Source organism: Mesorhizobium sp. M0633, assembly GCF_040320645.1.
Classification (GTDB): Bacteria; Pseudomonadota; Alphaproteobacteria; order Rhizobiales; family Rhizobiaceae; genus Mesorhizobium.
On sequence record NZ_JAMYQC010000004.1, the window covers coordinates 224,604 to 275,467 of the forward strand.

50 protein-coding genes (1 of these 50 only partly in view) are annotated in these 50,864 nt (G+C 63.0%); 26 read left to right on the forward strand and 24 right to left on the reverse strand.

What is annotated here, in order from left to right; translation table 11 throughout:
- The 5 genes from NKI47_RS06180 to NKI47_RS06200 form a co-directional block, all read right to left on the reverse strand.
- A protein-coding gene (locus NKI47_RS06180; protein ID WP_023675224.1) for a sugar phosphate isomerase/epimerase family protein crosses the window boundary here: on the reverse strand, positions 1-490 show its 5' portion. It extends 257 nt beyond the left edge of the window; only the first 490 of its 747 coding nucleotides appear in the window; it begins with the start codon at positions 488-490; its stop codon lies off the left edge, out of view.
- A 106-nt stretch (positions 491-596) separates the two neighbouring features.
- Positions 597-1,709: an ABC transporter ATP-binding protein gene (locus tag NKI47_RS06185; RefSeq protein ID WP_352448362.1), complete on the reverse strand. Its 1,113-nt coding sequence runs from the start codon at positions 1,707-1,709 to the stop codon at positions 597-599.
- A 5-nt stretch (positions 1,710-1,714) separates the two neighbouring features.
- A complete protein-coding gene (locus tag NKI47_RS06190) occupies positions 1,715-2,650 on the reverse strand; it encodes a carbohydrate ABC transporter permease (protein ID WP_352588397.1) in 936 nt (311 codons plus the stop codon).
- A complete protein-coding gene (locus tag NKI47_RS06195) occupies positions 2,643-3,536 on the reverse strand; it encodes a carbohydrate ABC transporter permease (RefSeq protein ID WP_352588400.1) in 894 nt (297 codons plus the stop codon). The genes NKI47_RS06190 and NKI47_RS06195 overlap by 8 nt, the downstream gene beginning before the upstream one ends.
- Before the next feature lie 107 nt (positions 3,537-3,643).
- Complete coding sequence (locus NKI47_RS06200; RefSeq protein ID WP_023675220.1) at positions 3,644-4,882, reverse strand: ABC transporter substrate-binding protein; 1,239 nt, start codon at positions 4,880-4,882, stop codon at positions 3,644-3,646.
- Between the two features lie 393 nt (positions 4,883-5,275).
- Between NKI47_RS06200 and NKI47_RS06205 the strand changes: the two genes are divergently transcribed.
- Positions 5,276-6,325 (forward strand): LacI family transcriptional regulator, encoded by a 1,050-nt coding sequence (locus tag NKI47_RS06205; protein WP_254816774.1) that lies wholly within the window; start codon positions 5,276-5,278, stop codon positions 6,323-6,325.
- A gap of 305 nt (positions 6,326-6,630) precedes the next feature.
- Positions 6,631-7,245: a hypothetical protein gene (locus NKI47_RS06210; RefSeq protein WP_352588403.1), complete on the forward strand. Its 615-nt coding sequence runs from the start codon at positions 6,631-6,633 to the stop codon at positions 7,243-7,245.
- A 240-nt stretch (positions 7,246-7,485) separates the two neighbouring features.
- On the opposite strand, the gene NKI47_RS06215 is transcribed toward NKI47_RS06210, so the two are convergent.
- The 11 genes from NKI47_RS06215 to NKI47_RS06265 form a co-directional block, all read right to left on the reverse strand.
- Positions 7,486-8,532: a hypothetical protein gene (locus tag NKI47_RS06215; RefSeq protein WP_352588406.1), complete on the reverse strand. Its 1,047-nt coding sequence runs from the start codon at positions 8,530-8,532 to the stop codon at positions 7,486-7,488.
- Between the two features lie 248 nt (positions 8,533-8,780).
- Positions 8,781-9,776 (reverse strand): hypothetical protein, encoded by a 996-nt coding sequence (locus NKI47_RS06220; RefSeq protein ID WP_352588409.1) that lies wholly within the window; start codon positions 9,774-9,776, stop codon positions 8,781-8,783.
- 109 nt (positions 9,777-9,885) lie between these two features.
- Positions 9,886-10,491, reverse strand: coding sequence for a hypothetical protein (locus NKI47_RS06225; protein ID WP_352588412.1), 606 nt, complete (start codon positions 10,489-10,491; stop codon positions 9,886-9,888).
- 7 nt (positions 10,492-10,498) lie between these two features.
- Positions 10,499-12,487: a hypothetical protein gene (locus NKI47_RS06230; RefSeq protein WP_352588415.1), complete on the reverse strand. Its 1,989-nt coding sequence runs from the start codon at positions 12,485-12,487 to the stop codon at positions 10,499-10,501.
- A 29-nt stretch (positions 12,488-12,516) separates the two neighbouring features.
- Entirely contained in the window at positions 12,517-13,563 is a 1,047-nt protein-coding gene (locus NKI47_RS06235; protein ID WP_352588418.1) for a hypothetical protein, read from the reverse strand.
- Between the two features lie 561 nt (positions 13,564-14,124).
- A complete protein-coding gene (gnd, locus tag NKI47_RS06240) occupies positions 14,125-15,549 on the reverse strand; it encodes an NADP-dependent phosphogluconate dehydrogenase (protein ID WP_352588421.1) in 1,425 nt (474 codons plus the stop codon).
- 140 nt (positions 15,550-15,689) lie between these two features.
- Complete coding sequence (locus tag NKI47_RS06245; RefSeq protein ID WP_352588425.1) at positions 15,690-17,315, reverse strand: copper resistance CopC/CopD family protein; 1,626 nt, start codon at positions 17,313-17,315, stop codon at positions 15,690-15,692.
- A gap of 56 nt (positions 17,316-17,371) precedes the next feature.
- Entirely contained in the window at positions 17,372-17,890 is a 519-nt protein-coding gene (locus NKI47_RS06250) for a YcnI family copper-binding membrane protein (RefSeq protein WP_352588428.1), read from the reverse strand.
- A gap of 25 nt (positions 17,891-17,915) precedes the next feature.
- Entirely contained in the window at positions 17,916-18,452 is a 537-nt protein-coding gene (locus tag NKI47_RS06255; protein ID WP_352588431.1) for a copper chaperone PCu(A)C, read from the reverse strand.
- 101 nt (positions 18,453-18,553) lie between these two features.
- Positions 18,554-18,910 carry a DUF2946 family protein gene (locus NKI47_RS06260; RefSeq protein ID WP_352588434.1) on the reverse strand — a complete coding sequence of 119 codons (357 nt, stop codon included), beginning with the start codon at positions 18,908-18,910 and terminating at the stop codon, positions 18,554-18,556.
- A 119-nt stretch (positions 18,911-19,029) separates the two neighbouring features.
- On the reverse strand, positions 19,030-19,932 hold the full coding sequence (locus NKI47_RS06265; RefSeq protein ID WP_352448373.1) for a GntR family transcriptional regulator: 903 nt from the start codon (positions 19,930-19,932) through the stop codon (positions 19,030-19,032).
- 256 nt (positions 19,933-20,188) lie between these two features.
- On the opposite strand from NKI47_RS06265, the gene NKI47_RS06270 reads away from it, so the two are divergent.
- The 5 genes from NKI47_RS06270 (at position 20,189) to NKI47_RS06290 (ending at position 26,725) form a co-directional block, all read left to right on the forward strand.
- Positions 20,189-21,694 carry a UxaA family hydrolase gene (locus tag NKI47_RS06270; RefSeq protein ID WP_023675209.1) on the forward strand — a complete coding sequence of 502 codons (1,506 nt, stop codon included), beginning with the start codon at positions 20,189-20,191 and terminating at the stop codon, positions 21,692-21,694.
- A gap of 329 nt (positions 21,695-22,023) precedes the next feature.
- Positions 22,024-23,019 (forward strand): ABC transporter substrate-binding protein, encoded by a 996-nt coding sequence (locus NKI47_RS06275; protein ID WP_023675208.1) that lies wholly within the window; start codon positions 22,024-22,026, stop codon positions 23,017-23,019.
- A 103-nt stretch (positions 23,020-23,122) separates the two neighbouring features.
- Positions 23,123-24,676 (forward strand): sugar ABC transporter ATP-binding protein, encoded by a 1,554-nt coding sequence (locus NKI47_RS06280; RefSeq protein WP_023675207.1) that lies wholly within the window; start codon positions 23,123-23,125, stop codon positions 24,674-24,676.
- Positions 24,673-25,638 carry an ABC transporter permease gene (locus NKI47_RS06285; RefSeq protein ID WP_352448376.1) on the forward strand — a complete coding sequence of 322 codons (966 nt, stop codon included), beginning with the start codon at positions 24,673-24,675 and terminating at the stop codon, positions 25,636-25,638. The genes NKI47_RS06280 and NKI47_RS06285 overlap by 4 nt, the downstream gene beginning before the upstream one ends.
- Positions 25,639-25,708: 70 nt before the next feature.
- Positions 25,709-26,725 (forward strand): zinc-binding alcohol dehydrogenase family protein, encoded by a 1,017-nt coding sequence (locus tag NKI47_RS06290; RefSeq protein ID WP_023675206.1) that lies wholly within the window; start codon positions 25,709-25,711, stop codon positions 26,723-26,725.
- Between the two features lie 18 nt (positions 26,726-26,743).
- Here the strand turns inward: NKI47_RS06290 and phnF are convergent, their stop codons facing one another.
- Positions 26,744-27,487, reverse strand: coding sequence for a phosphonate metabolism transcriptional regulator PhnF (gene phnF, locus NKI47_RS06295; RefSeq protein WP_352588436.1), 744 nt, complete (start codon positions 27,485-27,487; stop codon positions 26,744-26,746).
- Positions 27,488-27,622: 135 nt separating this feature from the next.
- Between phnF and phnG the strand changes: the two genes are divergently transcribed.
- The 12 genes from phnG to phnE (NKI47_RS06355) all read left to right on the forward strand — a co-directional run bounded on the left by phnG (position 27,623) and on the right by phnE (NKI47_RS06355) (position 37,806).
- The gene (gene phnG / locus NKI47_RS06300) at positions 27,623-28,084 is read left to right on the forward strand and encodes a phosphonate C-P lyase system protein PhnG (protein WP_023675204.1); all 462 of its coding nucleotides are present in this window, start codon (positions 27,623-27,625) and stop codon (positions 28,082-28,084) included.
- Positions 28,084-28,695 carry a phosphonate C-P lyase system protein PhnH gene (phnH, locus tag NKI47_RS06305; RefSeq protein WP_352588438.1) on the forward strand — a complete coding sequence of 204 codons (612 nt, stop codon included), beginning with the start codon at positions 28,084-28,086 and terminating at the stop codon, positions 28,693-28,695. Before phnG ends, phnH begins: the two co-directional genes overlap by 1 nt.
- 1 nt (position 28,696) lies before the next feature.
- Positions 28,697-29,809 (forward strand): carbon-phosphorus lyase complex subunit, encoded by a 1,113-nt coding sequence (locus NKI47_RS06310; protein WP_352588440.1) that lies wholly within the window; start codon positions 28,697-28,699, stop codon positions 29,807-29,809.
- Positions 29,806-30,726, forward strand: a complete 921-nt coding sequence (locus NKI47_RS06315) for an alpha-D-ribose 1-methylphosphonate 5-phosphate C-P-lyase PhnJ (protein ID WP_352588443.1) — start codon at positions 29,806-29,808, stop codon at positions 30,724-30,726. Before NKI47_RS06310 ends, NKI47_RS06315 begins: the two co-directional genes overlap by 4 nt.
- Positions 30,719-31,168, forward strand: a complete 450-nt coding sequence (locus NKI47_RS06320) for a hypothetical protein (RefSeq protein ID WP_352588446.1) — start codon at positions 30,719-30,721, stop codon at positions 31,166-31,168. The genes NKI47_RS06315 and NKI47_RS06320 overlap by 8 nt, the downstream gene beginning before the upstream one ends.
- Positions 31,165-31,941, forward strand: a complete 777-nt coding sequence (phnK, locus tag NKI47_RS06325) for a phosphonate C-P lyase system protein PhnK (protein WP_352588449.1) — start codon at positions 31,165-31,167, stop codon at positions 31,939-31,941. Before NKI47_RS06320 ends, phnK begins: the two co-directional genes overlap by 4 nt.
- 2 nt (positions 31,942-31,943) lie before the next feature.
- A complete protein-coding gene (gene phnL, locus NKI47_RS06330) occupies positions 31,944-32,651 on the forward strand; it encodes a phosphonate C-P lyase system protein PhnL (protein ID WP_352588452.1) in 708 nt (235 codons plus the stop codon).
- Positions 32,648-33,265, forward strand: coding sequence for a DapH/DapD/GlmU-related protein (locus tag NKI47_RS06335; RefSeq protein ID WP_352588455.1), 618 nt, complete (start codon positions 32,648-32,650; stop codon positions 33,263-33,265). Before phnL ends, NKI47_RS06335 begins: the two co-directional genes overlap by 4 nt.
- 235 nt (positions 33,266-33,500) lie before the next feature.
- Positions 33,501-34,349 (forward strand): phosphonate ABC transporter ATP-binding protein, encoded by an 849-nt coding sequence (gene phnC / locus NKI47_RS06340; protein WP_352588458.1) that lies wholly within the window; start codon positions 33,501-33,503, stop codon positions 34,347-34,349.
- Between the two features lie 90 nt (positions 34,350-34,439).
- On the forward strand, positions 34,440-35,348 hold the full coding sequence (gene phnD, locus NKI47_RS06345; RefSeq protein ID WP_352588461.1) for a phosphonate ABC transporter substrate-binding protein: 909 nt from the start codon (positions 34,440-34,442) through the stop codon (positions 35,346-35,348).
- A gap of 66 nt (positions 35,349-35,414) precedes the next feature.
- Complete coding sequence (gene phnE, locus NKI47_RS06350; RefSeq protein ID WP_352588464.1) at positions 35,415-36,371, forward strand: phosphonate ABC transporter, permease protein PhnE; 957 nt, start codon at positions 35,415-35,417, stop codon at positions 36,369-36,371.
- 67 nt (positions 36,372-36,438) lie between these two features.
- On the forward strand, positions 36,439-37,806 hold the full coding sequence (gene phnE, locus NKI47_RS06355; RefSeq protein ID WP_352588467.1) for a phosphonate ABC transporter, permease protein PhnE: 1,368 nt from the start codon (positions 36,439-36,441) through the stop codon (positions 37,804-37,806).
- Between the two features lie 24 nt (positions 37,807-37,830).
- Here phnE (NKI47_RS06355) and NKI47_RS06360 read toward each other — a convergent pair whose 3' ends face one another.
- The 3 genes from NKI47_RS06360 to NKI47_RS06370 all read right to left on the reverse strand — a co-directional run bounded on the left by NKI47_RS06360 (position 37,831) and on the right by NKI47_RS06370 (position 41,252).
- Positions 37,831-38,682, reverse strand: coding sequence for a sugar phosphate isomerase/epimerase family protein (locus NKI47_RS06360; protein WP_352588469.1), 852 nt, complete (start codon positions 38,680-38,682; stop codon positions 37,831-37,833).
- Between the two features lie 176 nt (positions 38,683-38,858).
- Positions 38,859-40,046, reverse strand: a complete 1,188-nt coding sequence (locus NKI47_RS06365; RefSeq protein ID WP_023675192.1) for a Gfo/Idh/MocA family protein — start codon at positions 40,044-40,046, stop codon at positions 38,859-38,861.
- Positions 40,047-40,196: 150 nt separating this feature from the next.
- Positions 40,197-41,252, reverse strand: a complete 1,056-nt coding sequence (locus tag NKI47_RS06370; protein ID WP_023675191.1) for a sugar phosphate isomerase/epimerase family protein — start codon at positions 41,250-41,252, stop codon at positions 40,197-40,199.
- 392 nt (positions 41,253-41,644) lie between these two features.
- Between NKI47_RS06370 and NKI47_RS06375 the strand changes: the two genes are divergently transcribed.
- The 5 genes from NKI47_RS06375 to NKI47_RS06395 are packed head-to-tail and all read left to right on the forward strand — an operon-like array spanning position 41,645 to position 45,882.
- Positions 41,645-42,532 (forward strand): sugar phosphate isomerase/epimerase family protein, encoded by an 888-nt coding sequence (locus NKI47_RS06375; RefSeq protein ID WP_023675190.1) that lies wholly within the window; start codon positions 41,645-41,647, stop codon positions 42,530-42,532.
- 54 nt (positions 42,533-42,586) lie between these two features.
- On the forward strand, positions 42,587-43,756 hold the full coding sequence (locus NKI47_RS06380) for a mandelate racemase/muconate lactonizing enzyme family protein (RefSeq protein ID WP_352474076.1): 1,170 nt from the start codon (positions 42,587-42,589) through the stop codon (positions 43,754-43,756).
- 1 nt (position 43,757) lies between these two features.
- Positions 43,758-44,474: a FadR/GntR family transcriptional regulator gene (locus tag NKI47_RS06385; protein WP_292661187.1), complete on the forward strand. Its 717-nt coding sequence runs from the start codon at positions 43,758-43,760 to the stop codon at positions 44,472-44,474.
- Between the two features lies 1 nt (position 44,475).
- On the forward strand, positions 44,476-45,456 hold the full coding sequence (locus NKI47_RS06390; protein ID WP_352588472.1) for a hydroxyacid dehydrogenase: 981 nt from the start codon (positions 44,476-44,478) through the stop codon (positions 45,454-45,456).
- A 42-nt stretch (positions 45,457-45,498) separates the two neighbouring features.
- Positions 45,499-45,882 carry a hypothetical protein gene (locus tag NKI47_RS06395; RefSeq protein WP_352588475.1) on the forward strand — a complete coding sequence of 128 codons (384 nt, stop codon included), beginning with the start codon at positions 45,499-45,501 and terminating at the stop codon, positions 45,880-45,882.
- A 14-nt stretch (positions 45,883-45,896) separates the two neighbouring features.
- Here the strand turns inward: NKI47_RS06395 and NKI47_RS06400 are convergent, their stop codons facing one another.
- Positions 45,897-47,192, reverse strand: a complete 1,296-nt coding sequence (locus NKI47_RS06400) for an amidase (RefSeq protein WP_352588478.1) — start codon at positions 47,190-47,192, stop codon at positions 45,897-45,899.
- Positions 47,193-47,312: 120 nt separating this feature from the next.
- Between NKI47_RS06400 and NKI47_RS06405 the strand changes: the two genes are divergently transcribed.
- Positions 47,313-47,660 carry a GFA family protein gene (locus tag NKI47_RS06405; RefSeq protein WP_023675184.1) on the forward strand — a complete coding sequence of 116 codons (348 nt, stop codon included), beginning with the start codon at positions 47,313-47,315 and terminating at the stop codon, positions 47,658-47,660.
- Here the strand turns inward: NKI47_RS06405 and NKI47_RS06410 are convergent.
- Complete coding sequence (locus NKI47_RS06410) at positions 47,657-48,880, reverse strand: MFS transporter (protein ID WP_352588481.1); 1,224 nt, start codon at positions 48,878-48,880, stop codon at positions 47,657-47,659. The genes NKI47_RS06405 and NKI47_RS06410 overlap by 4 nt on opposite strands.
- 94 nt (positions 48,881-48,974) lie before the next feature.
- Between NKI47_RS06410 and NKI47_RS06415 the strand changes: the two genes are divergently transcribed.
- Positions 48,975-49,955 (forward strand): AraC family transcriptional regulator, encoded by a 981-nt coding sequence (locus tag NKI47_RS06415; protein ID WP_023675183.1) that lies wholly within the window; start codon positions 48,975-48,977, stop codon positions 49,953-49,955.
- A 12-nt stretch (positions 49,956-49,967) separates the two neighbouring features.
- Here NKI47_RS06415 and NKI47_RS06420 read toward each other — a convergent pair whose 3' ends face one another.
- Both NKI47_RS06420 and NKI47_RS06425 read right to left on the reverse strand, forming a co-directional pair.
- Complete coding sequence (locus NKI47_RS06420; RefSeq protein ID WP_352448400.1) at positions 49,968-50,249, reverse strand: hypothetical protein; 282 nt, start codon at positions 50,247-50,249, stop codon at positions 49,968-49,970.
- 246 nt (positions 50,250-50,495) lie between these two features.
- Positions 50,496-50,864, reverse strand: a 369-nt coding sequence (locus NKI47_RS06425) for a TOBE domain-containing protein (protein WP_352588484.1), incomplete at its 5' end; no start/stop codon positions are given.

The following is a 50,864-nucleotide window of genomic DNA, read 5'->3' on the forward strand; positions in this document are numbered from 1 at the left end:
CGCCGCGCACCACCCAGGCGACGTCCATCTCCCAGCCGATGTCGGGCGCGGAGGACAGGATATGGTCCTGCGGCACCGAGCCGTCGGCAAGCGCCTTGAACTCGAAATCATGGTTGTGCCAGGCAAAGCCATAGCCGGCTTTCCTGGCCGTCTCGCCGACCTTGGCCAGGCGTTCGCCGAAGCCGCGCCAGCCGGCTGTGTCGGCCGGTCTGAACTCGGCGTTCAGGAACGGGCAGATGAGCAGCGTGATGCCGAGCGCGTCGGCCGTCCTGCGCACGCCGTCGAAATCCTTCTCGAGCGCGTCGATCGAGAAATGCCCGGTCGGCATGGCAAGGCCGTTCTTGTCGAGTTCGGCCCGGAACGCCTTGGGATCGTCATAGACGCCGCCGAACCCTTCGACTTGGCTGTAACCAAGCTCCCCCAGCATCTTGAGCACGCCCTCCCAGGGCTGGAAATTGCGGGCGCTGTAAAGTTGGAATGACCAGTTCATCGTCTCTGTCCGTTTTCTTGTGGATGGTTAGTTTTGGGGGGGATGAGTCTTGCGGGAGTGGAAGAGTCTTGGGGAGTGGGAGAGTCTTGGGAGGCTAAATCATGCTCTAGAGGCGGTTACCTGTGGCGGCGTCGAAAAGCGAGGCGCGCATCGGGTCAAAACCGATGCCGACCGCCTCGGCGTTGTTTGGCGTGCGCTCGGCTGTCACCCGCACCGTGAAATTCTGGCCGGCGAGCTTCAGCCAGACCAGCGTGTCGGAACCCATGGGCTCGACGACCTCGACATTTGCCGTGGCTGCGAACGGCCATCCCGTGCCGCTGTTGAACGCCACGTGCTCGGGGCGGATGCCGAACACGGCCGGCCCTGGCACCGGGTCCTTCTCGAAAGCATAGGTGGCAAGCGGTATCCGCACATCCTCGGCGACGAAGTGCCAGTCGCCTGCCGCTTGCTCCAGTCTGCCGTCGAGGAAGTTCATTGCCGGCGAGCCGAGGAAGCCGGCGACAAACCGGTTGACCGGCCGGTTATAGATGGTCTGCGGCGCATCGAGCTGCTGGATGACGCCGCCCTTCATCACCGCGATACGGTCGGCCAGCGTCATCGCCTCGATCTGGTCGTGGGTGACGTAGATCATGGTGTTCTCGAGCTTGCGATGCAGCAGCTTGATTTCGACGCGCAACTCCGCGCGCAGCTTGGCGTCGAGGTTGGAGAGCGGTTCGTCGAACAGAAAGACATCGACGTCACGCACAAGTGCGCGCCCGATCGCCACGCGCTGGCGCTGGCCGCCGGACAGCGCCGCCGGCTTGCGATGCAAAAGCGGTTCGATCTGCAGGATCTCGGCGGCCCGGGCGATGCGCTTGGCGATCTCGTCCTTGGCGAGGCCGGCAACGCGCAGCCCGAACGACAGGTTCTTCTCCACCGTCATCTGCGGATAGAGCGCGTAGGACTGGAACACCATGCCGATGCCGCGATCCTTGGGCTCTTCCCAAGTGACGTTCTTGCCCTTGATGAAGATGCGGCCTTCGGAAACGTCGAGCAGCCCGGCAATGCAGTTGAGCAAGGTCGACTTGCCGCAGCCGGACGGGCCGAGCAGCACGATGAATTCGCCTTCGGCGACATCGAGGTTGAGCGTCTGCAGCACCGATATCGCACCGAAATTCAGCGACAGGTTCTGGATCGAGACGCTGGTGCCGTTTGCCGCAATGCTGCCGTTTGCGTTCATCGCCATCATCCTTTCACCGCGCCGGCGGCGATGCCGCGCACAAACAATTTTCCGGACAGGAAATAGACGATCAGCGGCACCAGGCCGGTCAGGATGGTGGCTGCCATGTTGACGTTGTATTCCTTCACGCCTTGCACCGAGTTGACGATGTTGTTGAGCTGCACCGTCATCGGATAGGTGTCGGGGCGGGTGTAGACGACGCCGAACAGGAAGTCGTTCCAGATGCCGGTCACCTGCAGGATGATGGCGACGACGAAGATCGGCAGCGACATCGGCAGCATGATGCGGAAATAAATGCCCCAGAAGCCGGCGCCGTCGACACGCGCTGCCCGGAACAGCTCCTCCGGCATGGAGGTAAAGTAGTTGCGGAACAACAGTGTGAGGATCGGCATGCCGAAGATGGAATGGACGATCACCAGGCCGCTGAGGCTGCCGTAAAGGCCGACTTCGCGCAGGATGATGACGATCGGATAGATCATCACCTGATAGGGGATGAAGGCGCCGACGATCAGGATGATGAAGAAGGTGTCGGCACCTTTGAAGCGCCAGTTGGCAAGCGCATAGCCGTTCACCGAGGCGAGCGCGATCGACAGGATCACCGACGGGATCGTGATGCGCACCGAATTCCAGAAGCCACGCGACAGCCCGTCGCAGTTGAGCCCGGTGCAGGCGCTCGACCAGGCCTTGACCCAAGGCTCGAAGGTGATCTCCATCGGCGGCGAGAAGATGTTGCCGAGGCGTATCTCGGGCATGCCTTTGAGCGACGTCACCACCATGACGTAGAGCGGCAAAAGATAGTAGAGCGCCACCACGATCAGCGTGCCGTAGAGGAAGATGTTGCGGCGCGAGAACGTGTGGCGCGGCTTCGGTCCGCTCGGCCCGTAGGCTTCGAGCCCGCCGGCGCCGCCAATAGCGGGCAATGAAACGGTATGGTCAGACACGCTTCTTGCCTCCGAACTCGAGATAGGCCCACGGCACGATGACGATGATCACCGACAGCAGCATCATGGTCGAGGCGGCGAACCCCTGACCGAGGTTCTGGGCGAAGAACATGTAGTCATAGACATATTTGGCCGGGACTTCGGAGGCGATGCCGGGCCCGCCGCTGGTCTGGGCGACAACCAGGTCATAGATCTTGACGATACCGGCAGCGATGATGACGAGCGTGGTGATGAAGACCGGCCGCATCATCGGCATAATGATGAACAGATAGGTCTTCCAGGTCGGTATCCCGTCGACCCGCGCTGCCTTCCAGATATCCTCGTCGATGCCGCGCAGGCCGGCCAGCATCAGGCACATGATGAGCCCGGTGCCCTGCCAGAGAGCGGCGATCAATATGCCGTAGATGACGATGCTGGAATCATAGAGCGGATTGAAGCTGAAGCTCTCCCAGCCGAGGCTGCGCACCACTCCCTGGATCCCGAACTCGGGGTTGAGCAACCACTGCCAGACGAGGCCGGTGACGATGAAGGAGAGGGCGAAGGGATAGAGGAAAATGGTCCGGAACGTGTCCTCGAACCGGATCTTCTGGTCGAGCAGGGCGGCAAGCAGGAAGCCGATCACCAGCGAGAACAGCAGCGACAGCACGCCGTAGATCAACAGGTTCTCGATCGAGACCAGCCAGCGCGGCACCGACCACAGCCGGTAGTACTGGTCGAGCCCGACGAAATTCAGCCGTGGCAGGAGCTTCGAACTGGTGAAGGAATAAAGCACCGTCCACGCGCTGCCGCCGACAAAGATCACCAGCGCTGTGAGGATCATTGGGATCGAGGCGATTTTCGCATTGAGGTTGCGAAAGAGTTGGCTAGGGCGTTCGCTCTTGCTCATCTGCACAGCCGCGCTGGATCGGGTAAGGGCCGGAGGGTCAAGAGGCCTTGACCCGAGCTCCCGACCCTGCGTTTGCAGGGGCGGGAGTGAGGCGGTCGGTCGATCGCTCAATCGGCCGAACCGACAATGGCGGCGAAGCGCTTCTGCGCATCTTCCACGGTCATGTCCTGCTTGGCGAAGAACTCGGAGAAAAGATCCTCCTTCTGCTTCTGCGTATCCTGCGAAAGCAGCTGGTCGGTCCAAGGCATGACATTGCCCTTGGCGAGAATTTCGAGCCCCTTCTTCATGCAGTCGTTCGCCGCCTTGAGGTCGACGTCGCCGCGCACCGGCAGCGAACCTTTCTTGAGATTGAAGGCGACCTGCGTCTTGGGATCGAGCAGCGTGTGGGCCAGCACTTCCTGTGCCTTCGATTTTTCGGGATCCTTCAGCAGCGGGAAGTAGAAAGCGTCGCCGCCGGTGGCGATGACCTCGTTGAGACCGAGGCCCGGAAGGCAAGTATAGTCCTTACCGGCGGTCTGGCCGGCAACCTGGAACTCGCCCTGCGCCCAGTCACCCATGATCTGGCCGCCGGCCTTGCCGGTGATGACCAGGTTGGTGGCCTGGTTCCAGTCCTGCACATTGGTGTTCTTGGCCATCTTGCGGGCGTCGTCCGCGGCCTTGAAGACCTTGGCGACCTCGGGCCCGGCGGCGAATTCCGCGTCCTTGTCCTTGTAGACCTTGAGGAAGGCGTCGGTGCCGCCGACCGCCGCGAGCAGCACGTCGAAAGCGCCGGAGGCCTGCCAGGGCTGGCCGCCGACTGCTAGCGGCTGGATGCCTGCCTTTTCAAGCGCGGGCGCCGCAGCGACATATTCATTCCAGTTCTTCGGCACCGGCACGCCGGCTTTTTCGAAGGCCGCGTTCGACAGCCACAGCCACTGCCAGGAGTGGATATTGACCGGCACGCAATAGATCTTGCCGTCGAGGGTACAGCCGTCGAGCAGGCTCTTCGGCTGCACGATTTCCGTCCACTTTTCCTTGGTGGCGAGATCGGTGAGGTCGCGCATCAGCCCGGCCTGCACCAATTCTTCCGCCTGCCGGCCGTGATTGAACTGGGTCGCGCCCATCGGGTCGCCGCCGGTGATGCGGCTGATCATGATCGGCCGCGCCGTGCCGCCGGAGCCGGCGATGGCGCCGTCAACCCAGTGATTGCCGGTTGCGTCGAAAGCCTTGGCGAGTTCGGCGACCGCTGCCGCCTCGCCGCCGGAGGTCCACCAATGGGTGACTTCCAGATCCGTCGCGGCCGCCGGGCCGGCAAATTGCAGCGCGGTCGTCACTGCCAGCGCAGCAGTCATGAGTTGGTATCGCATTTCGTTCCTCCCAGAATCTGAAACGTTACAGATTTTCGATACGGCAATTGCTTGAGGCGCGCAACCCCTCAGGCGAAGGTGGCATCAAGTTTTTTCGAAGCGCGAATAAAATCGCACGGCGCGTCGGCCTACCGCATCGCAACAAGAGGGGTTGCACTGCAAAATGGAATGCTGCGACGCCAAAAAAACGGAAAAGCCCGTTCCAATCACGGTTTTGCACCGACTGCAGCACCGCTCGTTCTGCATCTGTCACCAGTGATATGGCGATGGTCGTGACAATCTGTAACGTTTCAGTATATAGCGGTTTCATTCGGTGAGGGCCCGCGGCGAACGCGCGGCCGGCCGATTGCCGGCCTGTCCGGCAACTGTTATGCGCCTGACGGGGCGGGATGAATGAACAGGCATCAAAAAGAGAAGGCCGACGAAGCGTCGGGCCAGGGCCGGCCGACACTGAAGACGCTCGCCTTCATGACCGGGCTGGGCGTCACCACCGTGTCGCGCGCGCTGAAGGATGCGCCCGAGATCGGCGCCGAGACCAGGCGGCGCGTCCAGCTTGTCGCCAAGCAGATCGGTTATCGGCCCAACCGTGCCGGCGTCCGCCTGCGCACCGGCAAGACCAATGTCATCAGCCTGGTGCTCAACACCGAGCACGAGATCATGAGCTTTGTCTCGGATATCATCTACGGCGTTTCCGAAGTCATTGCCGACACGCCCTACCATTTGATCGTGACACCCTACTCGCGCTCGCAGGATCCGCTCGACCCGATCCGCTACCTCGTGGAAACCGGTTCAGCCGACGGCGTCATCATTTCGCGCACGCAGCCGAACGATCCGAGGGCCCGTTATATGCTGGAGCGCGGCATCCCCTTTGCCACGCATGGCCGCACCGATATGGGGCTGATCCATCCCTACCATGATTTCGACAATTACGCTTTCGCAGCCGAGGCAGTGCGCCATCTGGCCGGCCTCGGCCGCCGCCGCCTGGCTCTGTTGGCGCCGCCGGTCGAGCTGACCTATCACGGCCACACGCTCGCAGGCTTTGCCGATGCGCTGAGCGAGGTCGGCGCCAGCGAGATTCCGTTCAACACCGTTTCGATCGATCATTCGATCGAGCAGATCAGAATGCGGACCGCGCAGCTGATGCGCCGCGAAAGCCGCCCGGACGGTTTCATCAGCAGCGCCGCCGCCGCGACGCTCGCCATCGTCGCCGGCATCGAAGACGCCGGCCTCAAGCTTGGCCGCGATGTCGATGTGGTGTCCAAACAATCGTCGGAGCTTCTGCACCTGTTTCGCAGCGAATTGCTGGTCGTCAACGAGAACTTCCGACTGGCCGGCGCCGAACTCGCCCGCTCGGTGCTGGGCTGGATCGGCGGCGCCGCACCCGGCACCCTGCAGAGCCTGAGCGAACCGGGCGAAGTCCAGGCCTATCGCCGTCCCGACTAGAGCGGGATATGTTCAGATTGATCTAGCATCCGGCTCCGTCTATTTATCATAGCCGCATTTCTGCGGTGCCAAGTGATTCCACTTGAATGCAAAATGCGCGCTGCTGACTGGCAACCTTGGTGAAGGTTTGTCGATGCGGGCCGCGGCGCGAGGGTGCGTGCGGGGCCGACCTCGGCCCGCGTTTGAAAACCTTCACCAAATGGGACTTTGCAAGGTGACGAACATGCGGCAGCTTGCAGGCAGTTGTAACCCACACCATCTCCGTCATTAGCACCCCCTGGTCGGACAGAACTGATAACTAGTGATTGAGCGACAGCGACATGGGCAACGACACAACGGCTAATAACACGCTCCGAAAGAAAGAACTGGGCGAGCTAGCCTTGCGGAATGCCGAGAAAATGGCATTCCCGCCGACCGAATGGGAGGCGAACACCCTTGCGGAGGTTCTCGCCCTGCCGCGTGTCACTGTCACGCGGCCGCCCGAAGAGCAGTTGTTGGCCGCTGGCATGCTTCCATACGATTGCCATGTAAACTGCTTCGCACAGGCGGCAAATGATCCGGATCGGATGAGCCGTCATGTTTGTGGATGGCTGATCTACGGTTCGGATCTCATCTTCCATTCGGTTGTAGAGGTGCGCGGGCATTGGCATTGTCTAACGCCGCAATTGGTGCAGGCACCTTCACAGTTCCAGTTCATCCCCGACTCCTTCATCGAATGGCTCGAAACAAGTGATGGAGCGAGGCACGCATTTCGGGGTGGAGTAAGGCTTCCCCAGGGGCTTCGAAAATATCCAGAGCATCATCTTCGGATGAGAGATGAGATCCACGATCTAATAGCATCGGGCATGTCGGCATTCGATGCCCGGGAAATGGTTGATGTCACCTTGGGCGCCGAGCTTAGGAAGATGGAACCCATTTGATTCACTCGCGGACAGCGATCGGCCCCATACCAACCGTTGGCCATTGCTTGCGCAATTACCGTTTGCGGGGCACTGTTGACGGGAAAGGGCCGTTGACCGTCTGCTTGCGGGGTGAATTGCGATAAGCAGTCATCTCGCTTACGAGCCAAGAGAGTCATATCAGTGAGCCGCCGATCAACTAAGCTCAATGACCGTAACCCTGCGGCAAGGTTCAGGTCTCGCCTCCTGCCTCCCTATGATCTACTTCGTTTTGCCAGGCCAACGCATCTCGAAACCAACTGCGCCAACGGGCCATGCCAGGCCAAATCCGTTGTCGAACGCTAGGTGCAGGTCATCCGTGCGCGTTACTTCCGCACCGACGAGGATCATCTGGCGATCCTTCCACCCTTGATGCTGCCGGTAGTCGAGCAACTGGCCAATGGCTGCGCGGATCGCGAAGCGCACCGTGGCCGCATCAGCGGGCTTGATCTCAACCATCACAAGCGGCTCGCCTTCGACCGCGTAACGCAGATCATCGCGAAAGCACGGGGAGAATTCTACCTCCGGATGGCGGTTGCGAAGAAACGCAACGAACCGCTTGTGCAACTTGTCATGCTGGGGGTGGACTTCGACCTCGTATTCCCGGACGTAGCGCCGATAGACCGCGGAAGCAGCCGCTCCCGCCCGCCCGGCGCGGCCAACCTGCCGGCCATCGCGCGAAGCCTGCATCGCATGCACGGGCTGCCCGTTGATGACCGCCACTACCTCTCTAACGAACTTCCTGGCTTCCCGATTGGTTGTTTCCTCCGCGTACCACCAACTGGTCTGGCCGCTCCACCCTTCGCCGCGGCTCAACCGCATAGTCCGCTGCTTCGGTGGCAGCAGGAATGCATTCTCAACTCGTGTCCTGACACGGAACGACCTGATTTCGTCTTCGCGATGCTGGACAGAAGGTTCGTCGCCACTGAAGCGCTGGCGAAGTCGATAGAGCCGCGCGTCGAGATACCACCCGACAACCACGCGCGGATCGTTGCCCTCTTCCGGGGCCGTCCACACGATATCCACGCCGTCGACAAAATCGTCCGACCTTGCGGCCCCAAGGTTCTCGATGCGCACTTGCCGGTCCAACTTTCCCTTGATTGTCTCGAAGTGGCCGTAGATGTAGCCGTCGTCGCCAGGCACGAAGTTGCACTCTTCGCCGCAGTAGCCTTCGGTCTGCGGAAACCCACCGCCGCCAAGCGGAGGGTCGTCAACGCTGCGCCCGGCGTAATGCTTCATCCATGAGACATTGCAGAACAAGACAGGCACTCTTGCACTCCTCCAGCTGACGGGCGTCTCAATGCCGCTCTTCGTCGACTCGCAGTTTATTTGGGGCCGAAAGCAGGCAGGCAGCTTCTGGCGTTTGTGAGGTAAGATCGGATGTTCCGAACAGAAGGCGTAAGGACTTAAGATGATCCTGAGCGAACGGTCGAGAGACTACTTCCCGCAGCCAACATTCGTGAGCGCCCTCGTCAACGTTCGCGGTCGATAGTCTGTCTCTCTGGCTGAGCAGCATGTCAGGCAGCTTTGAAGAACGACTTTCTGGGATTCATGAAGAACCTAATCGGCGGCTCGAAGTCCGCTCGCATCTTGGAATGGTCAGGATCGAACGCGATGACATCATTGGAGAAGGCCATGGCGTCGGACCCGGTCAAGGCGTCAGTCGCTCCCTTAATGCCCTTTCGACGGGCATCGAAAACGACGAGATACCCTGTAGGTGCGGTGGCTCCCGAATGGCGAACCTCGCGATCCATATAGTCAGCTAACTGGTTTGCTCCCGATTGCGCGCGGGAAGCGCTATACTCGGTATAGGTGGGATCGGCCCCTTGGTTTTGGGACTTTGCTGTCGCCTTTCCGAGCCATTTGATTTCGATTAACGCCGTCGCGCCCGAAGCGAACCAGCTCACTCTGATATCGACAGGCTTTGTCTCGTCGGTGTTCTGTTCGGGCTTCACGGTGACGTCACGGAGAAGAAGCTCTAGGGCTTGCGTGAGCGAGTCGCGCATCATCGCCTCGGGCTTGTTCACCAGGACCAAGCGCGGTCCGTCCACGCCGCCTTCCCAGACGTCCTTGAGGAGCCGACAATTCGTCTCGAGTACGTACTTCGAGTAGTAGTCGAAGGCCTCCTCCAGGCTGCTCAGCGTTGGCGTCGCGAAATTGCTCTTCAGCATGGGCGAGATCGACGGCACAAAATCCTCGAAATCCTTCGCTAGGATGCGCTCGGCGCTGCCGTCGAACCGATAGATCAACGCCTCTTGCGCCAGCGCTTTTAGGTCGGCGTCCTGGGTTAGCGTGAGCAGCCTGAAACTACCATCAGCTGAGATTTCGACGAACGCATGTGATGCTGGAGGGTTCGCGACGAGGAAACGACCTACATCGGCATAGTCGGAACAGGCAGTCGGCGAACCGAGCGTTGCGATTGCCGGCGAGAGCGGCGTGGCTTGGATGCCCACTGCGACCGTCAGCGTGCCCGGGAGTTTTTCTGGAGGGCAGCGCTGGAAGATGAGCTTCACGCTGTTGAGAAGCGCCCGAATTCCACTGGCACCGTTGGAACCAAACGCTTTCTCCGCGTGATGGATGTATCCGTTGGCTACTATGGCCTGGATGTTCTCGATGTTGAAGTTAGACAGCGGCGTCCTCCTTCCGGAGGATGCGCGCCGAGAGCCAAATCACGGCTGGCGAGAGAACGTCCTGCGCCTCTGCGCCGAGAACAGAGGCGACGATCTCATATTCCTCGTACAAGAGCGTAGCGTCTGCGGGCTCCAATAACCGCCCGCGTTGCCCCAGGAAAAACGAAGAGGCGACGCCCGGCGACCGACTGACAGCGTGGCGGATGGACCCTATGGGCAGCGCAAGGGCGCATTCCACGGCTGCGCGGAGCCAAGGCCTGCGCTCGCTCCATGGGCCGAGGCTCAGAATGGTATCCAGTTCAGCCGTAAGCTCCGACGGTCGAGGCGTCATCAGCCCGCGGTCATCGACTTCGATCAAACTAGCTCCGCATAGCGTCTCGCGTGCGTGGTCAAATTCCGCGCTCCAAGGAAAGCCTTCGGAAGTGATGGAATAGGGGTAGCCCCAATCCGCGATGGGCTTGCCCTTGAACAGGGCGAAGATGCATCCGAGGTAGGAGTAGAGATGCATCTCATTCACCGACATCGGCAGCACCGACGCGGGCGCATCGTTTAATATTACAAGCCCATCGACGTAGGCTTCTGGGATAACGTCGTTCACGGGCACCTCAGTTCAGCGCCGCGTCGATGGTGTCGTACGCCTCTCGGAACAGCTTCTCCTCGCGTTGCTGGACCTCACTTAAATCTGTCCAATCGGTCATCCGCACGACTTGCATGCCCTGCTTCTTTTGCAGGTGGGCAAGACGCAAAATCAGTTCCGAGCTCCGGAGGTTGGCGGTCATGAGCACCGCGTTCCCCTCCGCCACGAACTTCGAGAACATCGCTCCGGCCTGGGCCTCATAGGCGATATCCAATGAGCCTTCTGGGGTATCGATTAGCAGGGTCGCAGGCCCGGTGGCCATGAATTCGGACAGAGCCATTCGGAGCGCGATGTCGATAAAGAAGCGCTGGCTCTCAGAAACCTTGTCAGGCAAGGCGCGCAACTGATCGTCCATCCGCAGTCGCAGCCCAAATCCCGAGTCATTGGCACCTTGGCGGTGCTCAAGTTCGACGTCGATAGGAAGGCCGATGAAGGCTTCGGCAAGTTCCCTAAATCGAGGGACGAAATCTTGCGAGCCGACCTCATACTGCGCCTTGAGCTGCTTTTCGTAGACCCTAAGCTTCTCGCGGAATTCGTCCCGCTTACGGTAGTGCTCTTCGCTTTGGGTCAGAAACTGCAGCCGCTCGACTTCGAGCTTCTTCACCTGTTCGTTGATCGCCGAGAAGTCGGACCCGACGCCGGCGCGAGCAAGGCCTTGGGCTTCTTTCTCCTCGAACGCTCTGAGCGCCGAGTCGGACGCATCTTCGGCGGCTTGCGCGGCGATCAACTCGGCGCTGACGCGTTCCCGCGTCGCTAGGATCTCGGCGAGCTTGTCCCGGATTGTCGCAATTGCACGATCGAGGCGCTGCAACTCTGCGACAGCGCCGTCATCTTTGATGGATCGATCGATGGGGCTCTCACAGAGCGGGCATTCCCCAGCGGTCAACGCAGCCTGGATCACGGCGCCAACGTGGGCCGTACCACAAATGGCGCAGCGATCTTCCGACAGCGAGGCGCGGATGACCGGGTGATGGTCAACAGATGATGATTTTTGAAGGCGGCTGGAAAAAACGCGGCGGTACTCAAGCTGCGACTCGGTCAAGGCCGCGCTCAGGTCGGTCCACTTCAAGTCAGCGTCCCGCAACTCCGCCTGCTTGCGCCGGACGCGCTCCTCGGCCTCGTTGCGCTTTGCGATCAGCCCGTCGTGCTGTGCCTGGAGCTGAGCTTGTGGGATGTGGTCGTCTGACCCGGCATCTTTGACCACATCGGTCAGCATTTTGATGCGGTCGGCGACGTGCCGGGCCGAGAACCGGACGTTTCGACCGCGGGAGCTCTCCCGGTCCATGTCGCGCTGAAGCTTGTCTGCTGCCTTCGCCGCCACCGGATCGGCGCCGAAGGCGAGATATAGCGCGTTGGTCAACGCTCCATCGTCCCACATCAACAGATGCCGCCCCTCGTCAAAGGTCGCGATGAAATGGACGAGAAAGACGAACTGGGCAAAATCCTCAAGGCGGGTTTGCTTGAGGATTTCGCGCTCAAATCGGGCGTTCAGGTCGCCGTCCGGATTGTCCGCGAGCGTCATCGCTGTGGCTTCGCCCGTCGCAATATCGCGCAACGTCAGGCGCGTGACTCCTGCTCCGCCAAGCAGATCCCGGGTCACAGACACAACGGTGGACGGCCATGCCAGCTCTACCGTCGCGGCGGCGATCCGTCGTGCACCTTCGCTGAGGCGACCGTTGAAATAGTCGTCGCTCCGTTCCCGGCGCGACGCATTGCGAGAATATTCCTGCGCCGATTGAAACTTGCGGTTTGGATCGGGAATGGCGCCTGTGATGGTGAAGTTCACCGTGTTGAGGAAGGTGGACTTCCCGAGGCCGTTCGCGCCGATCAGGCAGAAGACGTTCCGTTCAACCGTGACATCAGGGTTGGGCTCGTTGGAGTAGAGGTCGAAGTTTTCCAGCGCGATACGGGTGATGCGCGGAAAGGACACCTTCTTGGCGGGGACAGCGTCGGGCAACCAGGTGGCCTCCAGTGGTTCAGGGAGCTCTAGACGCGCTCAAACACGAGGCAATGCTCGGATAGTTCAAAAGCACCCCCATGCTGGGAGCTGTTCCGCATGGATCTGATGGCACCGCGTTCGGCCAGGTGGAAGCCCAGACCGACCAAACTCTCAATGAGAATCGACGCCACGTCGATATGCACGCCAGCGTATTGACTGTCCCCGATAGCTACAACCACGTGGCGACCTCGTTTAAGTATGCGAGCGAGTTGTTTGAACACCCGGCATAGATCGTCGAAATAAAAGCCGACCATCTCAGGGATGTTGGGATTCCAAAGATCGCCCCTGGCGGAACGCAGCGCTTCCAGCGTCACGTCGAGCATGGCCGATGAGGCGTAGCGCGACGTCGTCTGCCACTTCATCTGCACATGCGATCTCAGGGTCCGGTGGCGTAGGGCGCGGTTGTCCGGCGCGGAGTTCAGATAGCCCAGCATCCACAGTTCGAGATTGTACACGTCGGTGTAATCGAACGAGTTAGGATAGGGCGGCGAGAAGATAGCGACGTCCGCTTCGTCCACGTCGGCGAGGGTTACCCGCGCGTCGCCACGAAGCACCTTGTGCTTGCCCCGGAGCAGACCGGCAAACATCGTCAGGTCGGCGGAGGCGATATCGACGGCGGCATCGAGGCTTGAGATGAGATCGGAGCGCGATTTTTCCTTCGACTGCCAAGCGCGGCGATATCGTCGTCCTTTGCCGTTGATCACGACATTGCTGTTCGGCACCAGAACCGAACCCAAGAGGACCCTGAGCAGGCGGGCTTGGTCAGGCTCCATTGACCCGCAGGCCCTTAGGATTGCCCGCGCGGTGGAGTAGACGTCCGTCGGGAAGACGTACCGATCCTTGAATCCGGGCGCCACTAAAGTCGGAGGCATGCCGGCGACGGGAAGCGCGTCTGCTGCATTGATCTCTAGCCCAGTGATCAGGCGTTCATAGGCCGCACAAAACGCCGCCGGTGCAACGGGGCTCAGTTTGGCTTCGATAAGATCAGCTAGGAATGGATTGACCTCAACAGAGGTCGAGGAGATGCCGAGCATTCGGCACGTCATCGCCGTGGTACCGCTCCCTCCGAAGGGATCGAGGCAGTTCTTGACCTTGTAGGGCAGCGAACCAAGCGTGTCGGCAACGAACTTTGGCGAGAAGGCTTCTTTGAAATGGAACCATCGCTGAAAGGGTAGCTTAGCCGTTCCCTGGTTCGACGACGTCGGCGCAGCCTCCGAATAGAGACCGAGCCACCCAGCGACGTCTTGCGACCTAGTCGGGCTGTCCGTTAGTCGCTCAGAGGTCCGGACGGTTTCCGCGAGAGTCGATTCCCAAAATTCGGTTATGACTCGACGGTCCGCCGGCTCTCGGAATACGTGTTCTGACAAATGTGATCCCCACCATGAGGAACACGAGCGCCAACAGTCTGCGCTTTGCTCCCGAGCGCATTTGCTCAAACTTTGAGCCCTGAAGCAACCAGCTAGCTGAAAATCGGCGGCCAGTGCCCGCGTTGGAGTGTGTATTCTCTGCTGGCGCAACCGCGAAATCCAACGTGATAGGCGGCGATGTCTGCTTTCAGGAAGCGGCAAAACAGATCTCAACGGCCGACATAGGCGCTAACCCGCCGCCCCGCTTCCCCACGGGCCATGGAAAGCGCCCTGCCCATCGATGCGCTCGAAGCCGTGCGCGCCGAAGAAATCGCGCTGCGCCTGGATCAGGTTCGAGGTGCCGCGGCCCTGCCGGTAACTGTCGAAATAGGCAAGTGCGGATGACAGAGCCGGCACCGGCGAGCCGGCTTCGGCCGCCCTTGCCACGACACGGCGAAGCGACGGATGTGCCTCCTGCATCAATGAGACGAAAGCCGGCGCCATCAACAGGTTGGTGGCTGCGCCGCCGCCGCCGAAGGCCTCTGCCATCGTATCCAGCAATTGCGAGCGGATGATGCAGCCGGCCCGCCAGATCTTGGCGATGACCGGCATCGGCAGGTTCCAGTTGAATTCCTTCGACGCGCCGCTCATCACCGCGAAGCCTTGCGCGTAGGCGGCGATCTTGCCGGCAAACAGAGCCAGTTCGAGATCGGCGAGCAGGGCGTCCCTGTCTCCGGAAATCTTGCTCACGCCGCCGGCATAGACCTTTTCGGCGGCAAGCCGCTCGTCCTTGATCGACGACAGTACGCGTGCCGCCACAGCCGCCTCGATCGCGGTGGCCGGGATGCCTAGCTGCTGCGCCTCGATCACCGACCATTTGCCGGTGCCTTTCTGGCCGGCGCGGTCGAGGATGATGTCGACCACCGGTTTGCCGGTCTTGGGATCGTCGGCGGCCAGCACCCTGGCGGTGATCTCGATCAGGTACGAATTGAGCCGACCCGTGTTCCACTGGGAAAACACCTCGGCGATCTCTTTCGGCCCCATGCCGAGCCCGTCGCGCAATATGCCGTAGATCTCGGCGATCATCTGCATGTCGGCATATTCGATGCCGTTGTGGATGGTCTTGACGAAATGGCCGGCGCCGTCGGTGCCAAGCCACGCCGCGCAAGGCTCGCCCTTGAACTTGGCCGAGATCGCGGTCAGCACCTTTTCGACGCGCTTCCAGGACTCTTCGGTGCCGCCGACCATGATAGAGGGACCGTGGCGTGCGCCCTCCTCGCCGCCGGACACGCCCATGCCGATGAAGGTCAGGCCCGAATCGGTAAGCTCGGAGAAGCGCCGCATCGTATCGCGGAAATTGGCATTGCCGGCGTCGATGACGATGTCGTTGACCGACAGCACGCCGCGCAATGCCGCGATCTGCTCGTCGACTGGCTTGCCGGCCAGCACCATGATGATGATCGGCCGCGGCGGCCGGATCGCGGCGGCCAGTTCTTCGAGGCTGTAGCAGGGCACCACCCTATCCCGAAGCGCGCCGGCATTTTCGACAAAGGCATCGGTGCGCGCCGCGGTGCGATTGAAGACGGCAATGCGGTGCCCCTTCTCGGCGATATTGAGCGCCAGGTTGGAGCCCATCGTGCCAAGGCCGATCAGGCCTATTTCGGCTTTTTCCATCGTTTCTTCCCTGCTTTCGGATCTTGTTGGTTTGAGCCCGCGATTGGGTTGGACGCCCATTCTTGATGGCGATGATTGACGGGGGTTCGCGGCCGCGTCAACCGCCTCGCCGAATTGTCTTGCGCGGACCAGCGCTCTCGTCACGGCCTGATGTCGATCGGCGCCTCTATCTTCACCATCTCGAAATCCGAGACCAGGATATCGAGCCGCGCCGTCCACCGGCCGGCGACCGGAATGACGAGATCGTCGACGCGCCAGGTGCCGTCGCCGGGATTCGTCGCCGGGCGTTTGATGGGCTCGATGCCGGAATCGGGCTTTGACAGGACCAGCGTTACCTGCTTGGCGTCGAGCGGGCCGAAATCGCCGGTCATGATGAAGATCGAAGCGGCAACAGGTCCGGTGTGCCCGGGCGCAATGCTGAGATCGGCCATCGCTTGCAGCGTGTGGATATGCACCGATGCCGGCTGTGCCGCGGCGATCGCCAGCGCGCGCGGCGGCGGCGTGAAGCGCCAGCCGGCGGCAACGCCGAAGATCGCCAGCACGATCAGCAGCTCGATAAAGATCGAGCGGGCCAGCCGCCGCTGGACTTCCGTTTCGCCCGCCTCAGCCGGGGCCGTAAGCTTGAAGCGATTGACGGCGGCGAGCGTGAACAGAAAGACGAGCAGCACCAGCTTGAGCAGCAGCAGCCGGCCGTAGGCGGTATGGACCAGCGCCGACGGCGTTTGCACCTGGATGACGGCGAGCACGATGCCGGCTGCCGCAAGCACGGCCACGACGAACAGGATCGCTCGTGAAAACCGGCGCAGCAACGGCCCGGCTTTGTCCGGCTGCCGTTTCAAGGCAAGACCGAGCGGCGCCAGCGCCCCGGACCAAATCGCGATACCAGTGGCGTGCAGAAACACCATCGGCCGGGTCAGCCATTGCGGCTCGGCGGCACTGGCATGCCCGCTGGCGGCAAGTGCTGCGCCAACGCCAACCAGTCCGGCCAAGGCTAGCGGCTTTGCGTCGGCGGGCGGCACGACCAGCGATAATAGGCTCAGGCCGAGCGCCATCAGCGCGATCAGCACCGTCCAGCCGAAGCTGGTGCCAAGCCCGGTCTGCCAGATGACCGGCTGCGCCAGCCGGGCAAGCGGCGCGCCGAGTGCATCCAGCCCCTGGAAACCGAGCGACAAGAGTGCGGCGGCCAGCCCGCACAGGATCGCGGCGACGACAAGGTTCTGGCCGGATCGACCGCCTTGCGCCAGCCAGGCCTGCGCAAAGGCACCGCCGACGCCGAAAAACAGGCCGATGTATAGAAAAACCTTGCCGATCCAGATCGCCGTTCGAGGCTCCCGGTCGACAGCTTCGGAGGCGGCCGGCGCAGCACTCGGCGCACCGACCGAGAACAGCACCGAGCCGCCGACCGGATGCCCGTCGGCGGAGATTACCCGCCAGCTCAGCACATGCGTGCCCGACGTCAGCGCCTGCGGATTGTCGATCTCGACGGTCTGGCCGCTGAGCCGGAAAGAGCTCAGCGGGATCGACGTCCCGTCGGGCCGCACCAGCGTCAGCACCAGCGGCGAAACCGGCTCGCTGAAGGTCAGCGACATCTGCGACGGGCTCTGCGCCAGCACCGCACCGTCAGCCGGCTCGGCCTTGATCAGCGCCGCATGGGCGAAGGCTGCGTTTGGCGCGGCAATGGTGGCAAGCAGCACAATCGCAGCCAGCAGGCCGATGGCAAGCCGACCGGTTGTGCAGGCCGTTCGCAGGATGGATGCCGCGCTCATGTCACCGCCACAAAGACAGCGGCGCGCTCTTTCGGATAGAGCGCGCCGCGTAAGGATCACTTCTTCGGCAGCAGCTTGAGGCCGGGCGCCGGAAATTCCAGCGCGTCCTCAGCCTGCCCGGCCGCCGGAATCTCGATCCAGCGATCGGCAACCCCGTCACATTCCTGCACCACCGGGAAATGCAGCGTCTGGCCTGCCGGCAGATCCGCCGCCAGCGTCGCGCGAAAGACGAATTCGTCGTAGAACTCGTCCGGCAGGCTGCCGGCGCTCCAGTCGATCTCCTTGACGCCGCTGGTCACTGCCTGGCCGTAGAGCTGGTAGGACTTTTCGTATTTGCCGTTCTTGACCTGCAGTGTCCAACCCGGCTTCGGCATCGGTTTGACCGAGAGCACCCCTTCCGGGATCTGCACGCGCAGCGCGGTCGTCGCCTTGCCCTCGCAGCCATGCGGCACCCGAAGAACCGCCTTGTAGGTCGAGCCCACCGCCGCCTCCGGCGTTTCGAGCGTGATGTGGGCAAAGGCCGCGCTGGTCCCGAGGACAAGAAGCACGCAGCCGGGCAAAAGAGATTTCTTCATGACGGTACCTCTCGAAGCGGCCAAGTCAGTCTTCGTCCTGGGGCGCCGCGCTGCCGATGCCTTGCACGGCGAATTCAATCTGCACGGGCCCGGCTTTCTCGAAGGTCAGCGTGGCGGAGAACATTTCGCCCTCCATGGGCTGCCGCTTCAAATCCATGAACATCAAATGATAGCCGTTGGGCGCCAATGCGACCTTGCCGCCAGCCGGGATTTCGAGGCCGCCGGTGACCGGCCGCATCGTCATCACGCCATTGCTGACGCCCATCTCGTGCAGTTCGGCCTTGGCCGAAATGTCGGAGGTGATCGACAGCAGGCGATCCGGCGCACTGCCGGTGTTGGTGATGGTGAAGTAGCCGCCGGCCACCTTGGCGCCGGCTGGTGTGGCGCGCGACCAGGGGTGCCCGATCTCGAGATCGCCAAGCTTGAACTCGTGTGCCAACACCGTCTGGGCGCTGGCGAACAGGAGGGCAAGAACGCAAAGGGCGACGCCGAGACGCTGCTCGAAACTACCCAGTGAGAAGCGCCTGCGGCTGGATGCGGCAGCGCGAAAAGAGTGAGACATGATTGCTCCGTGGACTTTAAGGGGGATCGCGCCGATGGCCGGTCGCGAACGATGTCGATAAACGCGCCGGCAAAGCGTTGCGCGGCGCGAACCAGAACGGATCAGGCCGTCGCCGGTGGTGCGCGCGGATTGGACGGAGTGCGGGCGCGGGCGAAATCGCGATGCCGGAAGGCCGGCAGGAAAAAGGCGATGGTTTCGATGGAAAGGCTGCGAGCCAGGCTCCCGGCTGCATCCAGCGGCGCATAGACCGCCGAAACGAGATTGCAGCCAAGCATGCAGCAAGCCGGCATGTGCTGCTGATGCGGATCGCCGGCGGGGAGTTGCGCCGCACCGTCATGGGTGCAGATCGTGTTGCCGAAAGCATCGAATTGCGAGGCTTTCGGCTCGACGCCGGACGCAAACGCGCCGAACATCGACTGGAGCATGAAAAGCCACGCCGCGGCGAACGCGACCGGCATGCTCCATCGTCTCCGGCGTATGGTCAAGAACCAGCCTCTTCACGCAGCAACGTCAGCTCTCTAGCACGGAGCCGGCGGCCGGAAAATCGCCAAAACGTTGCTGCGGCAACGCAACACAATCACGCGCGTTGCGGCTGCCTGCCCTCGGGAATGGACGTCAGCAGCGTGTGGCGGGCCGATTTCAGGTGCTTGCGGCAGGCGGCGTCGACCTTGGCGAGATCGCGCGATTTGAGCGCGGCGATATAGGCGAGATGCTCCTGGACCGCGACTTCGTTGCGCTCGCGCTCCTGCGCCTTGTTCCACTGGTAGTGGTAGTGGAAGATCATGGCGATGACGTCGTAGAAATCGACGATGAAGCGGTTGTGCGACGCCCGATGGATCAGCCGGTGAAAGCGCTCGTCAAGCTCGGAGAATTCGTTGAAGCGCACGGCGATCTCGCGCTCCAGCCGGTGATGCTCGTCTTCCAGGCGGTCGAGGTCGGCCCACACCGGGCTGTCCTCGGGCAGAGCGGCAAAGGCTGCGGCCGAGCGCAGTTCGAACATCTCGCGGATTTCGGTCAGCTCCAGCGCGAAGGCGCGGGTAAAGCCTTTCAGCACCCAGTGGCTGTTGCGGCGCTTCTCGATCAGCCCGAAGCGCGAGAAGCGGATCAGGAATTCGCGCACGCTGGTGGTGCCGACGCCGATCTCGCGCGCCAGTTCGAGCTCGTTGATCTGCATGCCTGCTTCGGCACCGCTGGCAAGCAGCCGCCGCATGAAGGAGCGCTCGATGATCTCGGCCAGCGTGTCGGTTTCTTCCTCGGGGAAGAAATCGTCCGGTCGCGGTTCGCGCAGGACCGTCTTGCTGCGCTTGTTCCAGTCGATCAGCCCGGTTTCTTCCATGCGCGCAAGGATAGTGCGGACCGTCGTGCGGCTGACGCCGAGCAGCGTACCCAGCTCCGGCTCCGAAGGCAGGCTCCTGGTTTCGTCGAGCAGCCTCAGACCGCGATTATAGGCGTCCTTGTAAACGTTGTTGCTCTTCGACATCCCCTGCCCCGTGGCGCATCGGCGTTTGCGGCCAGTGTGAAGCGTTTCTCGCGCATGAAACCGGTACCTTTTCGGAAAACATCATGCGCAACGCTAGTTTTGGTTGTAGAGCCTGCTTCTCGCATCCAAAAGACACGTCGCGCTCTGGCGAAAAAACAATTGACGCAAAAATGTTTTTTCACGATAAAAGACATTATATGTTAAGAGCCGCGTGTCAATCCGCTCGCGCACCCAGGAACACACCCAGGAAGCTCCCGTGAACGCCGCAAACAGCATTCTTCTGTCTCCCGCCGACAATGTCGCGGTCGCCAATGGCCGCATCGAGATCGGCACCGTGCTGCCGGGCGGCGCCGTCGCCGCCGCAGTGATCGAGCCGGGCCACAAAGTGGCGATCAAGCCGATTGCGGCCGGCGAAGCCGTGGTCAAATACGCCCAGGCGATCGGCCGCGCCACGCAAGACATCGCGCCCGGCGAGCATGTCCATTCGCACAATCTGGTCTTCGAAAGCGGGCGTTTGCCGGTGGTGCCGCCGAGCGAGGCAGTGCATGCGACCGAGGCCGACCGCGCCCGCACCTTCATGGGCTACCGCCGCGCCGACGGCCGCGCCGGCACGCGCAACTTCATCGGCATTCTCGCCAGCGTCAATTGCTCGGCCACCGTCTGCCACGCCATCGCTGACGCGGCGAACCGCACGCTTCTGCCGCAATATCCCGGCATCGACGGCTTCGTCCCGATCGTCCACGGCCAGGGCTGCGGCATGAGCGCCACCGGCGACGGCATGATGGTGCTACACCGCACGCTGGCCGGCTACGCCCGTCATCCGAATTTTGGTGGTGTGCTGATGGTCGGGCTCGGCTGCGAGGTCAACCAGCTCACCCTCTACGGCCAGAAGGGCGTTGCCGCGGGAAAACGCCATTTCAACATCCAGGAAGCCGGCGGCTCGCGCAAATCGGTCGAGAAGGCGCTGGTCGTGCTGGCCGAGATCGCCGAGGAGGTCGGCAAGCTTCAGCGTGAGCCGATCCCGGTCAGCGAGATCGTCGTCGGCCTGCAATGCGGCGGCTCCGACGGCATGTCCGGCATCACCGCCAATCCGGCGCTGGGTGCCGCGGTCGACATTTTGGCCGGCGTCGGCGGTGTCGGCATCCTCTCCGAGACGACGGAGATCTACGGCGCCGAGCACCTGCTTGCCTATCGCGCCGCCACCCCCGAGATCGCCGCCAAGCTCGACGGCTACGTGAAATGGTGGGAAGACCATGTCGCCAAGCATGGCGCTTCCATCGACAACAACCCATCGCCGGGCAATAAGCGTGGCGGCCTGACCACCATCCTGGAAAAGTCGCTCGGCGCGGTCGCCAAGGGCGGCCAGACGCCGCTCAACGGCGTCTTCGGCTATGCCGAAAAGGTCATCGGGCACGGGCTGGTGTTCATGGACACGCCCGGCTACGACCCGGTCTCGGCCACCGGCCAGGTGGCGGGCGGCGCCAACGTCATCGTCTTCACCACAGGCCGCGGCTCCTGCTTCGGCTGCCGGCCGACGCCGTCGATTAAGGTCGCCAGCAACTCGACCATGTATCACACGATGGAAGAGGACATGGACGTGAATTGCGGCGTCATCGCCTCGGGCGAAAAGACCATCGCCGGCATGGGCCGCGAGATCTTCGAACTGATCGTCGAGACGGCTTCGGGCCGCAAGACCAAGAGCGAAGAGTTCGGCTACGGCGACAACGAGTTCGTGCCTTGGCATCTCGGAGCGACGCTCTAAGCCGGACATGCGCAATAGTCGCGAACACCGGACGTGATCGCCAGGCGTCACAGTTCCAACGCTCCCGAAAAAGAATGAACATTCCATATTGACTGGATGATGGAATTAATATTCCATGCGACGTATTGGAGGAGATTGGCAGCGGAGTTCCGAGGGAGCAAGCTTTCCCGCCCAGCCATTCGAGCGGCCATCAAACATCGCTTGCGCCGACCGAGGTGATGCACTATCAAAATGCGGTAAATGTTTTTTATTGATAAAGTTCCGTTTGGGCCGCGCCATCCGAATGGAGCTTCCGTAACATTCACCGGGCGACTTAGGGAGGACTCCTAATGAAATTCGTGACCAGCATTCTCAATCGCCGCGCCTTCGTGGCACTCGCAGCCGCCTCGATGCTTGCCGGCGTGATGCATTCGGCGCCGGCATCCGCGGCCGACGCGACCATTCCGATCATCGTCAAGGACACCACGTCCTTCTACTGGCAGATCGTTCTGGCCGGCGCCCGCAAGGCCGGCAAGGATCTCGGCGTCAACGTGCCGGAGCTCGGCGCCCAGGCCGAGACCGACGTCAACGGCCAGATCTCGATCCTCGAAAATGCCGTCGCCGGCAACCCGGCGGCCGTCGTCATTGCGCCGACCGAAGCCAAGGCGCTCGGCAAGCCGATCGACGAGGCCGCCACCAAGGTCAAGATCATCGGCATCGACTCCGGCGCCGACTCCAAGGCCTTCACCTCGTTCCTGACCACCGACAACATCCAGGGCGGCCGCGTCGCCGCTGACGGCCTTGCCGCAGCCATCGGCGAAGCCAATGGCGGCAAGGTCGAGGGCGACGTCGCCCTGATCACCGCGCTTCCGGGTGCCGGCTCGCTCGAACAGCGCGCCCAGGGTTTCAAGGAACAGCTCGCCGCCAAATATCCCGGCCTCAAGCTGGTCGCCGACAAATACGCCGACGGCCAGGCCACCACCGGCCTCAACATCGCCACCGACCTGATCACCGCCAACCCCAACCTCAAGGGCATCTTCGCCTCCAACCTGATCATGGCGCAGGGCGTCGGTCAGGCGATCGCCGAGAACAGTCTTGCCGGCAAGGTCGGGCTGGTCGGTTTCGACAGCGACGAGAAGCTGATCAAGTTCCTCAATGACGGCGTCATTTCGGCTCTCGTCGTTCAGGATCCGTACCGGATGGGCTATGACGGCATCAAGACGGCGCTCGCCGCCTCGAAGGGCGAGAAGGTCGAGGCCAATGTCGATACCGGCGCCAATTTGGTTACCAAGGCCAACATGAAGGATCCGAAGATCGACGCGCTGCTCAACCCGAAGCTCGACTGAGCATAGCCGCAAGTGAACTGTTTCCGGGGCCTTTCGCCCCGGAAACATCCCACTCGTGCCAATCGCGAGGCCAATCTTTGGGGGCCAATCTGGGAGGATTGTCATGATGTCGACGGCGCAGGAACTCCATCCGGCCCCAACGCTGGAACCGGGCAGGACCATCCTCGAACTCCGCGGGCTGGAAAAGCGCTATCCCGGCACCCATGCGCTGAAGCCGGTCGATCTCGCCTTCAAGGCCGGCGAGATCCACGCCATCGTTGGCGAGAACGGCGCCGGCAAATCCACCCTGATCAAGCTTCTTACCGGCGTCATGCCGCGCACCTCCGGCGACGTCATCTGGGAGGGCAAGCCTGCCGCATTGGCAACGCCGCATGAGGCGATGGCGCTCGGCATCAATGCCGTGCATCAGGAAGTCGTCCTGTGCCGCCATCTCACCGTCGCCGCCAACATGTTCCTCGGCGAAGAGGATTCCCGCTTCGGCATCCTGCAGCAGCGGGCGATGATCAGGCAGGCGCAGAAGATCATCGACGATCTCGGCTTCGACCTGCCGGCGCATGTCATGCTGGGTGACCTGACCATCGGCCAGCAGCAGTTGATCGCCGCCGCCCGCGCCACCGTGCGCGGCACCAAATTCCTGATCTTCGACGAGCCGACCGCCTATCTTACCCGCAAGGAGGCCGACCAGCTGTTCACGCTGATCCGCCGGCTGAAGGGCGAAGGCGTCACCATCATCTACATCAGCCATCGCATGGAAGAAGTGTTCGAGCTCGCCGACCGCGTCTCGGTGCTGCGCGACGGCACGCTGGTCGGCACCAGGAACATTGCCGAGACCAATGACGCCGAGCTGGTCAAGATGATGATCAACCGCTCGATCGAGCAGGTCTACCACAAGGAGCATTTCACCCCCGGCGCGACCATCGTCGAAACCAGGAACCTGTCCGGCAAGGGTTTCGAAAATGTCTCGATGTCCGTCCGTGCCGGCGAGATCGTCGGCCTCTATGGCCTGATCGGCGCCGGGCGCAGCGAGTTCGTCACCACGCTCTATGGCCGGCACCGCAAATCGGCCGGCCAGATCCTGTGGGAGGGCAAGGAGGTCAAGGTCAATTCCGAACATGACGCGATCAGGCTCGGCATGGCGCTGGCCCCGGAAAGCCGCCGCGACCAGGGCCTCTGCCTCAACCTGCCGGTCGGACTCAACCTCAATCTGCCGATCTACAAGCGCATCTCGAGCAATCTGCTGATCTCCCGCGCGCAGGAAAAGGCGCAAGCCGATCGCCAGATCGCCGACCTGCGCATCAAGACGCCGACGCGCGGCGCGCTGGCCTCCAGCCTGTCCGGCGGCAACCAGCAGAAGATCGTCATCGGCAAATGGCTCGCCCACGGCGCCAAGCTATTCATCTTCGATGAGCCGACTGTCGGCGTCGATGTCGGCACCAAGGCCGAGATCTACCGCCTGTTCGGCGCGCTGTTGTCCAAGGGAGCCGGCATCATCCTGATCTCGTCCTACCTGCCCGAGGTCTATGAGCTCGCCGACACGCTGCACGTGTTCCGGCGCGGCAAGCTGGTGGCCACGCATGGGTTTCGTACCGCTGATCACGAGGAGATCCTCACCCAGGCGCTGGCCGAGAAACAAGAAAGACCGGGAGGGAAGATATGAGCACCGAGGCGATCGCTGCCGAAAGGCCGAAACGCAACTACAACGCCCTGTTCGGGCTGACACTGCTGGCGCTGCTGGTTCTTTTATGGATCATCCTGTCGGTGGCGACGCCGAGCTTCGCCTCCGCCAACAACATCTCCAACCTGTTACGGCAAGGGTCGATGATCGCCATCCTGGCGGTCGGCCAGACCTTCGTCATCATCACCGGCGGCATCGACCTTTCCGTCGGCGCCGTGGTCGGCTTCGCCACCGTCATCGTCGCGATGCTGATCAACGCCGGCACACCGGTTTTCCTCGCCATCCTGATCACCTTGCTGGTCGGCGTCGCCATCGGCATGTTCCATGGGTTCGGCATCGTCAAGATGGGCCTGCCGCCCTTCATCATCACCCTGGCAACGCTGACCTCGCTGCGCGGCATCGGTCTGTTGATGACCAATGGCAACTCGATCTCGATCAACAACGACGCCTTCCAGACGTTCTCGCGCAGTTCCTTCGCCGGCGTCCCCAATCTGTTCTGGATGGTGATCCTGGTCGGCATCCCAGCCTACATCTTCCTGCACCACAGCCGCTGGGGCCGCTATCTGTTCTCGGTCGGCTCCAACGCCGAGGCGTCGCGCCTGTCAGGCGTCAACGTCCAGCGCACCATCTACATGGCCTACACGCTGTCGGGCCTGTGTGCGGCCTTCGTCGGCGTGCTGCTTGCCTCGCGCATCGGCATCGGCAATCCGACGCAGGCCGAGGGCTGGGAATTGCAGGCGATCGCCTCCTCGGTGATCGGCGGCACCTCGCTGTTCGGCGCTGTCGGCTCCGTGCACGGACCGCTGCTCGGCGCCTTCATCCTTGCCACCATCAACAACGGCGCCAATCTGCTCAACGTCAACGCCTTCTGGCAGCGCATCATCACCGGCGTGCTGATCATCGTCATCGTCTATTTCGACGGGCTGCGCCGCCGCGGCAAATAGACTGCCTCCCAATAACCGCCGGCCTCGCGACAGCAGGGCCGGCGGTGCCATGAACCGACTGGATTGAAGCATGAAAGCCGTCGTCTGCCGCTCGCCCGGCGAACTTGTCCTCGAAGACCGTCCGGCGCCTGGCGCGCCCCCCGCCGGCTGGGCGCTGGTCGCCGTCAGCCATGTCGGCATCTGCGGCACCGACTATCACATCTTCGAAGGCAAGCACCCGTTCCTCGCCTATCCCCGCATCATGGGCCACGAGGTTTCCGGCACCGTGATCGAGGTTAGTGAGGACGTCGATCTCGCCGTCGGCGAAGCGGTGATCGTCAATCCCTATCTCGCCTGCGGCAAATGCATCGCCTGCCGGCAAGGCAAGCCGAATTGCTGCGTCAGGATCGAGGTGCTCGGCGTCCACCGCGACGGCGCCATGTGCGAGCAGATCCTGGTGCCGGCGCAAAATCTTTATCCGGCAAACGGCCTGTCGCTGGCCGATGCCGCCGCCGTCGAATTCCTGGCGATCGGCGCCCATGCCGTGCGGCGCTCGCTCGCTGATCCAGGTGCGCGCACACTGGTCATTGGTGCCGGCCCGATCGGGCTCGGCACGGCGCTGTTCGCCCGCATCGCCGGGCTCGACGTGACGCTGCTCGACATGAGTGCGGAGAGGCTGGGTTTCGCCGAAAGCGAACTCGGCTTCGCGACCCTCGACGGCTCGCGGGGCGCTGCTGCCGACCTGGTGCGGGAAGCAACCGGCGGCGACGGCTTCGACGTGGTTTTCGATGCCACCGGCAACACCCGGTCGGTGCAGTCGGCCTTCGCCCATGTCGCGCACGGCGGGGCGCTGGTCCTGGTTAGCGTCGTCAAGGACGACATCGCCTTTTCCGATCCCGAATTCCACAAGCGCGAGATGATGCTGATCGGCAGCCGCAACGCCCTGCGTGCCGATTTCGACCATGTCGCCGCCTCGATCCGCAACGGCGCGCTGCCGCTGACAAAGCTGGTCACCCACCGCACCACGCTTGGCGAGACGCCGCACGACCTCGCCCGCTGGGCGCATGAGAAGTCCGGCCTGATCAAGGCCGTCATTCAAGTCGGATGATGCCAGGGCTGCCGCATCTCAGAGCGCCGACAGTTTGAGCTCGATCCGCTCGGCCGGGAAGCGCGAGTCCGAAAACTGTATCGGCTGACCGTCGGGCGTGACGTTGACGGCGACCGTCACCAGCACGATGGCGCCGGGCTGCAGGTCGAGGTCAGCAAGGTCGGCGGCATCGGCATGGCGCGCCGACAGCACGGTCGATTGCCTGAGATAGTCGTCGATGCCGAAACGTGCCAGCGATGCGGTGATCGAACCGGTTTCCGCCATGGCGGCATCGATGCCGGCAAAGCGCCTGGCATCGAACCATCCGGCCGCGCGGGACACCGGCATTCCATCGGCTTCGCCGCGCGTTTCCAGGCGTATCACATCGGCCCCCGTCGCAAGGCCTAAGCCCTCTGCGACACGGCGGTTGGCCGGCTCGATCGATGACGCGAGCAAGGTGATATGCCGCTCGGACGCCTGTCCTTGCAATCCCTCGGAAAAGCGGGTGCGGGCGCCGATCGGATAAGACAGCCGCTTGCGCGACAGCACGAAGGTGCCGCGCCCCTGCTCCGCCCTGAGCACACCCTCCTGCACCAGCGCTGCGATAGCGCTACGCACCGTGTGGCGGTTGACGCCATAGCGTCCGGCCAACGCGATCTCCGGCGGCAGCGCGGCATTCTCGGGAAAATCGCCGGCGGCGATCGAATGCAGGATCTGGTCGGCGATCTGCCGCCACAGCGCGACACCGCTGCGCCGCTCGATGCTGTTGGCTTGTCCGATCATCTCCCGCCCCAATTCCTCGCGCCGGTCTTTTGGCCCGTGTCACGTGCCCGTCATGGACACGCGCTAGATAATGGATATAATTTGTATAGTTGTCTATATCAATAGACAAATGAACGCAGACGAGGAGCACCGGCCATGCGAGGACGGGAAGCGCGAGAGCAGGCCGAGCGCAAGGCCGTGATGGCGACGCTGGCGCAATCGGCCGGCGACGACATCGTCCGCCTCTGGGACGAAGCCGGCCTGCCTTGCGAAGCGGAACTTCTGCGTGGCCCCGAAACCGGCCTGGTTACGGTACGCGGCCGCATCGGCGGCGGTGGTGCCCCTTTCAATGTCGGCGAGGCGACGGTCACCCGTGCCACGGTGCGGCTTGCGTCCGGCCATGTCGGCCACTGCTACGCGCTCGGCCGCGACAAGCAGAAGGCAAGGCTGGCGGCAATCGCCGATGCGCTGTGGCAGGACCCGGCCCACCGCAATGAGGTCGAGATCAGGATCGTTGCGCCATTGCAGGCGGCACTGGCCAAGGCGCGTGAACAGCGCCGCGCCGAGACGGCGGCGACCAAGGTCGATTTCTTCACCATGGTGCGCGGAGAAGACTGATGGATATCGCCACTCAATCCATTGAAGGCGGCTTCGCCGATCCGGTATTCAATGCCCAGACCGTATTCCGTGCCGTGATGGACGCGATGGCGCGGCCAGGCAGCGTGCAGCCGCTGCCGGCCCTCGCCCATCCCCCGGTGCCGCTATCGGCCACCGCCGGCGCCGTTGCGCTGACGCTGTGCGACAACGACACGCCGCTCTGGCTCGACCCGGCTTTGCAGGGGTCGGCGGCGGTGAAATCCTGGCTTGGCTTCCATACCGGCGCGCCGCTGGCCAACACCCCGGCCGACGCGCATTTCGCGCTGATCGCCACGCCGGCCGAGATGATGGCGTTCGACGGGTTTTCGCAAGGCACCCAGGATTATCCCGATCGCTCCACGACGCTGATCCTCGAGGTCGGCGATCTCGTCTCCGGCGCTGCGCTGCTGCTCGAAGGCCCGGGCATCGAGAAGACGGCGACGATCGCGCCGGCGCAAATGCCGCGCCATTTCGTCGAGCAATGGAAGCAGAACAACCAGCGTTTTCCGCGTGGCGTCGATATCATCCTCGCCACGTTCGACGCAATTGCCTGCCTGCCGCGCACGACGCGCATCAAGATGATGGAGGCGTAGCATGTATGTTGCGGTAAAGGGTGGCGAGACGGCCATTCGCAATGCTCACAAACTGCTCGCCGACCGCCGGCGCGGCGACCGTTCGGTGCCCGCACTTCGTCTAGACCAGATCGTCGAGCAGCTGGCGCTCGGCGTCGACCGGGTGATGAGCGAAGGTTCGCTCTACGACAGGGAACTGGCGGCATTGGCGATCGTCCAGGCGCGCGGCGACATGATCGAGGCGATCTTCCTGGTTCGCGCCTATCGCACCACGCTGCCGCGTTTCGGCTACACCAGGGCGATCGACACCGGCACGATGCTGGTCGAGCGGCGTGTGTCGGCGACCTACAAGGACCTGCCCGGCGGCCAGTTGCTCGGCCCGACCTTCGACTACACCCACCGGCTGCTCGATCCCGAGCTTGCCGCCGGCGGCGAAGTCGCCGAGCCGGAGCAGCGTACAGGCGAGCCGGAAGCCATGCCGCGCGTCTCGGCGATCCTCGCCCGTGAGGGCCTGATCGAGCCCGACGGCGACATGCCTGGGGATCATGTCCCCGGCGACATCACCCGCGAGCCGCTGGAATTTCCGATGGCGCGCGACATCCGCCTGCAGGCGCTGTCACGCGGCGACGAGGGCTTTTTGCTGGCGCTCGGCTATTCCACCCAGCGCGGCTATGCCCGCAACCATCCCTTCGTCGGCGAGGTTCGCATCGGCGAGGTCGAGCTGGAGCTCGACGTGCCGGAACTCCCCTTCGCCGTGCCGCTCGGCTCCGTGCGCGTCACCGAGTGCCAGATGGTCAACCAGTTCAAGGGCTCGGCCAAGGCGCCGCCGCAATTCACCCGTGGCTACGGCCTCGTCTTCGGCCAGAGCGAGCGCAAGGCGATGGCCATGGCGCTGTGCGACCGCGCTCTTCGTGCAACCGAACTCGGCGAGGATGTCGTCGCCGCCGCCCAGGACGAGGAGTTCGTCATCTCGCATTCCGACAACGTCCAGGCGACCGGCTTCGTCGAGCATCTGAAGCTGCCGCACTATGTCGATTTCCAGGCCGAACTCGACCTGGTGCGCCGCATGCGCGCCGAGCACGACGCCCGCGAAAACGCCGGCAAGCCCGAAGAAAAAAGGCAGGCAGCGGAATGACCGCACAACCCACCGACATCGCCACCTACAACTTCGCCTATCTCGACGAGCAGACCAAGCGGATGATCCGCCGCGCCATCCTCAAGGGCATTGCCATTCCCGGCTATCAGGTGCCGTTCGCCTCGCGCGAAATGCCGATGCCCTATGGCTGGGGCACCGGCGGTGTCCAGGTCACCGCGTCGATCATCGGACCGGACGACGTGCTGAAGGTCATCGACCAGGGCGCCGACGACACCACCAATGCCGTCTCGATCCGCGCCTTCTTCAAGAAGGTCGCCAATGTCGCCGTCACCACCGAGACGGCCAAGGCGACCATCATCCAGACCCGCCACCGCATCCCCGAACATCCGCTCAGCGCCGGTCAGGTGCTTGTCTATCAGGTGCCGATCCCCGAGCCGCTGCGCTTCCTCGAGCCGCGCGAGACCGAAACGCGCAAGATGCATGCGCTGGAGGAATACGGCCTCATGCATGTGAAGCTCTACGAGGACATCGCCAGGCACGGCCGCATCGCCACCACCTACGCCTATCCGGTCAAGGTCGAAGGCCGCTATGTCATGGACCCGTCGCCGACGCCGAAATTCGACAATCCCAAGATGCATCGTTCGCCGGCTTTGCAGCTGTTTGGCGCCGGCCGCGAAAAGCGCATCTATGCGCTGCCGCCTTTTACCGAAGTCGTCAGTCTCGACTTCGAGGACCACCCCTTCGAGGTGCAGACCTTCGACCAGCCCTGCGCGCTGTGCGCGGCCGAGAACGTCTATCTTGACGAGGTCATCCTCGACGACCACGGCGGCCACATGTTCGTCTGCTCCGATACCGATTATTGCGAGAAGCGGCGCACAGACGGCCATCGCGGCCGCCTTGCGCCTCATACCGCCGGCGAGGACGTTCAGGCCATCCGGGACCATTCCAATGGGTAGCTCTTTCGTTGAAGTTGATGAAAAGGGCTTCTGGATGAACGACAGCCTGTTGTGTCTTTGGCTACGTTTGCTCGCATTGCATGTCCAATCCGATCTCGATCAGTCAGCTCCAGAAATGGTCGCCCGGAACGGTTGGCTTTTGCAATCCGAGAGCCATGCTCCAGGTGTTGTTGTGGCAGATTTGGACTCCGTGGCACGCGATCAGAAAGCGAAGCAAAAAGTGGTCAGCGCGATAAGACGACTCCTGTCTAAGCTGGAGAGTCATGTAGGTCCGCTCGAACCCACCACGATTAATCTTCTCGGGGTTAGCAGTATTATTTGGTCACACCCAGTCGAGACCAGTCGGCTGATCGAAATCGGCAACGCATTTCTCGACCTGCTCGCCGGCAAAATCACGACAGGAGCAGATAGCACAGAATTCATGCCGGGATCCCGCCCATGACCGACGAACCGCTGCTACGCGTCTCGGAACTGTCCAAATTCTACGTCTCACGCGTCGGCTGCGAGAACGTCACCTTCGATTTGTGGCCCGGCGAAGTCCTGGCTGTCGTCGGCGAATCCGGTTCCGGCAAGACGACGCTGCTCAATTGCCTCTCGACCAGATTGCTGCCGAGTTCCGGCACCGCTAGCTACCGCATGCGCGACGGCCAGTTCCGCGAGCTCTACCGGATGAGCGAGGCCGAGCGCCGCTTTTTGATGCGCACCGACTGGGGGTTCGTTCACCAGAACCCGGCCGACGGCCTGCGCATGACCGTGTCGGCCGGCGCCAATGTCGGCGAGCGGCTGATGGCGGTCGGCGACCGCCATTACGGCAAGATCCGCGCTACCGCCGTCGACTGGCTGTCGCGGGTCGAGATCGACGAGGATCGCATCGACGACGAACCACGCGCCTTTTCCGGCGGCATGCGCCAGCGCCTGCAGATCGCCCGCAATCTCGTCACCGGGCCGCGGCTGGTGTTCATGGACGAGCCGACCGGCGGCCTCGATGTTTCGGTGCAGGCGCGCCTGCTCGACCTGTTGCGCGGCCTCGTCACCGATCTCGGCCTGGCTGCCATCGTCGTCACCCACGACCTCGCGGTGGCGCGGCTGTTGTCGCAGCGCATGATGGTGATGAAGGACGGCCGCGTCGTCGAAAGCGGCCTCACCGACCGCGTGCTCGACGATCCGCGCGCGCCCTACACCCAGCTCCTTGTTTCTTCGATATTGCAGGTGTGATCATGCCGACCCCGCTCGTTGTCTCCGATGTCGCCAAGAGCTTCACCATGCATCTGCGCGACGGCATCAAATTGCCGGTTGTCGCCGGCGTCTCGTTCTCGATCAGGGCCGGCGAATGCGCCGTCCTCGGCGGCCCGTCCGGCGCCGGCAAGAGCTCGATCCTGAAGATGCTCTACGGCAATTATGCCGCCGACGAAGGCCAGATCATCGTCCAGCACGAGGCCGGGCTGATCGATCTCGCAACGGCCAACCCGCGCACCGTGCTTGCCGTGCGCCGGCTTACCATCGGCTATGTCAGCCAGTTCCTGCGCACCGTGCCGCGCGTCTCCGCCCTCGATGTCGTCGCCGAACCGCTGGTCGAACGCGGCGAGGAGCGCGAAGCCGCGCGCGGCAAGGCCGGCGCCTCGCTGGCGCAGCTGAATCTGCCGGAAAAACTCTGGGCGTTGCCGCCGGCCACCTTTTCCGGCGGCGAGCAGCAGCGCGTCAACATTGCGCGCGGCTTCATCACCGAACACCCTATCCTGCTGCTCGACGAGCCGACCGCTTCGCTCGACGCCAGGAACCGCGATGTCGTGATTGCGCTGATCGCGGCCAAGAAGGCGGCAGGCGTCGCCTTGCTCGGCATCTTCCACGACCACGACGTGCGCGAGGCGGTCGCCGACCGCGTCATCGACGTGACCGCTTTTGCCGCCGGGAAAATCGCCGCATGACAAGGAAACTGTCGGAAGCGCCGCTCGTCCACGAGACCGCGGAAGTCGAGAACTCGACGCTCGGCCGCTGGACCGAGATCGCCGACCGCTGCCGGGTTTCGGAAAGCATGTTGGGCGACTATTCCTACATGATGCAGGACTGCGGCGTCTGGTGCGCGACGATCGGCAAATTTGCCAACATCGCCGCCAATGTGCGCATCAACGCCACCAACCACCCGACCTGGCGGCCGACGCTGCACCATTTCACCTATCGCGCGTCGGATTATTGGGACGACGCCGAACACGAGAGCGAATTCTTCGCCCAGCGCCGCGCCAAGCGCGTCACCGTCGGCCACGACACCTGGCTCGGCCACGGCTCGACCATCCTGCCCGGCGTCACCGTCGGCGATGGCGCGGCGGTCGGTGCCGGTGCGGTGGTGTCGAAGGACGTCGCGCCCTACACCATCGTCGCCGGCGTACCGGCCAAGCCGATCCGCGAACGCTTCGACCGCCGCACCGCGGAGCGCTACCAGGCGCTCGCCTGGTGGGACTGGGACCACGCAAGGCTGCGCGCCGCGCTCGACGATTTTCGGGAATTGTCGGCGGAGGCGTTTCTGGAGAAATATGGCGGCTGAGGGTCGTGAAATGGTGAATGGTGAATGTGAATGGGGGCAGCGGACAGGTTTCGAGGCTCAGGGAAGCCGTTCTTATCACCATTCACCATTCGAGCTTCTCGCGCCGAGTTGATCCCGCCCCGCTCCAGGCTGTGGGCAGTAACAAAACTGACATCGTTCCGACACCGCAGGTTCATGCGGCTGCGCTAGCCAGGGTAAACAGACCTTCAATTGCGATTGGACTGGAGCCTGCACCATGTCAGCTACGCTCGAAATCCGCGGCGTCACCCGCCGGTTCGGCAAGAACACCGCCGTCAGCAATGTTCACATCGCGATTCCGCAAGGCCAGATGGTCGGCATCATTGGCCGCTCCGGCGCCGGCAAATCGACGTTGCTGCGCATGATTAACCGCCTCATCGATCCCAGCCAGGGATCCATCCTGTTCAACGGCGTCGAGGTCTCCGGGTTGCGCGGCTCGCCGCTCCGGCGATGGCAGCGCGACTGCGCCATGATCTTCCAGCAGTTCAATCTCGTGCCGCGCCTCGATGTGCTGACCAATGTGCTGCTCGGCCGGCTCAACCACCGCTCGACGCTGTCCAACCTATTTGGCATGTTCTCCCGCGGTGAATGCGCCGAGGCGGTTGCAGCCCTCGAGCGCCTCGACATCGCCCGCACCGCCCTGCAGCCGGCCGGCACCCTTTCCGGCGGCCAGCAGCAGCGCGTTGCGATTGCGCGCGCCATGATGCAGCAGCCGAAGGTGTTGCTGGCGGATGAGCCGATTGCCTCGCTCGATCCGCTCAACGCCAAGGTGGTGATGGATTCGCTGCAGGACATCAATTTGCGCGAGGGCATCACCGTCATCACAAATCTGCATACGCTGGATACGGCCCGCACCTACTGCAACCGCATCATCGGCATGGCCGCCGGCAAGGTCGTCTTCGACGGCCCGCCCGAAGCCCTCAACCGCGAGGCCGTGCGCATGGTCTACGGCGCCGACATCAATGGCGGCGAAATCTCCGAGGCCATCACCTCCACCAGTGTCGCCATCAAACAGAAAATCGCTGCATCCGCCGGACCGCTCGAGCCCGCATTCCCGGGATATTGAGAACGGCCTGATCGCCCGCCCGCGTCAAAGGCACCTGTCAAAAAATTCGAACGCTACCGGCGCGAGGCCGGGACCAACAGGAGAGAGATAATGTTCAGGAAGATGGTTTTTGGCGCCGTTTCATTGCTCGCCATCGCGGCAAGCGCCGCTCACGCCCAGGATATCAAGGAATTCCGCATCGGCATCCTTGGCGGTGAAAACGAAGCGGACCGGCTGCGCAACTTTCAGTGCCTCGCCGATCACCTGAAGTCCGAATTCGGCTTCGAGAAGGTCTCGCTGTTCCCGGCCGCCGACTATGACGGCGTTATCCAGGGCCTGCTCGGCGGCACGCTCGATTTCGCAGAGCTTGGCGCGTCGGGCTATGCCAGCGTCTACCTCAAGGATCCGAACGCCGTGACCCCGATCCTCACCACCCAGCAGACCGACGGCGCGACCGGCTATTATTCGATCGGCCTTGCGCTGAAGTCGTCCGGCATCACCGACATCAAGTCGGCCAAGAGCAAGAAGCTCGGCTATGCCGACCCGGATTCGACCTCCGGCTACCTGATCCCGCTGACCCAGATCCCGAAGGACACCGGCGCTTCGAACGAAACCTTCTTCGCCTCGACCCAGTTCAATGGCGGCCACGAGAACAACCTTCTCGCGGTTCGCGACGGCAAGGTCGATGTTGCGGTTGACGATTCCTCGGGCATCGGCGACTTCAAGAACGGCTACACCTCCGGCACCTTCCACAAGGAAGTCGCCAAGGGCGCCGTGGACCCCAACGATTTCGTCGAAGTCTGGCGCTCCGGCTTGATCCCGAACGGCCCGCTGGTCGTGCGCACCGCGCTCGGCGGCGGTATGAGCGCCAAGCTCGCCAACTTCTTCACCAGCCTGCCGGCCAAGGACAAGCCTTGCTTCGAGGCCATCGAAGGCGGCGATTTCACCGGCTATGTTCCGGTGAAGCCGGACTTCTACAGCGTCATCGTCGAAGCCCGCAAAGCCGCGATCGGCGGCTGACGACAATTGCGGAAAGGGCGGCGTCCTCCAGCGCCGCCCTTTTTGCGTGTCCGCTCGCGACCCCGTATGACCTTCGCCGCTACAATTCGTTCAGACGCGGTCCGGCAGGCAGCAGACGCCTGGCGACGCCAGACGTCCTTGCGCCGGTTCTACACGGCGCTCGGCATCGGCTCACTGCTTGTCGCCATGTGCACAGCCATGTGGTTCGCCGACGAGGCCAATGCCGGACATTTCTTCGATCGGCTGCCGCACATACTGGATTTCCTTAGTTGGCTTGTTCCCAAGGACTGGAACGACGTCTGGCGGGCGCTGTTCGACATCGCATCGCCGCACGACAAGGGCAGCCCAGAGTTCAACTTCCCGCTTGGCCGCGTCTATCTCTGGGGCGGCTTTTATCTACCCGAATATTTCGAGCTGATGCTCACCACGCTTAACGTGGCGCTGGTTTCCACTTTCATCGGCTTTGTCTTTGCGGTGCCCTTTTCCTTCATCGCCGCGCGCAACTTGACGCCCAGTCCGGTGCTCAGGCTCGTTGTCAAGCGCTTCATGGAACTGCTTCGCGCCTTCCCCGAGATCGTCATTGCCGGCCTGTTCGCAGCCATCCTCTCGACCGGCCCGGTCGCAGCCATCATCGCCATCGGCCTGCATTCCATCGGCGCCCTCGGCAAGCTCTTCTACGAGATCAACGAAAACATCGACATGCGCGCCGAAGAAGGCCTGCGCGCGGTCGGCGCCAACTGGTTCGAGCGCGTGCGCTTTGCCGGCCTGCCGCAAGTGCTGCCCAATTTCATGTCCTACACGCTGCTCAGGATCGAGATCAATGTGCGTATCTCGACCATTATCGGCGCGGTCGGCGGTGGCGGCATCGGCGAGGAACTGAAGCTCTCCATCTCGCGCGGCTTCGGCGCCAAGACGCTGGCATTGGTGCTGCTGCTGTTCACGACGGTCTTCCTCGTCGACCAGTTTTCCGCCTGGCTACGCCGCAAGCTCGTCGGCGAGCAGGCATTCATGATGGGTGCCTGACCATGATCCCAAAAAGTGGATTCCGGTTTTTGGAAAAGATCATGGCAAATCAACAAGAAGACTGCCCATGGCCGCAATGACCGCCGATGAGATGCGGTCGATCGAGGAGCGCTTTCCCCAAGTGTTCCGGCGGCCCTTGTACAAACGCTTCGGCCCGCTGGTCCTGTTCACCGGCATCCTGCTCTACCTCGTCTATGCCTTGTGGTTCTTCAGCCTGCCGCAAGTGCTGAGGGAATCGCACTGGGAGCGCCTGCCGCTCTTCCTGACGCAATGGATCAGCTACGATCTGCAGCCGGAATTCCGTCTCGACCAGCCTCAGATCACACCCAGATACCCGCGTTTTTCGGCGCTCGGCGAAGACCCGCATCCCGATTGGGTCATCACAAACGCCAACGGCTCCTACACCATCCTGATCGACGGCCGGGCCAAATCGGTCACCTTCGACAAGACCGAGGCGACGCTTGTCGCCAATGGCCAGGCGGTGCCGGTGTCCTTGGCCAGCGGCAAGCCGGTAGTATCCGGCCCGGTGCCGGACTGGATCACCGCGCATGACGACGAAATCATCGCCAGGATGGGCTTTGCCGGCGAGGTCCGCATAACCGTCGATCGCGTCAAGGTCCGCAAGCGCTTCCTCGGCTGGGCGAATTTCGTCTTCGACACACGCTCGCCCTTCTTCGGCAAGTCACCCGGCGAGGTGGTCTCGTTGCTGATGTCCGGACCCCAGCTCAAGCCGGGCACATCAAACATTGCGCTGGCCGCCGACAATATCTGGAACAACGCCCAATGGCAGCATGGCGACGTCTGGACGAAGCTGTTCCAGACCATCGTCATGGCGTTTCTCGGCACCTTGCTCGGCGGCATCGTTGCCTTCCCGCTCGCCTTCTTCGCCGCCCGCAACATCACCCCGAGCGGCCTGCTTAGCCAGGTGCTAAAGCGGTTCTTCGATTTCATGCGTTCGGTCGACATGCTGATCTGGGCGCTGTTCTTCACCCGCGCCTTCGGCCCGGGCCCGCTTGCCGGCAGCGCCGCGATTTTCTTCACCGAGATCGGCACGCTCGGCAAAGTCTATTCGGAAGGCCTCGAGAACATCGACGACAAGCCACGCGAGGGCATCCAGTCGACCGGCGCCAACGGCTTGCTGGTGCAGCGCTATGGCGTGCTGCCGGAAGTGATCCCGGTCTTCATCAGCCAGACACTCTATCAGTGGGAATCCAACACCAGGGGCGCGACGATCATCGGCGCCGTCGGTGCCGGTGGCATCGGCCTGAAGCTCTGGGAGGCGATGCGCACCAATTCCAACTGGGCCAATGTCTTCTACATGGTGCTCTTGGTCCTGCTCGTCGTTTTCATCTTCGACAACATTTCCAATTTCCTGCGCCGCCGCTTGAGCAGGACGATCCACGACTACAACCGGATCCAGGCCGGCCAGGGCTGACGGGGGCGTTGCGCAGGCGTGCGGTTAGGGCGCCTTCCTCCATCCATTCCTGATGTGCTTGCAGCCGTCGCGGTAAACAGCTTCCGGGCTCTCGGAAAAGTCGCGCCACACCTTGGTGGCCGCGGCCAAATCCTTCAGCGAACGCCCGAACGCCTCGATCGTCAGCCAATCGTCGTAGCCGCTCTTGCGGATGGCGGAGAACGTCTCCTTCCAGGGAATATGGCCACGGCCCGGCACGCCGCGATCGTTCTCCGAAATATGGATATGGACGACGTTCTTGCGGTTGCGCGTATAGGCGTCGATCGGGTCGGCCTCTTCGATGTTGGCGTGGAAGGTGTCGTACATCGCCTTGATGTGCGGCCGGTCGATCGCGTCGATATGCGCCGACAAATCGTCCATCGTGTTGAGCAGATAGCATTCGAAGCGGTTGAGCGCCTCCAGCCCGATGGTGACACCCTTGTTGCCGGCATGGTCACCGATGGCGCGCTGCGAAGCGATCGAACGTTTTTTCTCGGCCGCCGTCGGCCCGCTGCCGGAGAAGGCCCCGAGTGTGGAATGCAGCGGGCCGCTCAACGTGTTCGCGCCAAGCGCCTGAGCGCAGTCGATCGCCGATTTCATGTAGTCGATACCGGCCTTGCGCGTCGAGGCGTCGGCCGAGATCAGGTTCATCGCCGGATCGCCCATCGCCGAGACGGCGGTACGTTGCAGCCCGATGCGGTCGAGCAGCTCACCGAGCTTCTTGTAGTCGTCCGGCGTGCCGGAGAAGATCGGTATCTCGACGCCGTCGAAGCCGGTCGCCTTGATATCCCTCAACAACGGCTCGTGTTTTTTCGTGACACTGGTCGTCCACAACAACATGCACATGCCGATTTTCATCGACGCCCCTCCCCTTCATTCGCTCGATCGCCGGAGGGGTGGTGAGATTCAGGTCAGGCCGAGCCGAAAATGGTGGGTTCCGAGAACCGGAGCGGAGCGTACTTTTGGTACATGAGCACCGGAAGCGCAGGAAACTGCCATTTGCAGGCCGGTCTCACCTGAATATCACCACCCCTTCAGAGCTTCGTCCACGCTCCATTCTTCTTCGCCGATTTCACGCAGGCCTCGATGAAGGCCATGCCTTCGACGCCGTCTTGCACAGTTGGGAAAACGACATCCTTAGCCGGCTTGCCGCCCTTCCGGCGCGCCGCACGAATGGCCCGCGCGGCTTCCTGGTAGATGTTGGCGAAACCTTCGAGATAGCCTTCCGGATGGCCTGGCGGAACGCGGCTGACGCGCCCGGCGACGGGCAACGCTCCCGCGCCGTTTCGGGTGATCAACTGCTTCGGCTGGCCGAACGGCGTGTACCAGAGATAGTTCGGATCGGCCTGCACCCATTCGAGCCCGCCCTTCGAGCCGTAGATGCGCAATTTCAGGCCGTTCTCGTGGCCGGGCGCCACCTGGCTTGCCCAGATCATGCCCTTGGCGGAGTGCGACCCGCCGACCGGCTTGAAGCGCAGCAGCACATTGATGTTGTCGTCGAGCAGCCGCCCCGGTACGAAGGCATCGAGATCGGCCGACAACGAATCGAGCTCCAGCCCGGAGACGAAACGGGCGAGGTTGTAGGCGTGCGTGCCGATATCGCCCAGCGCACCGCCGGCACCGGCCTGCTTGGGGTCTGAGCGCCACGCAGCCTGCTTCTGGCCGGTGGCGGCCAGATCTTCGGTCAGCCAGTCCTGCGGATATTCCGACTGCACGATGCGGATATCGCCGAGCTGTCCTTTGGCCACCATCTCGCGTGCCTGCCGCACCATCGGATAGGCGGTGTAGTTATGCGTCAGCACAAACACCTTGCCGGTCTTTTCGACCAGCGCGGCCAGCTTCTTTGCCTCGGCCAGCGTCGTCGCCAGCGGCTTGTCGCAGATGACGTGGATGCCGGCCTCTAGAAAAGCCTTGGCGGCCGGCACGTGCACATTGTTCGGCGTGACGATGGCCACCACCTCGATGCCGTCCGGCCGCTTGGCCTCGGCCTGGGCCATCTCGGCATAGGAGCCGTAGCTGCGTGCCGGATCGAGCCCAAGCTCGGCCGCCGAGGCCTTGGCGCGCTCCGGATTCGACGACAAGGCGCCGGCAACCAGCACGAACTCGTTATCAATGCGCGCCGCGATGCGGTGCACCGCGCCGATAAAGGCGCCTTGTCCGCCGCCAACCATGCCGTAGCGGATCGGACCGCCTCCCGTTTCCGTCTTCGATGCGCCAACCATGATTTTCTCCCTCGTTATCTGAGATACCCCTCCCCCCTTGAGGGGGAGGGTCGACGCGTAGCGCGGGTGGGGTCGCCGGGCATGAAGCTCGGCATGGACCGACCCCACCCGGCCCTCCGGGCCACCCTCCCCTCGGGAGGGATATCTGTGCTAGATCCCCATCATGCCGCGCAGCACCTTTTTATCGGTCGTGCCGCCGGCGAAATCGTCGAATGCTTTTTCCGTCACCCTGATGATGTGGTGCTGGATGAAGGGGGCGCCTTCGGCAGCACCATCCTCCGGGTGCTTGAGGCAGCATTCCCATTCCAGCACCGCCCATGAATCGTAATTGTATTGGGTGAGCTTGGAGAAGATGCCGCCGAAATCCACCTGCCCGTCGCCGAGCGAGCGGAAACGCCCGGCGCGGTTGGTCCAGCTCTGGTAGCCGGAATAGACGCCTTGCCGCCCGGTCGGATTGAATTCAGCGTCCTTGACGTGGAACGCCTTGATCCGCTCGTGGTAGATGTCGATGAATTCGAGATAATCGAGCTGCTGCAGCAGGAAGTGCGACGGGTCGTAGTTGATGTTGCAGCGCTTGTGGCCGCCGACCGCATCGAGGAACATCTCGAATGTCGCGCCGTCGAACACGTCCTCGCCCGGATGGATTTCGTAGCCGATATCGACGCCGTTCTCGTCATAGACGTCGAGGATTGGCTTCCAGCGCTTGCCCAGCTCGGCAAATGCTTCCTCGATCAGTCCCGCCGGCCGCTGCGGCCATGGGTAGAGGTATGGGAAGGCCAACGCGCCGCAAAACGACACCGACGCCTTGAGCCCGAGATTCTTCGACGCCTTGGCGGCGAACTTCATCTGTTCGACCGCCCATTGCTGCCTGGCTTTTGGATTGTTGTGCACCGCAGCCGGCGCGAAGCCGTCGAACTGCGCGTCATAGGCGGGATGCACCGCCACCAGTTGCCCCTGCAGATGCGTCGACAGTTCGGTGATCTCGACGCCGGCATCGGCGCAGATGCCCTTCACCTCGTCGCAATAGGCCTTGGAGGAGGCTGCCTTCTCGAGATCGAACAATCGGGCGTCCCATGTCGGGATCTGCACGCCCTTGTAGCCCAGACCAGCCGCCCATTTGGTGATCGAGGCCAGCGAATTGAACGGCGCGGCGTCGCCCGCAAACTGCGCCAGGAACAGACCAGGCCCCTTCATCGTCGTCGGCATCGGCATCTCCCTATGTTTCACGACCAAGCATAGCGCCGATTGAAAACAGGGCCAGCGTCTTTGGTCTCTTTGCACAGCGCGCTCAGCGCCGCTATTCTGGTATTACCAAATGCCGAAATCTGGTCAAGCCATTTGACGCGCTGCCGCGGTCCTGCAACCATGCCGAGTTAAGCCACATGTTTAAGTATAATCAATAGCATAGACAGGAGCCAACGCTTGATGGCAGCAGTTCTTGCCGTCCAGATGAAATTACTGTAGACCTCCCTTCAAGCCCAATTGGTCGAACCAGTTTGCAAAAAATGCTGGGACGCCTTGGGGAGGAATCATGCGGCACGCTTCGGCAGAGTGCGCCGCAGGCGAACTGGTACAGGCGATTCTGGGAAGGATAGACCATGCATCTTTCGACGCACAATTGGATGCGGGCGGAGCCGCTGGAAACGACGCTCAAGCGCATCAAGAAATTCGGCTACGAGTCGATCGAGATCTCCGGCGAACCCGAACAGTACAAGCCCAAGGAGACGCGCGCACTGTTGAACGAGTACGGCATTCGCTGCTGGGGAGCGGTGACGCTGATGCTGGGCGAGCGCAATCTCGCCGCCAAGGACCAGGGCCAGCGCGAGCGCTCGGTGCAGTATGTCAAGGACGTGCTGACCATGGTCAGCGAACTTGATGGCGAGATCATCACGCTGGTTCCGGCCACCGTCGGCAAGGTGGTGCCGGACGGCACCGAGGAAGAGGAGTGGAAATGGGTGGTCGACGCCACCCGGGAATGCTTCACCCACGCCAAGAAGGTCGGCGTCAAGATCGCGGTCGAGCCGCTCAACCGCTTCGAGACCTATCTGTTCAACCGCGGCGCCCAGGCACTGGCGCTGGCCGATGCGGTCAGTCCCGAATGCGGCGTCTGCCTCGACGCCTACCACATCCACATGGAAGAATTTAACGTCTATGACGCCATCCGGCAGGTCGGCAAGCGCCTGTACGATTTCCATGTCGCCGACAACAACCGCTTCGCCGCCGGCCTCGGGCAGATCGACTGGCCGAAGATCGTCGGCACGCTGAAGGAGATCGGCTATGACGGCGCGCTGACCAATGAATTCGTCGCCCCCGTCGACCGCACGCCGGCTGCCCCCTATCCCGACATGGTCGAACGCAACCCCGTCGACATCTCGCCGGAGCAGCTGAAATTCATTCAGGACCACGGCTCCAGCGTGCTCACGGAGAAATTCTACACCGACCAGATGCGCATCAACGCGGAAACGCTGCTGCCGCTGATCAAGTAGCCGAGCCGTTTGGAAAAGCCCTTCCGCCTCACCGCGGCCGGGCCGAGGATGAACATGCGCATCAAGACGGTCCAAGCCTGGTGGGTCCGCATACCGATCGAAGCCGCGAAGCAGCACCGCAGCGACTTCGGTCAGGTGGCGACGTTCGACGCCGCCATCCTGCGCATCGAAACCGACGACGGGCTGGTCGGCTGGGGCGAAGGCAAGAATGCCGCCGGCAGCGCCGGCAGTTACGGCGCCCTTGTCCATTTGCTGAACTACGAAGTCGGCCCGCAGCTGGTCGGCCGCGACCCGGCTGACATCGGCGTCATCTGGGAGATGCTCTATAATGGCACGCGCCACGACAGCGCCGCTCGCGCCGGCCACGCCATGCCGCAATTGGCGCGACGCGGCATGAGCATCGCGGCTATCAGCGCCGTCGACATCGCATTGTGGGACATTCTCGGCAAATCACTCGGCGTTCCGGTCTGGCGACTGCTCGGCGGCCGCAAGCTGGACCGCATGCCGGCCTATGCTTCCGGCGGCTGGGCCACTGCGGAAGCCATCGGCGACCAGCTGCAGTCCTACATCGCCAAGGGCGGTTTCAAGGCGCTGAAGATGCGCGTCGGCGCCATGGACGGCGCCCCACATATCTCGGCCGCTCGCGTCCGTGCCGCCAGACGCGCGCTCGGTCCCGATATCGACCTGATGGTCGACGCGCACGGCACCTACACGGTGGCCGAAGCCAAGCGCTTTATCCATCTCGCCGGCGACCTCGATCTCGCCTGGTTCGAGGAGCCGGTGATCGCCGACGACAAGCCCGGCATGGCCGAGGTGCGCGCCTGCGGTTCGATCCCGATCGCCACCGGCGAAAGCGAGGCGACACGCTATGCCTTCCGCGACCTCGCCGTGCTCAAATCCGCCGATATCTTCCAGCCGGATCCGGCCTTTTGCGGTGGCATCAGCGAGGCGATGAAGATCGGCACCATCGCCAGCGCCTTCAATCTGCGCTTTGCGCCGCATCTTTGGGCCGGCGCGCCCTGCTTCTTTGCCGGCCTGCATGTCTGCGCCGCTTCGCCGGCGAGCTTCACCGTCGAATATTCGCTCGGCGCCAACCCGATGATCCACGATCTGATCGAAGAGACTGTCGAAGCAAAGGACGGTATGGTAGCGATCCCTGATAGACCCGGGCTGGGATTCACCATTTCGGAGCGGTTCCTGGAGGCGCACGCGCAACACGGCTGACATGAAAGAAAAGAACCTTCTCGCGGAACTCGCCGCCTATCTGTTCTCCCATTCGGACAAGGAGACGGGCCGCACGCCGTCGGAGCGCGAACTGGCAGAGCATTTCAGCGTCAGCCGCGGCCAGATCCGCGAGGCGCTGGCCATTCTCGAGGCCATGCGCATCGTCGAGCGACGGGCGAAATCCGGGATCTACATCGATACGAAGCAGGCGAGCGTCGAGGCGATGGCGCTGTTCGCCCGCGCCGGCCTGCCGCTCGATCCCGTCCAGATCTACGAGACGGTCGAGTTGCGCAAGATCCACGAGATCAAGGCCGCCGAACTTGCCTGTTCACGCGCCACCGAGGAGAATTTCGAGCGGCTGCGCGAGATCCTGAAGGCCTCCGAGGATCGCATCGCCGCCGGTGAAGGGCTTGCCCGGGAAGACCGCGAGTTCCACCTCGAGATCGTGCGGGCGACCAAGAACAGCGTCTTCCACAATATCTGCAGCGTCTACTACATGATGGGTGAACTGCGCCTGCCGATCTATTTCAACGATCCCGAACGCAGCGTGCGCTCCCATGCCGAGCATATCCAGATCTACGAGGCGCTGCTGCGCCGCGATGGCAATCTCGCCCAGGCGCTGATGAGCGCCCACCTGCAAGGCGCGGAAAGCTACTGGAAGGGGCTGATCGAGGGGCGTGGGGCGGAACCGGAAAGCCCTGCGCTCGAAAAGGCCTGAAATGCCCAAGATCCTGTCAACACACAGACTGCACCCTCGTGCCGCTTCCATGCTGACCGGGGCCGGCGAACTCGTCGTTGCTTCCGCCCTCGATGCGGCCACGCTGGCCGTCGAGGCGAGGAACGCCGATGTCATCATCGTTCGCGCTCCCTTGCCTGCGGCGCTTTTCGAAGGCGCGAAGAAGCTCAGGGCCGCGATCCGCCACGGCGCCGGGCTGGACATGGTACCGATGGAAGCGGCCAATGCGGCCGGCGTGCTGGTGGCGAATGTGCCGGGGGTGAACGCGCGATCTGTCGCCGAATATGTGATGTTCGCGGCGCTGGCGCTGCTTAGGCGCTTCCGTGTGTTGGACCGCGACTTGCGTGCGAAGGGCTGGCTGGCGGGCCGCGAACACACGGTGGTGGCCAGCGAGCTAGCGGGCAAGACGATCGGCATTGTCGGCCTCGGCGCGATCGGTCAGGCGGTTGGCCACATCGCCGCCCATGGGTTCGATCTGAATGTGGTGGCGACGACGCGCAGCATGCGGCCGGCGCCGGACAGGGTCGGCTTCCTGTCGATCGATGCACTCATCGAGCAGAGCGACATCATCGTTCTGTGCTGCCCGCTGACGCCCGAAACACGGGGGCTGATCAGCCGCGAGCGCATTGAGCGGATGAAGCCGGATGCGCTGCTGATCAATGTTTCGCGCGGGCCGGTGATCGATGACAACGCGCTGATCGAGGCCTTGCAGAAGGGCCGCATCGGCGGCGCTGCGCTCGATGTTTTTGCTACACAACCGCTACCGCCCAACCATCCTTATTTCGGCTTCGACAACGTCATCGTCACCCCGCACATGGCTGGGATTACCGAGCAGTCGATGATGCGGATGGGCGTCGGCGCGGCTGGCGAAGCCCTGCTGGTGCTGGCCAACAGATTGCCGGTCAATCTGCGCAACCCCGAAGTGGTCGAGCACTACCGGCGGCGGTTCCCTGCCGATTTCTGAAAGCGCCCCAATTTTCCCGAATTCGCCGGCGATGGTGCCGGCATGGCAAGCGTCACAAAATTCCTGCTGACCACCGGCTTCTGCGTGGCGACGGCGCAAGCCTTCGCCAACGGACAGGGTAGCTACGTGTTCTGCGACAACGGCATACGCTGCGTGGCGGCACCCTGTCCATCGAACAGCGCACTCGACCTCGCTGCTGGGAAGCTCATCAAAGGCGTTTCAATCGACATCGATCGCCTGCCGCAGCAAGACAAGGCGCTCGATCTTTCAGACAAGCTCTATGCCGGCAAGGTCGTTGTTGTCGGCTCGATCGAGAACCGCACCCGGACCTTCAACGGCAAGCGGTACACCCTGCCTTGGCTGGTCGCCACCAGCATCGAACGCGCCGCCAAGGACAGCGAACGCGGCCACTGCTCGTCGCGCTGACACGCGCTATCCGATCAATTTGCAAGCAGCCCCTCCACGCCCGCTGCGATGCGCAGCAGGTGGTGGTCATGGCCATTGCGCGCCACCAGCATCAGCCCGGCCGGACGCGTCATTCCCGGCATCGGCAGCGAGATGGCTGATAGATCGAACTGGTTGGCGACCTGCGTGTTGCGCAGCAGAAGGCCTTCCGTCCTGTTGCACAGAGCCTCGTCGCTGGTCATCGACACGATCGTCGGCGCCGTCACCGGTGTGGTCGGCAGGGCCAGCACGTCGACCGACGCCAGCCGGTCATCCATCGCGGCGGCCAGCGCCGTGCGGCGGCGCATTGCCCTGATATAGACCGTGGCCGGAATGGCGGCGGCGCGCGACAATGGCCCGCTTACCCGCGGGTCGACCGGCCTCGTCGCTCCCGTCGCCAGCCAGTCGGCATGGATCTCCGCCCCTTCCATCGCCGCGATCGACGCGCGTTGGGTTGCCACGCGCAGATCGGCAAGCAGGTCGTCGATCGACAGCTCCACAAGCCGTGCGCCGCTAAGCTCTATCTTGCGCAGACACCGGTCGAACGTCGTCGCGACCTCTTCCTGCGTATCATCGAACAGCACGCCGCGCGCAATACCGATGCGCAGGCCGTCCAGCGGCAGCGGCAACAGTGCCGCCAGGTTTTCGCCCGACATCACTGCATCGGCCGCCGCACATTCGGCGACGGTGCGGGCCAGCGGACCGATCGAGTCCAGCGTGGCTGACAGCGGAAACGCACCCGCAAGCGGCACGCGCCGCGCAGTCGGCTTGAAACCGACGACGCCATTCAGCGATGCCGGAATGCGCACCGAACCACCGGTATCGGAACCGATGGAGATTTCGCTGGTGCCTTCGCCCACCGAAACGCCGGCGCCTGAGGAGGAGCCGCCCGGAATACGGCTGGCATCGCTAGCATTGCCGGGCGTGCCATAATGTGGATTGACGCCGATTGCAGTAAAGGCGAACTCGGTCATGTTGGTCTTGCCGAGGATGATTGCACCGGCCTGGCGCAACTGTTGCACGACAATGGCATCCCGCAGCGCCGGCGCTGCGTTGGCGAGCAGCAGAGAGCCGGCCGTGGTCGGCTCGCCGGCGACATCGAACAGATCCTTGATCGAGACGATCGCCCCATCGAGCGGCCCGAGCGTGACGCCGGCTTTTCGCCGCGCATCGGTAGCGTCCGCCGCCGCCCGTGCGGCTTCCGGGTAGAGCTTTACGAAAACCCTCTCATCGTCGACGCAAGCGGCAAGAGGCGAAAGAATTGCTTCGAGGTGATCGCGGGCTGATTGCATTTTTCGGTGTCGGACTCCGCGCGTTTGCAACGTCTTAAGGTAGCAGCCAGAAACTGGCCGCAGGAGACATAGCCCGGCACGGTCGGATTTGCACCTGTCGACCCGAAGGAGGAAGGCCCGATGCTCTACCAAGGCAGCTGCCACTGCGGCAAGGTCGCGTTCGAGGTCGAAGGCGAGCTGACCGGAGCCGTTCGGTGCAATTGCTCGATCTGCTCGCGCAAGGGTGCACTGCTATGGGCAGTTCCGCATGAGAGCATGCGGGTGCTTGCCTGGGGCGATGATCTCGGTCGCTACAGCTTCGGCAACCATGTCATCGCCCACCGCTTCTGCCGCAGCTGCGGCATTCACCCCTTCGCCGAGGATGTCGGCGAAGGGAGCGGGCGAAGTGCCTATATCAATATCAATTGCATCGAGGCGTTGGACGTCGCAGCCGTGCCGGTCTTCGACTTCGACGGCCGTTCCGTTTAGGCCTTGGGGTCGTCGATCGGCTTGGGGCCAAGGAAGAACGCCGCCAGTGCCGCAAGCAACGTCGCCGCCGCGCAATAGGCGAAGGCGCTGGCAACGCCGGTATTGTCGACCAGCAGGCCGCCGAAGACGGCGCCCAACGCGATGGCGACCTGGAACGTCATAACCATGAGCCCACCGGCGCTTTCCGCCTGATCGGGGGCGGCCCGCACCAGCCAGGTCTGCAGCCCGACTGGGACGGCGCCGAAGGCAAAGCCCCAGCTGGCCACTGCTATTGCAGCCACGACGGGTGAAACTCCGACCACCAGCAGCAGGAGCGCCGAAAACGCGATCAGCAGGGGCGCCAGGCTGACGGCTGCCTTGAGGCTGCGTTCGGCAATGAAGCCGCCGGCAAAATTGCCGAAGAAGCCACCAATGCCGTAGGCGAGCAGCACAAGCGAGATCGTCTCGATGTCCAGCGCGGGCACCTTCTCGAGAAACGGGCGGACATAGGTGAAGCCGGCAAAATGTCCCGAGGCGACCAGCAGCACCACCAGCAGTGCCACCCTGATCATCGGCCGCTTCATCACCTCCAGCAGCGTGCGAAAACCTGCCGTACCTGCAGGCGGCAGCTTCGGAATGGTAGCCACCTGCACCAGCAGCGCCAGCGCACCGACCACGGCGGCGATCATGAACGCCGTCCGCCAGCCCCAGATGTCGCCGACATAGGCGCCGACCGGAGCCGCGCAGACCGTCGCCACCGAAACGCCGGTGAGAATGATCGACATGGCGCGCGGCATCAGCCGCATCGGAACGAGCCGCATCGCCATGGCTGCCGACATCGACCAGAAGCCGCCAAGACTGATCCCGAGCATGATGCGGGCAATCAGAAGAACGGGAAGCGAGGACGCAAACGCGGCCACCAGGTTTGACAGCACAAGCAGCACCGTCAGCGCCCACATGACCAGCCTGCGGTCCAGCCGCTTGGTGACAATAGCCATGGTCGGCGCCGCAATCGCACCAATGACGGCGGTGGCCGTTACCGCCTGCCCGGCGGCGCCTTCGGTGATGCCGAGATCCTGCGCAAGCGGCGTCAGCAGGCTGGCAGGCAGAAATTCCGCGGTCACTAGGCCAAAGACTCCGAGCGCCAGGGAGACCACCGCCCCCCATGCGGGCTCGGATCGTTCGCCGGTTTCCGATGGGTCGAGAACGGCGTCCATGACGCCTGTCGCGGGTTCGGTCATGAGGGATCTCCGGTCTGTTGCAGCGCAGCATTTGGCTGCAATGCAAGCAACATAGGGAGTGACTAGCTGGAGTTTCCATGCTAGAAACACCATTATGTTTGACCGTTCGTCCAAAATTCCAATCACCGGCGATCCGCTGACAGACATATTGCGCGGATTGCGTCTCGAAGGCGTCGATTACGGCCGTTGCGAGATGAAGGAACCCTGGGGCATCCATTTTCCGGCTCAGGCGGCGGCACGGTTTCATTTCATCGGCCGCAAAGGCTGCTGGTTGCTGCAGCCGTCCGGCGAATGGGTCGAGCTCAAGGCGGGCGACGCGGTATTGTTGCCGCGCGGCTCAGCCCACACGCTGGCGAGCGAGCCGGGTATCGAGGCGGCGCCGATCCACGGCTATGAGGTCGAGGAAATCTGCAAGGGTGTCTATTGCATGTCGAATGACGGCATGCCCGGCTGCCGTCCGGGGACCTTGCTGTTTTTCGGCAGCATGTATTTCAATCTCGATGGCTTGCACCCCTTGCTCGGCATGATGCCGGACGTGATGCGCGCACATGAGTTGGAGGCCTATGAGCCAGGTATCCCGCATTTGCTGGAAGCGATGGCCCGCGAGGTGACGATGGAGCGCGTCGGCTCCGGCGGCATCTTGGCGCGGCTGGCCGATGTGCTCGCCGCGACCGTCATCCGCTCATGGGTCGAGCGCGGCTGCGGCGACTCTTCCGGTTGGATTGCGGCGGTCAGGGACCGCGAGATCGGCCGGGTGCTGGCCGCGATCCATCTGGAACCGAACCGCGACTGGACGGTGGAGGCTCTGGCGAAGATGATGGGTGCCTCGCGATCAGGTTTCGCCGAGCGCTTCGCAACCATTGTCGGCGAAACACCGGCAAAGTACGTCACGCAGGTGCGGATGCACCAGGCGAGGCAATGGCTGGTCCGCGACCGGCTCAAGATTTCCGTCGTCGCGGCTCGTCTCGGCTACGAATCCGACGCCTCCTTCAGCCGCGCCTTCAAACGGGTCATCGGATCGCCGCCCAGCCATTTCCGGGCCGAGGAACAGGCGGAGATCCGCCAGGCCGGCTAAACGTTGGCCGGCTTATTGCTCGGTAATGCAGGCCGAGCCGGCGCTGCTCTTGCAATATTTGCCGGAGGCCCCGCACCTGCCATCCGAGACTTCCACGACGGTGCCGCTCAACAACAGCTTGCAGTCGCTGGTGGACAGATTGACCGTGCCGTTGAGGTCCTTGATCTTCTTGGCGTCGACCTTCGCGCCGGCGACAACTTTCTTGGCTGCCTGCGCCTCGCCCAGATGCGCCGCCGACAATCCCATACCGGCGACGAGCAGGATCGTCGCAAAACTGCGGAACAGATTTCCCATAGCCAACCCTCCATTTTGGGCCTCCAAATTGGGCTTGCAAAGCCCGTTTGGGACCAAAGGATCAGCCTATTCGACAAATCGGAGCATCCGCATCCCCCGTACGGGGGATGACGGGAAGACTCGAGCATTTCGCAGCCAAGTGGAATCACGTGGCGTCGCACAAATGCGGCTAAAACACATGGATAGAGCGGGATGCACGGTTCACTTTGAACGCATCCCGCTCTAGCGCAGTAAAGACGCTTGTACTTAGCCGGCGTGACGCAGGCTTATTCCGCTGCCCTTGTCGAACAGCACCACCTTGTCCGGGTTCCAGGCAAAGCGCACCGGCTGCTCTATCTGGACGTCGGTCCTGGCAGGCACGGTGGCGCGCAGCATGGCGTCGCCGACCCGCAGCGTCAGGATCTTCTCGACGCCATGGTTCTCGACGTCATGGACCCGCGCCTCGACCGGCGCGCCGGTCTCGAGATTGACGTCCTCGGGACGTATACAGAAGACGAGCGGGCGACCGTCGGTCGCCGCGCCCGTCTTTTGGCCCGGGGGGGTCTTGGGGGGGGGGGGGGGGGGGGGGGGGGGGGGGGGGGGGGGGGGGGGGGGGGGGGGGGGGGGGGGGGGGGG

Excerpts from the sequence above, each read along its gene's own strand:
- NKI47_RS06185 (WP_352448362.1), bottom strand. The coding sequence starts at position 1,709 with ATGAACGCAAACGGCAGCATTGCGGCAAACGGCACCAGCGTCTCGATC.
- NKI47_RS06195 (WP_352588400.1), bottom strand. The coding sequence starts at position 3,536 with ATGAGCAAGAGCGAACGCCCTAGCCAACTCTTTCGCAACCTCAATGCG.
- NKI47_RS06200 (WP_023675220.1), bottom strand. The coding sequence starts at position 4,882 with ATGCGATACCAACTCATGACTGCTGCGCTGGCAGTGACGACCGCGCTG.
- NKI47_RS06205 (WP_254816774.1), top strand. The coding sequence starts at position 5,276 with ATGAACAGGCATCAAAAAGAGAAGGCCGACGAAGCGTCGGGCCAGGGC.
- NKI47_RS06235 (WP_352588418.1), bottom strand. The coding sequence starts at position 13,563 with ATGCTCGGCATCTCCTCGACCTCTGTTGAGGTCAATCCATTCCTAGCT.
- gnd (WP_352588421.1), bottom strand. The coding sequence starts at position 15,549 with ATGGAAAAAGCCGAAATAGGCCTGATCGGCCTTGGCACGATGGGCTCC.
- NKI47_RS06245 (WP_352588425.1), bottom strand. The coding sequence starts at position 17,315 with ATGAGCGCGGCATCCATCCTGCGAACGGCCTGCACAACCGGTCGGCTT.
- NKI47_RS06250 (WP_352588428.1), bottom strand. The coding sequence starts at position 17,890 with ATGAAGAAATCTCTTTTGCCCGGCTGCGTGCTTCTTGTCCTCGGGACC.
- NKI47_RS06255 (WP_352588431.1), bottom strand. The coding sequence starts at position 18,452 with ATGTCTCACTCTTTTCGCGCTGCCGCATCCAGCCGCAGGCGCTTCTCA.
- NKI47_RS06260 (WP_352588434.1), bottom strand. The coding sequence starts at position 18,910 with ATGCCGGTCGCGTTCGCCGCGGCGTGGCTTTTCATGCTCCAGTCGATG.
- NKI47_RS06265 (WP_352448373.1), bottom strand. The coding sequence starts at position 19,932 with ATGTCGAAGAGCAACAACGTTTACAAGGACGCCTATAATCGCGGTCTG.
- NKI47_RS06275 (WP_023675208.1), top strand. The coding sequence starts at position 22,024 with ATGAAATTCGTGACCAGCATTCTCAATCGCCGCGCCTTCGTGGCACTC.
- NKI47_RS06280 (WP_023675207.1), top strand. The coding sequence starts at position 23,123 with ATGATGTCGACGGCGCAGGAACTCCATCCGGCCCCAACGCTGGAACCG.
- NKI47_RS06285 (WP_352448376.1), top strand. The coding sequence starts at position 24,673 with ATGAGCACCGAGGCGATCGCTGCCGAAAGGCCGAAACGCAACTACAAC.
- NKI47_RS06290 (WP_023675206.1), top strand. The coding sequence starts at position 25,709 with ATGAAAGCCGTCGTCTGCCGCTCGCCCGGCGAACTTGTCCTCGAAGAC.
- phnF (WP_352588436.1), bottom strand. The coding sequence starts at position 27,487 with ATGATCGGACAAGCCAACAGCATCGAGCGGCGCAGCGGTGTCGCGCTG.
- phnG (WP_023675204.1), top strand. The coding sequence starts at position 27,623 with ATGCGAGGACGGGAAGCGCGAGAGCAGGCCGAGCGCAAGGCCGTGATG.
- phnH (WP_352588438.1), top strand. The coding sequence starts at position 28,084 with ATGGATATCGCCACTCAATCCATTGAAGGCGGCTTCGCCGATCCGGTA.
- NKI47_RS06310 (WP_352588440.1), top strand. The coding sequence starts at position 28,697 with ATGTATGTTGCGGTAAAGGGTGGCGAGACGGCCATTCGCAATGCTCAC.
- NKI47_RS06315 (WP_352588443.1), top strand. The coding sequence starts at position 29,806 with ATGACCGCACAACCCACCGACATCGCCACCTACAACTTCGCCTATCTC.
- NKI47_RS06320 (WP_352588446.1), top strand. The coding sequence starts at position 30,719 with ATGGGTAGCTCTTTCGTTGAAGTTGATGAAAAGGGCTTCTGGATGAAC.
- phnK (WP_352588449.1), top strand. The coding sequence starts at position 31,165 with ATGACCGACGAACCGCTGCTACGCGTCTCGGAACTGTCCAAATTCTAC.
- phnL (WP_352588452.1), top strand. The coding sequence starts at position 31,944 with ATGCCGACCCCGCTCGTTGTCTCCGATGTCGCCAAGAGCTTCACCATG.
- NKI47_RS06335 (WP_352588455.1), top strand. The coding sequence starts at position 32,648 with ATGACAAGGAAACTGTCGGAAGCGCCGCTCGTCCACGAGACCGCGGAA.
- phnC (WP_352588458.1), top strand. The coding sequence starts at position 33,501 with ATGTCAGCTACGCTCGAAATCCGCGGCGTCACCCGCCGGTTCGGCAAG.
- phnD (WP_352588461.1), top strand. The coding sequence starts at position 34,440 with ATGTTCAGGAAGATGGTTTTTGGCGCCGTTTCATTGCTCGCCATCGCG.
- phnE (WP_352588464.1), top strand. The coding sequence starts at position 35,415 with ATGACCTTCGCCGCTACAATTCGTTCAGACGCGGTCCGGCAGGCAGCA.
- phnE (WP_352588467.1), top strand. The coding sequence starts at position 36,439 with ATGGCCGCAATGACCGCCGATGAGATGCGGTCGATCGAGGAGCGCTTT.
- NKI47_RS06360 (WP_352588469.1), bottom strand. The coding sequence starts at position 38,682 with ATGAAAATCGGCATGTGCATGTTGTTGTGGACGACCAGTGTCACGAAA.
- NKI47_RS06365 (WP_023675192.1), bottom strand. The coding sequence starts at position 40,046 with ATGGTTGGCGCATCGAAGACGGAAACGGGAGGCGGTCCGATCCGCTAC.
- NKI47_RS06370 (WP_023675191.1), bottom strand. The coding sequence starts at position 41,252 with ATGCCGACGACGATGAAGGGGCCTGGTCTGTTCCTGGCGCAGTTTGCG.
- NKI47_RS06375 (WP_023675190.1), top strand. The coding sequence starts at position 41,645 with ATGCATCTTTCGACGCACAATTGGATGCGGGCGGAGCCGCTGGAAACG.
- NKI47_RS06380 (WP_352474076.1), top strand. The coding sequence starts at position 42,587 with ATGCGCATCAAGACGGTCCAAGCCTGGTGGGTCCGCATACCGATCGAA.
- NKI47_RS06385 (WP_292661187.1), top strand. The coding sequence starts at position 43,758 with ATGAAAGAAAAGAACCTTCTCGCGGAACTCGCCGCCTATCTGTTCTCC.
- NKI47_RS06390 (WP_352588472.1), top strand. The coding sequence starts at position 44,476 with ATGCCCAAGATCCTGTCAACACACAGACTGCACCCTCGTGCCGCTTCC.
- NKI47_RS06395 (WP_352588475.1), top strand. The coding sequence starts at position 45,499 with ATGGCAAGCGTCACAAAATTCCTGCTGACCACCGGCTTCTGCGTGGCG.
- NKI47_RS06400 (WP_352588478.1), bottom strand. The coding sequence starts at position 47,192 with ATGCAATCAGCCCGCGATCACCTCGAAGCAATTCTTTCGCCTCTTGCC.
- NKI47_RS06405 (WP_023675184.1), top strand. The coding sequence starts at position 47,313 with ATGCTCTACCAAGGCAGCTGCCACTGCGGCAAGGTCGCGTTCGAGGTC.
- NKI47_RS06410 (WP_352588481.1), bottom strand. The coding sequence starts at position 48,880 with ATGACCGAACCCGCGACAGGCGTCATGGACGCCGTTCTCGACCCATCG.
- NKI47_RS06415 (WP_023675183.1), top strand. The coding sequence starts at position 48,975 with ATGTTTGACCGTTCGTCCAAAATTCCAATCACCGGCGATCCGCTGACA.
- NKI47_RS06420 (WP_352448400.1), bottom strand. The coding sequence starts at position 50,249 with ATGGGAAATCTGTTCCGCAGTTTTGCGACGATCCTGCTCGTCGCCGGT.